Source organism: uncultured Microbulbifer sp. (assembly GCF_913055755.1).
Taxonomy (GTDB): domain Bacteria; phylum Pseudomonadota; class Gammaproteobacteria; order Pseudomonadales; family Cellvibrionaceae; genus Microbulbifer.
This window is the reverse complement of record NZ_CAJXKH010000019.1, coordinates 1-44,356: the sequence shown is the minus strand read 5'-3', so window position 1 is coordinate 44,356 and position 44,356 is coordinate 1. Positions and strand designations below refer to the sequence as shown.

At 57.5% G+C, this 44,356-nt stretch carries 24 protein-coding genes; 19 read left to right on the top strand and 5 right to left on the bottom strand.

Features of this window, described 5'->3' with window-relative positions; genetic code table 11:
• The 7 genes from QZ511_RS05500 to QZ511_RS05470 form a co-directional block, all read left to right on the top strand.
• Positions 1–1,000 (top strand): aldehyde dehydrogenase family protein (locus tag QZ511_RS05500; RefSeq protein WP_295800157.1); only part of this gene is annotated, 1,000 nt, incomplete at its 5' end.
• A complete protein-coding gene (locus tag QZ511_RS05495) occupies positions 990–2,066 on the top strand; it encodes an aldose epimerase family protein (protein WP_295800154.1) in 1,077 nt (358 codons plus the stop codon). The genes QZ511_RS05500 and QZ511_RS05495, both read left to right, overlap by 11 nt.
• A gap of 436 nt (positions 2,067–2,502) precedes the next feature.
• Positions 2,503–3,450, top strand: a complete 948-nt coding sequence (locus QZ511_RS05490) for an ABC transporter substrate-binding protein (RefSeq protein WP_295800151.1) — start codon at positions 2,503–2,505, stop codon at positions 3,448–3,450.
• A gap of 16 nt (positions 3,451–3,466) precedes the next feature.
• Positions 3,467–4,957, top strand: a complete 1,491-nt coding sequence (locus QZ511_RS05485; RefSeq protein WP_295800149.1) for a sugar ABC transporter ATP-binding protein — start codon at positions 3,467–3,469, stop codon at positions 4,955–4,957.
• 1 nt (position 4,958) lies between these two features.
• Complete coding sequence (locus QZ511_RS05480) at positions 4,959–6,032, top strand: ABC transporter permease (protein WP_295800146.1); 1,074 nt, start codon at positions 4,959–4,961, stop codon at positions 6,030–6,032.
• On the top strand, positions 6,029–7,009 hold the full coding sequence (gene yjfF / locus QZ511_RS05475; RefSeq protein WP_295800144.1) for a galactofuranose ABC transporter, permease protein YjfF: 981 nt from the start codon (positions 6,029–6,031) through the stop codon (positions 7,007–7,009). The genes QZ511_RS05480 and yjfF overlap by 4 nt, the downstream gene beginning before the upstream one ends.
• 101 nt (positions 7,010–7,110) lie before the next feature.
• Positions 7,111–8,025 carry an SMP-30/gluconolactonase/LRE family protein gene (locus QZ511_RS05470; RefSeq protein ID WP_295800141.1) on the top strand — a complete coding sequence of 305 codons (915 nt, stop codon included), beginning with the start codon at positions 7,111–7,113 and terminating at the stop codon, positions 8,023–8,025.
• 178 nt (positions 8,026–8,203) lie between these two features.
• Here QZ511_RS05470 and QZ511_RS05465 read toward each other — a convergent pair whose 3' ends face one another.
• On the bottom strand, positions 8,204–10,645 hold the full coding sequence (locus tag QZ511_RS05465) for a glycoside hydrolase family 127 protein (RefSeq protein WP_295800139.1): 2,442 nt from the start codon (positions 10,643–10,645) through the stop codon (positions 8,204–8,206).
• Between the two features lie 129 nt (positions 10,646–10,774).
• On the bottom strand, positions 10,775–11,839 hold the full coding sequence (locus tag QZ511_RS05460; protein ID WP_295800137.1) for an arabinan endo-1,5-alpha-L-arabinosidase: 1,065 nt from the start codon (positions 11,837–11,839) through the stop codon (positions 10,775–10,777).
• A gap of 228 nt (positions 11,840–12,067) precedes the next feature.
• On the opposite strand from QZ511_RS05460, the gene QZ511_RS05455 reads away from it, so the two are divergent.
• The 9 genes from QZ511_RS05455 to katG all read left to right on the top strand — a co-directional run bounded on the left by QZ511_RS05455 (position 12,068) and on the right by katG (position 26,033).
• Positions 12,068–13,099, top strand: a complete 1,032-nt coding sequence (locus tag QZ511_RS05455; protein ID WP_295800134.1) for a glycoside hydrolase family 43 protein — start codon at positions 12,068–12,070, stop codon at positions 13,097–13,099.
• Positions 13,100–13,153: 54 nt separating this feature from the next.
• Complete coding sequence (locus QZ511_RS05450) at positions 13,154–14,101, top strand: glycoside hydrolase family 43 protein (protein ID WP_295800131.1); 948 nt, start codon at positions 13,154–13,156, stop codon at positions 14,099–14,101.
• A gap of 89 nt (positions 14,102–14,190) precedes the next feature.
• Positions 14,191–16,143 (top strand): glycoside hydrolase family 97 protein, encoded by a 1,953-nt coding sequence (locus tag QZ511_RS05445; protein ID WP_295800129.1) that lies wholly within the window; start codon positions 14,191–14,193, stop codon positions 16,141–16,143.
• A gap of 14 nt (positions 16,144–16,157) precedes the next feature.
• Positions 16,158–18,032: a family 43 glycosylhydrolase gene (locus QZ511_RS05440; RefSeq protein WP_295800126.1), complete on the top strand. Its 1,875-nt coding sequence runs from the start codon at positions 16,158–16,160 to the stop codon at positions 18,030–18,032.
• 319 nt (positions 18,033–18,351) lie between these two features.
• A complete protein-coding gene (locus QZ511_RS05435; protein WP_295800122.1) occupies positions 18,352–19,917 on the top strand; it encodes an alpha-L-arabinofuranosidase C-terminal domain-containing protein in 1,566 nt (521 codons plus the stop codon).
• 161 nt (positions 19,918–20,078) lie between these two features.
• Positions 20,079–21,788, top strand: a complete 1,710-nt coding sequence (locus tag QZ511_RS05430) for a diguanylate cyclase (protein WP_295800119.1) — start codon at positions 20,079–20,081, stop codon at positions 21,786–21,788.
• Between the two features lie 50 nt (positions 21,789–21,838).
• Positions 21,839–22,369 carry a DsrE family protein gene (locus tag QZ511_RS05425; RefSeq protein ID WP_295800116.1) on the top strand — a complete coding sequence of 177 codons (531 nt, stop codon included), beginning with the start codon at positions 21,839–21,841 and terminating at the stop codon, positions 22,367–22,369.
• Between the two features lie 70 nt (positions 22,370–22,439).
• A complete protein-coding gene (locus QZ511_RS05420; RefSeq protein ID WP_295800113.1) occupies positions 22,440–23,624 on the top strand; it encodes a sialidase family protein in 1,185 nt (394 codons plus the stop codon).
• Positions 23,625–23,816: 192 nt separating this feature from the next.
• Positions 23,817–26,033 (top strand): catalase/peroxidase HPI, encoded by a 2,217-nt coding sequence (katG, locus tag QZ511_RS05415; RefSeq protein ID WP_295800110.1) that lies wholly within the window; start codon positions 23,817–23,819, stop codon positions 26,031–26,033.
• A gap of 156 nt (positions 26,034–26,189) precedes the next feature.
• Here the strand turns inward: katG and QZ511_RS05410 are convergent, their stop codons facing one another.
• The 3 genes from QZ511_RS05410 to QZ511_RS05400 all read right to left on the bottom strand — a co-directional run bounded on the left by QZ511_RS05410 (position 26,190) and on the right by QZ511_RS05400 (position 33,024).
• A complete protein-coding gene (locus QZ511_RS05410; protein ID WP_295800108.1) occupies positions 26,190–28,043 on the bottom strand; it encodes an ATP-binding protein in 1,854 nt (617 codons plus the stop codon).
• A gap of 131 nt (positions 28,044–28,174) precedes the next feature.
• Positions 28,175–29,488 carry a serine hydrolase gene (locus QZ511_RS05405; protein WP_295800105.1) on the bottom strand — a complete coding sequence of 438 codons (1,314 nt, stop codon included), beginning with the start codon at positions 29,486–29,488 and terminating at the stop codon, positions 28,175–28,177.
• Between the two features lie 98 nt (positions 29,489–29,586).
• Positions 29,587–33,024 carry a LamG-like jellyroll fold domain-containing protein gene (locus QZ511_RS05400; protein WP_295800102.1) on the bottom strand — a complete coding sequence of 1,146 codons (3,438 nt, stop codon included), beginning with the start codon at positions 33,022–33,024 and terminating at the stop codon, positions 29,587–29,589.
• A gap of 977 nt (positions 33,025–34,001) precedes the next feature.
• On the opposite strand from QZ511_RS05400, the gene QZ511_RS05395 reads away from it, so the two are divergent.
• From QZ511_RS05395 to QZ511_RS05385, 3 genes are all read left to right on the top strand, one after another.
• Positions 34,002–36,848, top strand: coding sequence for a TonB-dependent receptor (locus tag QZ511_RS05395; RefSeq protein WP_295800099.1), 2,847 nt, complete (start codon positions 34,002–34,004; stop codon positions 36,846–36,848).
• Positions 36,849–37,508: 660 nt separating this feature from the next.
• On the top strand, positions 37,509–40,427 hold the full coding sequence (locus QZ511_RS05390; RefSeq protein ID WP_295800096.1) for a TonB-dependent receptor: 2,919 nt from the start codon (positions 37,509–37,511) through the stop codon (positions 40,425–40,427).
• 599 nt (positions 40,428–41,026) lie between these two features.
• Positions 41,027–44,065, top strand: a complete 3,039-nt coding sequence (locus QZ511_RS05385) for a TonB-dependent receptor (RefSeq protein WP_295800093.1) — start codon at positions 41,027–41,029, stop codon at positions 44,063–44,065.
• Positions 44,066–44,356 lie beyond the last annotated feature (291 nt).

The window sequence follows — 44,356 nt, the reverse complement described above, 5'->3', positions numbered from 1 at the left end:
GGCCATCGACAAAGCCGTAAAAGCCACCGGCATGCCCGCCGGCGTTTTCTCCCTGATCATGGGTTCCGGCCGTCGGGTCGGCGCCGAGCTGGTAAAAGCGCCCGGCATCAAGGCCGTCGGCTTTACCGGTTCCCTGCAGGGCGGTATGGCACTGTTCAACCTGGCCAACGCACGCCCCGAGCCGATCCCGGTATTTGCGGAAATGGGCAGTATCAACCCGGTGGTGCTGTTGCCGGAAGCACTGAAAGAAAAAGCCGAAACCATCGCCGAAGGTTTTGTCGGTTCCCTGACCCTGGGCACCGGCCAGTTCTGTGTAAACCCGGGTCTGGTTCTGGCGGTAGAGGGCGAAGAACTGGACCGCTTCATCAGCGCTACCTGTGAAGCCCTGTCCAAAGTGGGCTGCGGTGTGATGCTGAACGAAAACACCCTGGCCGGTTACCAGAGCGGCGTTGCCCGCCTGCGCGACCAGGAAGGCGTCGAGCAGGTTGGTTGCGGCGAGCCCGCCGGCGACGACAAGGGTTTCACCTGTCAGGCAGGCCTGCTGACCGTCGACGGCAAGAACTTCCTCGCCAACAAAGAACTGCAGGAAGAAGTATTCGGCCCCATGTCTCTGGTAGTGAAGTGCCGCGACCGCGCCGAACTGCTGCAGGCGATTTCCTCCTTGCAGGGCCAGCTCACCGGCACCCTGCAGTGCACCGAATCCGAGCTGGCGGGTTACGCCGATCTGGTTGAGGTCCTGCGCCAGAAAGTGGGCCGTGTTGTATGCAACAACTTCCCCACCGGCGTAGAAGTGTGCCACTCCATGATGCACGGCGGTCCTTTCCCGGCAGCCACCGACGCGCGCTTCACTTCCGTGGGCACTATGTCCATCGCCCGCTTCGTGCGCCCGATCTGCTTCCAGAACTACCCGGAAGCACTGCTGCCGGACGCCCTGAAAAACAGCAACCCGCTGAACATTGCGCGTCTCGTGAACGGTGAAAAGACCAGTGATGCAATCTGAACTGACCGTGCCCAGCGGAATTGAGACTTCCGAGCTGGCCCTTCCTCAACAAGAGGGCAGCGGCAACCGCCCGCTGCAACTGGTCACGCTGGAAAACAGCCGCGGCACCCGGGTCACCCTGTGTGACCTGGGCGCCAGCCTGTATTCAATCCACACCAGGGATCGCTACGGTCACAGCGATAATATCCTGCTGACCTACGCCGATCCCCAGCACTGGCTGGACAACAACTGGTACCTGGGCGTAACCGCGGGCCGCGTTGCCAACCGTATCGGCGCGGCGCAGTTCCAGCTCGGTGACGAGACATACCTGCTGCCGGCAAATGATGGTGAAAACCATCTGCACGGCGGCCCCCAGGGTCTGCACACCAAGCGCTGGCAGGTGGTACAGAGCGAATCCTCCCCACGCTTCCAGTCGGTGACCTTTCGCTGTGTGAGTGAAGACGGCGAGGGCGGCTATCCCGGCAAACTGGAAATTGAGCTGACCTACTGCCTGGACGAAGACGACGCGCTGACGCTGGAATACCGTGCGGTTACCGATGTCGATACCCCGGTGGCCCTGACCAACCACTGCTACTGGAACCTGGCGGGGCGCAATGGAATCCTCGAGCATGAACTGGAGATCCACGCGGATCAGCTGTTGCGCTTGAATGAGCAGCTGATCCCTACTGGTGAGCTGCTCAATGTTTCCGATACGCCGGTGGATTTCCGCAAGCGCAAGAAAATCGGTCGCGATATCGACTGGTGGCCGGGCGGTTACGACAATTTTTGGGTGGTGGACGAGACTGCGAACAAGGCGCTGAAGCCCATTGCTTCTCTGGTCGACCCGGCTTCCGGTCGTTCGGTGAAAATTGTTTCCAGCGAGGCGGGTGTACAGTTCTACAGCGGCAATTTCCTGGATGGCAGCCGCAACCGCGATGACGGTTCACCCATGAACCAGTATGCGGGGTTGTGCCTGGAGACCCACGGTTTCCCGGACGCGCCCAACCACAAGAATTTCCCTTCTGTCATTTTGAAGAAGGGCGAAGAGTACCGGCAGACGACGATTTATCAGTTTTCTGCGGAGTAAATACTTTCGAGTTCAGTAAAGAAATCTGAACTTTCCGATAAGCCCGGGACCCGGTATGGGTTTCCGGGACTGTCGAAAAGAGGGACCTTTTCGACAAGCCCCCATGGATGGGTTTACGGCGTGTCCCGGAAACCCATACCGGGTGCCGGGCGCCACTGATCTGGTTCTGTGCCGCTTTTAGGCTACGGGGTACGCGCCAGCTGGCTTTAGTGGCGCCCCCGCTACCGGTAAGCGGTTCGCGAGACACGCCGTAAACCCATCCCTGGGGGCTCTTCCGCGAGGTCCCTCTCGCGGAAGGTCTCGCGAACCGCTTCCCGGTATCGGGAGCTTCGCATCGAAGTGCATATTGTTCGTTCAGGATAGTTGGGCGGACTGTATAAGGGAGCTTGCTCCCAAGAATAAATATAAACAAACCAAAGTGATGAGGAGTCCGATAATGAAGATCTCTCGAATCCTGTCCGGCGCTTTTGCACTGGCCCTGTGTGCCAGCCAGAGCGTACTCGCAACCACCATCGGTTTTTCCCAGGTTGGCTCCGAAAGCGGCTGGCGTACCAGCTTCAGTGAGTCGGTAAAGGCCGAAGCCGAAAAACGCGGTATCAATCTCAAGTTTTCCGATGCGCAACAAAAGCAGGAAAACCAGATCAAAGCCGTACGCAGCTTTATCGCCCAGGGTGTCGACGCGATCATGATCGCCCCGGTGGTGGAAACCGGCTGGAAACCGGTATTGCGTGAGGCCAAGCGCGCGCGCATCCCCGTGGTTATTCTCGACCGCAATATCGACGTAAACAACAAATCCCTGTTCCTCACCCGCATCGCCTCCGACTTCGTCGAAGAGGGCCGCCGCGCCGCGCAGTGGCTGATGGACGAGACCGAAGGTAACTGCAAAATTCTTGAACTGCAGGGTACCGTAGGCGCCACCGCCGCCATCGATCGCATGAAAGGCTTCAACGAAGTCATCGGCAAGTATCCCAATGCCGAGATTGTGCGCAGCCAGACCGGCGAATTTACCCGTACCAAGGGTAAAGAAGTGATGGAAGCCATGCTCAAGGCCGAGAATAGTGGCAAGGAGATCTGCGCGCTCTGGTCCCACAACGACGAAATGGCCATCGGTGCCATCCAGGCCATCAAGGAAGCGGGCCTGAAGCCCGGCGAAGACATGCTGGTGGTGTCGGTGGACGGTGTGCCCGACTACTTCAAGGCCATGGCCGACGGCGAAGCCAATGCCACCGTGGAACTGAACCCGCACCTTGGCGCACCGGCGTTTGATGTTATTGAGGCCTATCTGAAAGGCGATCGCAAGGTGGAAAAACTGATTACCACCACCGGCGACCTGTTTACCCAGGAAACCGCCGCGGAAGAATACGCGAAGCGCGCGAAAAAATAACAGTTGGGTGTGAGCCATGACGTTGTTGAGTCTGAGCAAAGTCGAAAAGCGTTATCCGGGGGTGAAAGCCCTGGATGGCGTCGACTTCCAGCTGCGCGAGGGCGAGATCCACGCGCTGCTGGGGGAAAATGGGGCTGGCAAGTCCACGCTGGTAAAAGTCATGACCGGTGCGCTGGAAGGCGACGGCGGCAGCATGACTTACCTGAATCAGCCCCTGAAACTGAAAAGCACCGCCCACGCGCAAACCGTGGGTATCAGCACCGTGTACCAGGAAGTAAACCTGCTGCCCAATCTCACCGTGGCACAGAACCTGTACCTGGGGCGCGAGCCGAAAAAGTTCGGGCTGATCGACTGGAAGCGCATCAATTGCCAGTCGCGGGAAGTGCTGAAGCGCTTCGACCTCGATATCGACGTGACTCGCCCGCTGTCGACTTTTTCCATTGCAGTACAGCAGCTCATCGCCATCGCCCGCGGTGTGGATATGTCCGCCAGGGTGCTGGTGCTCGACGAGCCCACCGCCAGTCTCGATGCCGACGAGTGCGAACAGCTGTTCAGCGTGATGCGCGAACTGAAAGCCAAGGGCATCGGTATCGTGTTTATCACCCACTTCCTCGACCAGGTCTACGCGGTGTGTGATCGCATTACCGTGCTGCGCAATGGTCAGCTGGTGGGTGAATTCGAGGCTGCGAAACTGTCCCGCAGTGAGCTGGTCGGGCATATGCTCGGCAAGGAACTGCAGGCCCAGGCACACCGCTCCGAGGCGCGCGAGGAAAAGGCGCTGTCGGAGCCGCTGCTGGAGCTGACTGGTGTCGAGGTAAAAGGCTCCCTGCATCCTACGTCTCTTATCGTGCGCCGCGGCGAAGCCGTGGGTCTCGCCGGCCTGCTGGGTTCCGGGCGTTCGGAAGTGTGTCGGGCGGTCTTCGGCGTGGACAAAAAGACCGCTGGTACCCTGACATTCAAAGACAGCGAACAGAATTTTCGCCAGCCGACGGAGGCCATTGCGGAAGGGCTGGCGCTGTGTCCGGAAGACCGCAAGACCAGCGGAATCGTTGGCCCGCTGTCCATCCGCGAGAACATCGCGCTGGCACTGCAGGCGCGCCGCGGCTGGTGGCGTCCCATGAGCCGCGCGGAGCAGCAGCAACTCGCAGACAAGTTTATCGCCGAGCTGCAGATCGCCACGCCGGACGCTGAAAAGCCCATTGAACAACTGAGTGGCGGTAACCAGCAGAAGGTCATTCTGGCCCGCTGGCTGGCCACCAATCCCCAGTTGCTGGTGCTGGATGAACCCACCCGCGGGGTGGATATCGGCGCGCACGCGGAAATTCTCAAACTGATCAAAAAATTCTGCAGTGAGGGCATGTCCCTGCTGGTGACCTCTTCCGAGCTCGACGAGCTGGTGGCCTTTTCAGATCGCGTCGCGGTGATGCGCGACCGCCGCAAGGTGGCGGAGATCGAAGGCGAGGATATTACCGAAGGCAACATCATGCAGGCGATTGCGGAGGCGTAACGTGAGTAATCTTCAATCCGCTGCCGTGGCGCGACCTGTGCCTGCGCAGAAAGAAAAACAACCGTTCAAATTTTCGGGGCGCTACCTGTGGCCGCTACTGGGCCTGTTCTGCCTGCTGGCAATCAACCTGGTGCTGGCTCCGGAGTTTTTCCATATCGAAATCCAGGACGGCCGTCTCTACGGCAGCCTGATCGATGTGCTGAACCGCAGTGCACCTGTGGCGCTGCTGGCCATCGGCATGACTCTGGTGATCGCAACCGGCGGTATCGACCTGTCCGTGGGGGCCACCATGGCGATCGCCGGCGCGGTGTGTGCCAACCTGATCGTCGGTGGGATGGAAAACATCTTCCTGCTGGTTGCCGCGGGACTTGCCGCCGGCCTGGTGGCCGGGGCGGTCAATGGCGGCCTGGTGAGCTATATGGGCATCCAGCCCATTGTGGCCACACTGATCCTGATGGTGGCCGGGCGCGGTATCGCGCAGCTGATCAATGCCGGCCAGATTGTCACCTTCCAGAATGACGCCTTTGCGTTTATCGGTACCGGATCCTTCCTCGGCCTGCCGTTTCCGATTGTGCTGGTGCTGATTGTATTTGCGCTGGTACAGCTACTGATGCGCAAAACCGCACTGGGCCTGTTTGTGGAAAGTGTCGGCTGTAATGCCGGTGCCAGCTACTACCTGGGCATCAACCAGCGCGCGGTCAAGATGATGGTGTACTGCATTGCCGGTGTCTGCGCGGCGCTGGCGGGCATGATTGCGGCGGCGGATATTCAGGGCGCGGACGCGAATAATGCCGGACTGTGGCTGGAACTGGACGCGATTCTGGCGGTGGTGATCGGCGGCGCCTCACTGATGGGCGGGCGCTTCTCTATTTTGCTGTCCATTGTTGGTGTACTGGTGATCCAGTGTCTCAGCACCACGATTATCATGAGTGGTCTGCCGGCGAAGTTTAACCTGCTGATCAAGGCGGTGGTGGTGATCTTTGTATTGCTGCTGCAATCTCCGCGCTTCCAGCAGCAGATGGCTGCGCTATTTTCGCTGCTCAAGAAAAAACAAAACGGAGGGGCGCAGGCATGATGCATTCTCTCGCCAATTCCAGGTTTGCCTCGCTGTATGTGACGACCGCACTGTTTGTGCTGTTGTTCCTGGTGGGAGCCTTTCAGTTTGAAGGTTTCGGCAGCACCCGAGTGGTAGCCAACCTGTTTTCCGACAATGCTTTCCTGGTGATTACTGCCATCGGCATGACCTTTGTAATCATCTCCGGCGGTATCGACCTGTCCGTGGGCGCTGTGATTGCTCTGACCGGGGTAGTTTGCGGCCTGCTGATTGGCGAACTGCAGATGCACCCGCTGATTGTGTTCCCGCTGGTGCTGATCGGTGGCAGCCTGTTCGGTGCATCCATGGGGGCACTGATCCACTACTACAAATTGCAGCCGTTTATCGTCACCCTCGCGGGCATGTTCCTCGCTCGTGGCCTGGCCACCACTCTGAGCGAGGAGTCGATCCCCATCGACCATCCGTTCTACGATGCGGTTGCGGATTTCGGTGTGCTGCTGCCCGGCGGCGCCTGGCTGGGTTCCTCCACGCTGATCCTGTTCGCGGTACTGATCGCGGCCATTGCACTGGCCCATTTCACCCGCCTCGGTGGCTTTATCTACGCGCTCGGGGGCAGTGCCCAGTCCGCGCAGCTGATGGGGGTACCCGTGGCCCGCACGACCATTAGCATCTACGCGATCAGTGGATTCCTGTCTGCGCTTGGTGGAATCGTCTACTCCTTTTACACATTCTCAGGATATTCTCTGGCGGCGGTGGGAATGGAACTGGATGCCATTGCGGCAGTGGTGATTGGTGGTACCCTGTTGACCGGCGGCTCTGGCTATGTGGTGGGGACGCTGATCGGCGTATTGATCATGGGTGTTATCCAGACCTATATCTCGTTTGATGGCACCCTCAACAGCTGGTGGACCAAAATTGTTATCGGCCTGTTGTTGTTTGCCTTTATCGGCATGCAGCGCCTGCTGACCCGGCGCCAGGCCAGCGCTGTGGCGCATTGATTGCTTGGCGGCACGCTAATTGCTTGACCCTGGTCAAGGACCTCCAGCAGTAGTTGAGACTAGAATAAATCGCGGCGCGCGGAGAAAAAGAGAGGGCACCGATGCTTGAAGTACAGCGGATAGACGCAATCGAAGTCGGCAACACGCTCGGAGAGGGGGTGCTGTGGAACTCGAAGGAGCAGAGTGTCTGGTGGACCGATATCCACGAATGCAAACTCTATCGGCTCACCTGGCCGGGTCGCGAGCTGGAGGTGTTTGATACGCCCGAGCGCCTGTGTGCCTTCGCCTTTACCGATCGCGACGACTGCATTGTCGCTGCGTTCGAGACCGGTTTCGCCCTGTATGACTATCGCCGCGGACAGATCCTGTGGCAGAAAACCCTGCTGGAAAAGGGCAGCGGTTTGCGTTTCAACGATGGCAAGATCGACCGCCAGGGCCGCTTTTGGGCGGGCACCATGGCGGAAGACGGCCGCGAGGATGCTGCGGGGGTACTTTACTGCCTGGAGCCAAACGGCGTGGTCAGCGAACAGGAGAAAAACGTCTTTATCTCCAATGGTTGCTGCTGGGACGTGGATTCCAGTCACTTCTATTTCGCCGATTCCCCGCGCCGCAGTATCTACCGCTACAAATTCGATGCCCGCCGTGGTGACCTCGGCGAGCGCGAACTCTTTGCCCGCACCATGTTCGGTATCTACCCGGACGGTGCCACCGTGGACGCCGATGGCTATCTGTGGTCCGCGCAGTGGCGCGGCGCGCGTATCCAGCGCTATACGCCGGACGGCAAACTCGCCGGCGCAGTGCCGGTGCCGGTCAGCCAGCCTACCTGTGTAACCTTTGGTGGTGCCAACATGGACCTGATGTTTGTTACCACCGCGAAGGAATCCCTCAATGAATGGACCCTGGATCGGGAGTGGCAGGCGGGTAACCTGTTTGTGTTCAAGACGCCATTCAAGGGCATTATGGGCTTCCGTTTCAGTACCGTTCAGTTGTTACAAAAGCTGGCGGAAACCGCCTGACAAGCCTGATTGAGCTGCGCTCGTCAGCTATTCAGACACAACAACGGGCTGCGAGGCCCGTTTTTTATGCGTGTAACTTTGCAGGGAAAATCTTGTGGGAATAAAAAAGCCCGGAATTTCCGGGCAAAGAGGGTAGGGCCTGCAGCACTGGCCGTGGCCGGCCTGGTGCTGCGCTGATTCAGTGATTGTCTCGTAGCAGTCGTACACCGTAGATGCCGCCGGCGACGGAGTTTTCCGCAGCCTCGAAGCGCAGTGCGATCAAGCCATTTTCCGATCTCTCCAGCACCGCAGGGGGGACCGGGTAATCCACACTGAAGAAGTCGTCACCACGACTGCCATCCAGCTTTACCTGGGCGACTTCCACATCATTGGCGAGGATGCGAAAGCTGCGGCCGCTGTCCAGGCCGTAGTAGGTAATGCGCAGCATTTGTGCTTCCTGCCCGGGGTCTTTCAGCTGGTAACCGAACCAGTCATTGGCGTGGCGCCAGTGGCGGCCGTGGTGAATGCCCGCTTCGGTGCCGGAGCCGGCAAAGAAATGATCCGCTTCCGGCTGCTGCTCTCCCGGTGCCACCTTGTCGATGGTCTGCCGTACCAGTGCCAGTCGCGCACGGTCTTCCGCTTCCTGTTGTTTTTGCTTTTCCGCAAGGCCTTGCGGAGTGCTGTAGGGCCAGTAAACACTGTAGCGAGATTCGTGCACGCGGAAGAACGGGATCAGTTCCAGGCCGCTGCCGGCATTTGGGTTCAGCGCGGGTAGGGTCGCGGCAGCAGTGCCGGTTTTCAGCGCCTGGATATCCGCGGTCTGCAGACTGTCCGGAGCGGCAAAACGCAGTTCCTCACCGGGCAGGCGTTCCAGCCCGCGGATAAAGTCGCGATCTTCACTGACGAAGGTTGGCGTCATTTCCTGAGGGCACATTGGGCCGCTGGCGATATGCCCCATGCGGCTGTCGTCGGCGAAAAAGTTCAGTTGCTCGTGGGCAAAAGGCTGAGTCCTGGCCGCCAGTACCACCGGGCCATAAGTCAGTGCGTAGTAATCGGATTTGTCCGGAAGCTGCTCCGCTTCCGGGTGCATGGGCAGGTTTACTTCAATGCGGTCGCCGCTTTTCCATTCGCGCTGAATGGTGATGTAGCTGCCGGGCTTGTCCTGGACGGCAATCTTTTTGCCATTGAGCGCAATGCTCAGTTCGCCTTCATTGACCCAGGCCGGATAGCGCAGTTTCAGGCTGAACTCACCGTCACCGGTCACCGTAAGCGCGGTGTTTTCCGTGTCGGGGATATGGTTTTCCTGGGTGATCTGAATGCCTTTTTCCTCCCAGTTCAGGGTGGAGGGGATAAACAGGTTCACGAACAGTTCGTCGCCGCGATGGGCGTAAATCATTTCTCCATATTTACTGTGATTCTCGATCCCGGAACCGACACAACACCACATGGCATCCTGTGGTTGTGAATACATGCGGTAGTGGTTGGGGCGCATGGGTGTGAAATACACCAGGCCGCCGGTGTCCGGGTTCTGGGATGAGAGGATGTGGTTGTAGAGCGCGCGTTCGTAGTAGCGGATGTAACGGGTATCCGGCTTGCTCAGGTACAACATCCCGGTAAGCTTGAGCATGTTGTAGGTATTGCAGGTCTCCGGACCTTCGACGTCCTCGATCATGGGGGCAAAATCGTCGGTGGGGTGGAAGTGTTCGCGCACGCTGTTGCCGCCAATAGCGACGGTGCGATGCTCTACCACTTCGTACCAGAAATACTCTGCCGCATCCTGCCACTGTTGGTCGTGGGCCAGGTCGCCGACCCGCTTGTAGCCGATGACTTTGGGGATCTGGGTGTTGGCGTGCAGGCCGGTGAGCTTGTCCTGGTGCTGTTGCAGCGGGTTCAGTATTTCCCGGTGAGACAGGCGCTTGGCAACTTCCAGATACTTGCTGTCCCCGGTTATTGCCGCCACGTCGGCATACACCTCGTTGAGGCCGCCGTGTTCACTTTTCAGGATCAGTTGCACCTGCTCATCAGAGAACTTGGCGATCAGCTTTGCACCCCAGTCGGACAGGGCGATGAGCATGTCCAGTGCCTGCTGGCTGTCTGCATGCAGGTAGGCATCGCGCAGGCCGGCGTACACTTTGTGGATGTTGTACAGCGGTACCCATTTGTCGTTGAGGGTAAACAGGTCTGAGCGAATACTTCCTTCGGTCAGTTCGTTCCACATGGCTTTGCCGCCGGGCACGCCGCTCAGGTAGCCGTTGCCATTGTTATCCTGCGCTCTCTTAAGTTCATCGAGCATGTAGTCCAGGCGCTGCTTGACTTCTTCATTGCCGGTGGCGGCCCAGGCGAGGCTCAGGGCGGTGATGTAATGTCCGCCGATATGTCCATCGAGACCGGTGTTTTCCCAGTTGCCGTAATTGTCCGCTTTGGGCTTTAGGCCGGCTTCCTTGAGGTAGGGTGCCAGCAGCCTGTCCGGATCCATCGCAAGGATGTACTGGATATTGGTGTCCTGGGCGTGTTTGAACGGACTTTCCAGCAGGCGCACCTGGTCGAGTGGAAAGGCTTCCATTTCGCCGGGTTCGTTTTTGCTGGTGCAGCCGGTGAGCGCAATCGAACTGATTGCCAGGCTCAGGATTATTTTTTTCATCGCTACCTCTGGGTGCTTTTATTTTTTGGAGCCAAGCTTTGATCCAATGGTGTGCTTTGTAGCAAGTACTGTGGCGGCGTTGCTACCGGACTAGCGCAAAAACAGACCACGAAACAACCCGCCAGCAAATTATCTAACCTTGAACCCCTGATAAGAATCCAGCTCAGCAGAATCAACAATCGGCCAGAGATCTTTATCCCACTTGAGGTTCATGATCTTCAGTTTCTGTAGTCCGTTGTCCGCAGACTCATAGGCGTGCAGGACGAGATAATCTTTGCCATCAAAGGTGTAGGCACTGTTGTGTCCAAGCCCCGGCCAGGCCTTGTTGCCGGCAATCAGGGGTGTGCCACCGCCATTTGCCATATCCACGCCATCTTTATCCAGGTAAGGCCCGGTTACGGATTTGGCGCGGCCCACGGCCAGACGGTAAGTGCTGTCGTCGCCCTTGCAACAAAGGCCGCGGGAAATAAACAGGTAGTAGTAACCGTTCTTGTGGAAGATAAACGGCGCTTCCAGTTCCTCGGGGCCGGCTTTATCCACAGGCTGGAATTTGGGCCGGTCGCCGCGGGCGATGGTGTGCCACTCCTGGGGTTCTGCCAGCTTGGTCAGGGAAGGATCCAGCTTCACCAGCTTCAAACCCTCCCAGAAAGAGCCGAAACTCATCCACGGTGTGCCGCCTTCGTCGAATATCACCGCCGGGTCAATCGCGTTCCAGTGGTCCCGGTGTGGAATGGATCGCACCACGATACCCTGATCCTTCCAGCCGTACTCTGCAGAGTTCGGGTCCAGGGTGGGGGACACGGTTACGCCGATGGCGGAGGTGTTCTTGCCGAAGGCGGAAACCGAGTAATACAGGTAGAAGCGGCCATCGTGCTCGACGATGTCCGGTGCCCACAGGTGGCCGTTGAAAGTGGCAGAGACATTTTTCGCCCAGGCTGGTTCGCCATCGAAACCGCGACCGGAATACTTCCAATGCTGCATGTCCTGCGAGCTGTAGATGGTGATACCGGGACCGGTGCTGAACAGGTAATAGGTATCCCCTTCCTTTGCCATCACCGGGTCGTGCACATCGATCTGGCGCTGCGGTTTGTCATCGCTGTCGGCGCAGGCGGTGAGGGGGAGGGCGATGCAAGTTGCGAGTAGTGCGGCCAGGGCACGGGAATGCGACCGCTGGGTAGCGGGAAGTCGGAACATAACGGCTTCTCTTATATCTATTGTGCTTCTCTCATCCCGGCAACCATGCCGCGGAACTCACCGACTTCCGTCGGTCGTATGGCCAATCGGTCAGAGGGCCACAGCGGGGTTGTTAGGTTATTAGTAGTATAATAATATTGTTCCCGACGCAGCAACCGGCCGGGAGTATTTGCTCCTCACCGGCAGACTGCGGATAAACATAAGACTACAACGATAACGAAAGCAGCGATGACATTCCGAAGCCTGTTTACCCGGGCGCTCGGCTGCGCCTGCGTCTGGCTCTCCGCCAGTGCGGCGGCAGTGCCGGCGACCCAGGGCGATACCCTGCAAGTGGACCTTCCCTCGCCATTGGTGGACCGCAGGGCCGATCCGTGGGTGCTGCGTCACGACGACTATTACTACTTCATCGCTACCGTCCCGGAATACGACCGCATCGAACTGCGCCGTTCCCGCACCGTTGCCGGGCTCGCGGATGCCGAGGCCGAGGTTATCTGGCGCAGGCACGCTGCCGGCCCCATGGGTGCCCATATATGGGCCCCGGAACTGCACTACATAGACAGCACCTGGTATATCTATTTTGCTGCGGGTGACGTTGAAGACCCGTGGAAGATCCGTATGTACGCCCTGCGCAACGAGTCCGCCAACCCGTTACTGGGTGACTGGCAGGAGATGGGGCGCATTGCCACACCCGTCGACAGTTTCTCCCTGGACGCCACCACCTTCGAACACGCCGGCAAACGCTACCTGGTGTGGGCGCAGTATGACACCGAGAGCGACCGCGGTTCGATGCTGCTGATGGCGGAAATGGCATCGCCGACGAAAATCCGGCAACCGGTGATTGTGCTGTCGGTGCCGACGCTGGCGTGGGAGACCCGCGGGCACAAGGTCAATGAAGGCCCGGCGGTGCTGAAAAAGAACGGCCGCATATTCATCAGTTATTCCGCCAGTGCCACCGACGCCAATTACGCGATGGGGCTGCTGTGGGCGAATACAGATGCGGAACTGATGAACCCGAAAATCTGGCATAAATCGCCGGAGCCGGTGTTTTCCACCAATGCCGATGTAAAGCGCTTCGGCCCCGGCCACAACAGCTTTACCCTGGCCGAAGATGGTGTGACGGACCTGCTGGTGTACCACGCGCGGGACTACCGCGAAATCAAAGGCAACCCGTTGTCGGACGGCAATCGTGCCACCCGGGTGCGAGTGTTGTACTGGGATGAAAACGGTATGCCGGATTTCCGCCAGCGGGCCGCAGACTGAAGTTTACCGAACCAGACGCGAATAAAAGCAGAATACGCAGAAGTGAGTGAGAGTATGAAAAACAGAATTTTGACCGCTATGGCCGCTGCAGGGGTGATGATCACCGCCTCCAGTCAAGCGGCCAACCCTGCCATCACCGAAGTGCTCACTGCCGACCCGGCAGCGATGGTTTACGACGATACCGTGTACCTGTATACCGGCCACGACGAAGCCAAAGACAACAAGGGCTTCTACGAAATGCACAAGTGGCTGGTGTTCTCCTCCACCGATATGGTGAACTGGAAAAACGAAGGTTCTCCGCTGGCGGTAAAAAATTTCAAGTGGGCCAGGGGCGATGCCTGGGCCAGCCATGTAGTGGAAAAAGACGGAAAGTTCTATTTCTACACCACTGTGCGTCACGATGAGAGCAAGCCCGGTTTTGCTATCGGCGTCGCCGTGTCCGACAGCCCCACCGGCCCGTTCAAGGATGCCCTGGGCAAGGCACTGGTCAGTAACGACATGACCACCGATACCGAAATCGACTGGGACGACCTGGACCCGGCGGTATTTATCGATGACAACGGCCAGGCCTACCTGTTCTGGGGCAACAGCAAACCGCGCTGGGCCAAGCTCAAAGACAATATGATCGAGCTGGACGGCCCGATCCACAGCCTGGACCTGCCGAACTTCACCGAAGCCCTCTACGCGCATAAGCACGGTGATTACTATTACCTGACCTACGCCATGGGCTTCCCGGAGAAAATCGGCTATGCCATGAGCAAGTCCATCGAGGGGCCGTGGGAGTACAAGGGTATTCTCAACGAACTGGCGGGCAACTCGAATACCAACCACCAGTCCATCATCGATTACAAGGGTCGTTCGTTCTTTATCTATCACAACGGCGGCACCCCGGAAGGTGGCAGCTTCCGCCGTTCGGTGTGCATCGACGATCTCCACTACAACGAAGACGGCACCATCAAGCGGGTGGTGATGACTTCCGAGGGGGTTGCACCGGTAAAGTAAACCTACCCTGTTGCCGGAGCCCGCAAGCAGGCTCCGGCCGGAAAAAGACAGTGTTACTGGAAAATAATTTATAAGCCGACACTATCGCGATGAAAAAATACCTGATTCCGGCGCTGATGCTGACCTACCTGCTGGTCATCACTGCCTGCGAGCACAACCCGCGTTACAGCCTGCAGAGCCCCGACGGCAGCCTGCAGGTGACCTTTTCCCTCACCGAAACCGGTGAGGCGCGCTATGCCGTGAGCCGCAATCAGGTAACGGTGCTGCACAATTCCGAGTTGGGCATTGTGTTGAATGACCGCGACCTGAGTTCGGATCTGCAGCTGGTCTCCGCAGGCAAGCCGACCCTGGTACACGACGAGTACACTCTGCGTCACGGCAAACGTCGCCACAATACCTACACTGCGATGGAGCAGGTTTTCCACCTGCAGAACGGTAACGGGCAAAAACTGGATATCGCCTTCCGGATCTCCAACGACGGCATTGCCTTCCGCTACAGTCTTCCCGGTCAGTCCTCCGAAATAAAAACCGTCGAGGCCGAAACCACCAGCTTTGCCTTTACCGAAAATACTCGCGCCTGGCTGCAACCGGTGGCGGTAGCCCAGACTGGCTGGATGAATACCAATCCATCCTACGAAGAGCATTACCGCAGGGATGTGCCGGTAAATGAACTTCCGGCCAGCGAGGCGGGCTGGGCTTTTCCGGCACTGTTTAAAACTGAAGGGGGCTGGGTGCTGATCAGCGAAGCCGGTATGGATGGCCGCTACCACGCCTCGCGCCTGCAGGGTGAGGCGCACGCTGGTGAATTTCGTATCGGGTATCCCACGGATGCGGAGCGCTACACCGACGGCGCGCTGATGGCCCGGTCGCAGCTGCCTTTTAGATCTCCCTGGCGAATTATTGCGGTGGGCGGCCTGGACACCATCGCCGCGTCCACCCTGGGTACCGACCTGGCGCAACCTGCAATCGCGCCGATGGAGTGGGTAAGGCCGGGTACTGCCAGCTGGAGCTGGGCGCTGCGGAAAGACGACTCGGTAAACTACGACACCCAGGTGCGCTTTATCGACTATGCGGCAGACATGGGCTGGCCCTACGTACTGGTGGACGTGAACTGGGACCAGAATATCGGTTACGAAAAAATGGCCGAGCTGGCGGATTATGGGGCGGAAAAAAATGTGCGCCTGTTGCTGTGGTACAACTCTTCCGGTGCCTGGAACAAGACCGAATACACCCCGAAAAGCAAACTGCTGACCCGCGAACAGCGGCGTTCAGAGTTTGGCCGCCTGCAGCAGATGGGCATTGCGGGTATCAAGGTGGATTTCTTTGCCGGTGACGGTGCGTCGATGGTTGATTACTACCGGCAGATTCTCGCCGATGCCGCGGATTTCCAGCTGCTGGTAAATTTTCATGGCGCCTCCTTGCCGCGCGGGCTGCAGCGCACCTTCCCCAATTTCATGACCGCGGAAGCGGTGCACGGCTTCGAGATGATCACCTTTATGCAAGCGTCTGCGGACAGGGCTGCCGCGCATATGGCGATGCTGCCGTTCACCCGTAACGCCTTCGATCCAATGGATTTTACCCCCACGGTATTTTCCGAAATCCCCAATATCGACCGCCGCACCAGCAACGGCTTCGAGCTGGCATTGCCGGTGCTGTTCCTGTCCGGTCTGCAGCATATTGCCGAGAGCGATACCGGCATGGCCGCGGAACCGCAATTCGTGCGTGATTACCTGCGGGAAATCCCCGCAGTCTGGGATGAGAGCCGTCTGCTGGACGGTTACCCGGGGCAATATGTGGTCATTGCCCGCCGCAGCGACGATACCTGGTATGTGTCCGGCATCAATGCAACACAGAACGACAAAGTGCTGTCGCTGGACCTGTCATTTATGGGCGCCCGTCTCGGCACTGTGATCGGCGACGGAAGCGATGCGCGCACCCTGACACACCGCGAAATCGAAAGCGGCACCAATGTAAAAATTTCCATGAATGCCAACGGCGGGTTTGCAATGGCTTTTCCCGCGGACTCCCTGGTTAAAAATTAAAACGAGGTAGAACAATGCACAAGAAATCTCTCTCCGGTTTTACCCCCAAGGGGATCTTCGCCGGGGTGGCGCTGGCGGCGCTCACCGCCTGTCAGCCCCCGGTGGACGGTGTGGAAAAGACCGCGGCCAAGGCGGAAAATGCGGCTGCATCCACACAGCCAGCACAAGCTGCAAATGCCCAGGCGGGCGCCCCGGAGGGCATGTTCGCCAACCCGCTGTTTGCCAACGGCGCGGATCCGTGGCTGGAATATTGGGACGGCAACTACTACCTCACCACCACCACCTGGACCTCACAGCTGGTGATGCGTAAATCCCCGACACTGGATGGCCTCGCTACCGCCGCCCCGGTCAACATCTGGTCCGATACCGACCCGGATCGCTGTTGCAATTTCTGGGCGTTTGAATTCCACCGCCTGAATGGCCCCAGTGGTCCGCGCTGGTACCTGATGTACACCTCCGGCCAGCACGGCACCCTGGACCACCAGCACCTGTCGGTGCTGGAAAGTGTCGGCGACGATCCCATGGGCCCCTACGTCTACAAGGGCTCGCCGATGCCGGATAGCTGGAATATCGACGGTACCTATCTCGAACACAACGGCCAGCTGTACCTGTTGTGGTCCGAGTGGGTCGGCGATGAACAGCTGAACTGGATTTCCAGGATGACCAATCCCTGGTCCATCGAGGGGCCGCGGGTGGTGATTACCCGCCCGGAGGCGGAGTGGGAGCAGAGTGGCCGCAAGGTGAACGAGGGCGCCGAGATCCTGAAAAAGGACGGTCGCACCTTCCTGATCTATTCCGCCAGCTTCTGTGATACCCCGGACTACAAGCTGGCGATGAAGGAACTCACCGGCGACGATCCGATGGATCCGGCCTCCTGGACCAAGTACGACAAACCGGTCTTCGAACGCGGTAACGGCGTATTCGGCCCCGGTCACAACGGCTTCTTCAAATCGCCGGACGGCAGTGAAGACTGGATTGTGTACCACGGCAACTCCAGGGAGACCGACGGCTGCAGTGCAACCCGCTCGGTGCGCGCACAGAAGTTCACCTGGAATGAAGACGGCACCCCGAACTTCGGGATCCCGGTACCGGAAGGTGAATTCCAGAAGTTGCCATCCGGCGAAAATGGCCCCATCACTACCGAAGTACAGGGCGCGAAGTGGCAACTCAGCAATGCCGCCAGCGGACAGTGCCTGACCGGTTCCGGTACTGAAGTATGCAGTGCCGGCGACAGCCAGTGGGTGCTGGACAACACCGCCGACGGCGCCTACCGCCTCGCCAGTGCCGCCACGGGCAATTTCCTCAATGCCAGCAGCGAGCTGGCACCCTGGACCAATACTGAGGCCCAGCGCTGGACGCTGAACCAGAATGAAAACGGCTGGGTGCAGCTGGTCAACCGCGACACCGGCAAGCCGCTGGCAGCGAAGGATTGCAGTGGCGACGGCTGTGAACAGTGGGCCCTGCAACCGGCGCAGGAAGTGGCCATCGCCAGCGTGCAGAGCGGCCGCGTACTGCAGGTGCCGGGCTGCGCAAGCGGTGCGGATATCAGCCAGGGTGCCTGGAAAGGGCAGTCCTGCCAGCGCTGGAGCATCCAGCCCGCGGAAGAGGGCTTTGTGAAAATCCAGACCGGCGACCAGTGCATGACCATTGCCGACAGCGCGATTGTTCCGGGCGCCCCCGCGGTACTGGGCAGCTGTGATGGCACCAGCAGTCAGTGGCGTTTGCAGCCGCTGGCAGATGGCAACCTGCAGATTCAGAATCGTGAGAGCAAGCACAATCTGGACCTGGCCCATTGCGGTCTCGCCGAAGGCACTACGTTCGCCCAGGCACCGGCGGCGGATAGCGACTGCCAGAAGTTCCAGCTGCGGGAGGTGCCTGCGCAGGGATAAAACACTGGATTCCAGAAGAGTGCTTTCGAAGCATTACGTGGCGGCACCGCTGCCGGGGACAGCCTTGTGAGACACGCCGTGAACCCATCCCTGGGGGCTCTGCAAAAACATCCTGTTTTTGAAGGTCTCACAAGGCTGTCCCCGGCATCGGCGCCTTCGCATTGAAGTATTGTTTTCTGAGCGAATTCGCACCCGTTCCGAGTTTTGTTGTTAGTGAGTGTGTATACCGAGTTTTATCGGGCTTGGGTGGCTGCAGCGATGTAGACCACCCCTTTTTTTATTCTGAAACGTCTAACTATAAAAATAGTGGAGAAAACGCATGGAGCTGAAACCTGTAAAACTGAGAAAGTACCTCGCCGCGCTTGCAAGCGCCCTTTCAATTTCGGCAGTCGCTGCCGATGATATTCCTCAGGTCACCATTGACGCCACCCGACCGGGCGCCACCATTCACCGCGATATCTACGGGCAGTTTGCCGAGCATCTCGGGCGCGGTATCTACGGCGGCATCTGGGTGGGGAAGGACTCGGAGATCGATAACATCAACAGTTTCCGCACCGACGTGGTCGAAGCCCTGCGCGATATCCACGTGCCCCTGGTGCGCTGGCCCGGTGGCTGTTTTGCCGATGAATACCGCTGGCGCGACGGCATAGGCCCGCGGGATCAGCGCCCGGTGCGGGTGAATACCCACTGGGGTGGGGTGGAAGAAGACAATGCCTTCGGTACCCACGAGTTCTTTGAGCTGGTGGAACTGCTCGGTGCAGAGGCCTATGTCAACGGCAATCTGGGCACCGGCAATCCGCGGGAGATGGCCGAGTGGCTGGAGTACATTACCGGTACCAGCAAATCTGCGGTGGTGGAAGAGCGCCGCAACAACGGTCGCGATAAACCCTGGAAAGTGGCCTATTTCGGTATCGGTAACGAAGCCTGGGGTTGCGGCGGGCATATGCAGCCAGATTACTATGCCGACCTCTACAACCACTTTGCCACCTTCCTGAAAACACCCCGCGGCAGCGAGCCCAGGTATGTTGCCAGTGGTGGTCACACCACAGACACTTCCTGGACCGATGAGCTCAGCAGGAATATCCAGCGGCAGATGGATGGAATCAGTTTCCACTTTTATACCCTGCCCACCGGTGAATGGGAGGACAAGGGAGAGTCTACGGGGTTTGGTGAAGAGCAGTGGTTCTCCACCCTGTGGCAGACCATGCGCATGGACGAGTTTATCCGGGCCAACAAAAAGGTACTGGACAAAAACGATCCGGAGAAAAAGCTCGGCTTCTATGTGGACGAGTGGGGCACCTGGTACAACCCGGAAGAGGGGCGGGAGCCTGGCTTCCTGTACCAGCAGAATACCCTGCGGGATGCCCTGGTCGCGGCGATCAACTTCAATATTTTCCACGCCCATGCGGACCGGGTACACATGACCAATATCGCGCAGATGGTAAATGTGCTGCAGGCCATGATTCTCACCGATGAGGACAAAATGGTCCTGACCCCGACCTACCACGTTTACGACCTGTACCAGGTTTTCCAGGATGCGACGTCACTTCCATTGGAGATCGAGAACCCCCGCACCTATTCCGTGGGCGATCAATCCCTGCCGGGAATCAGCGCGTCTGCGGCGCGGGGCAAAGATGGCAAGCTCTACCTGTCACTGGTCAACCTGAATCCGAACCAGGCACAGAGCATAGCGGTACGAGTTAAAGGTGCAGAAGTGGTTGCTGCGTCTGGGCGACTGGTGACCGCTGACGCCATGGACGCGCACAACAGCTTCGACTCCCCAGCGCGGGTGGAACCTGCAGCTTACCGCGCGGATGAAGACAACGGTAACCTGCAGCTGGAGGTGCCCGCAAAATCTGTACTGGTGGTGGCACTGAGCTCCTGAAAGTAACGTCGATCAGATGATACCGGCGGATGGTAGGGGAGATACTGCCATCCGCTTTTTTGTGATCACTGCGACAGGTGGGCTACCAGTCAACTGGTACCGGTTGCGACTGTGGTACCATCCCGGCAGCGCAAATAACAATAAAGTGGACCGGAATCGCGATGAATATCGCCAGAGTGCTTTTGGGAGCCTGTCTCGTGTTATTGGTGGCCTGGTGCCGGGCCGAGCCACTGACGGTGGCGCCGAATAGTGGAACCGTGTCCCTGACCCCCCATCTCCGCCTGCTTCAGGATCCGCAGGGACAGCTACAGTTCCGCGAAGTCCTGCAGCCTCAGGCACAGCAAGCCTTCCAGCCGGTATCCGGCAACGCTGCCAACTTCGGTTTTTCCTCCGCGGCCTATTGGGCCACTTTTACCCTGCGCAATGACTCTGAGCAACCTCTGCCGCTGGTGATTCGCCAGGACTACCCCCTGATTGACTACCTGGAGTTCTGGGCCGAGGATGCCTCGGGCCAGTGGCAGCACACCGCTACCGGTGACCGTGAGCCATTTGCCAGCCGCGCGCTGCCTCTGCGGGACTTTGTATTTCCGGTGCTGCTGCCACCTCACAGTGAACGCACCTACTACATGCGCTTTGCCACACAGGGCTCGCTCAATATCGGTCTCTCGGTCAGCGGCGAAACAGCCTTCCTCCCAGAACTGGGACTGGAGCAGTTTCTGCTGGGTATCTATTACGGCGGCTTTCTGGTACTGGTGATTTACAACCTGTTCCTGTTTTTGGCCGTGCGCGACCGCGCCTACGTGTACTACATGGGATATGCGATCAGTTATGGACTCTATTTTGGTGTGCACAACGGCGTCTCATTCCAGTTCCTGTGGCCGCAAAATCCCTGGCTCGGCAATGAGATCCTGATCGTTCTGCTCGGCCTGTCCCTGATCTTCGCCATCCAGTTTGCGCGCAAGATCTGCTCCGGGCGGCAACTGTCACCCCGTCTCGACTGGGTGGCGCGAAACCTGATGTGGGCCTTGGTTCCGCTCACGCTGCTGGCACCGGTGTTCGGTTACCGGTTGATGATCCTGGTGTTTTCCGCATTAACCCTGGTTATCTGCATACTGCTGCTGGCCATGGGTACTATGAGCCTGCTGCGCGGCTCTGTATCCGCCCGGTACTTTATGGTGGCCTGGGTTACACTGCTCGGAAGTGTGATTGTTTATATGCTGAAAACGTTCGGCGTTTTGCCGCACAATGGCTTCACCCAGAACGCCTTTCAGGTGGGCGCGCTAGTTGAAATGGTGCTGTTGTCGCTGGCGCTCGGCGCACGGGTCAGCGAAATCCACAAGCGCGGCTATATTGACGAGCTCTCCCGGCTTTATAACCGTCGCCACTTCGATGAACAGCTGCCGCGGGAGTTCTGCAGTGCTGCGCGTAACAGCACTCCCCTGTCACTGTTGATGCTCGACCTGGACCACTTCAAATCCATCAACGATCGCTACGGCCACAGCCAGGGTGATCGCGCCATTCATGCCATTGGTCAGCTCATTCTCAAACAGGTGCGCAAGCCGGTCTTGGCCTGCCGCTATGGCGGCGAGGAATTTGCCATTCTGTTGCCTCGCACCAGTGGCGAACAGGCGGCCGCGGTCGCCGAGCGGCTGGTCAGCCTGGTGGCCGAGCTGGAGTTGGATGAAATGTCGTTAACCGCGAGTATCGGCGTGGCAACCTTCGCGCAGGATAATTATGCTTCCGCGGTACAGCTATTCGAGGCCGCCGATGCAGCGCTGTATCGGGCAAAGCTGGCCGGGCGCAACCGGGCGGAAGTCGAGCAATTCGAGTTGGCACCTGCCGCACACGCGAACACCGCACCAAGCCAGTAAACTGTCGGCACCGATGCAGCTTTTTTTAAATGAATATTTGTGATTAGAGAATGATGAAACCATTGAGCGCAGTACTTCTTTTCCTTTTGTCTCCGGCAATATTCGCCGCAGATTTCAGCAAGGGCCCGGTAATCAAGAATTACGGTGGTGTCGCCGAGGTCACGCAGACTGCGCCGCTGAGTGGCAAAGAACACTTCAAGGTCGCATTCGACGTGGCTGAGCAGGGGGAGCATGGGAAAACAAACCGGCGGTTTGAAAGCCTGGCTCGTTTCCTGAACATGCAGGCTCGGGCAGGTGTGCCGCCACAACAGGTCGAGCTGGCGCTGGTGGTACATGGCAAGGCCGGTTTTGACCTGCTCGGGAACAAATTCTTTGTGGAAAAATTTGGCGGGGAAAATCCCAACGCTCCACTGCTCGCGGAACTGCAGAAACACGGTGTACGGGTTATCCTGTGCGGACAATCTGCCGCTTACCAGGAGATTGATAACACACAGTTGCTGCCCGGTGTGGAAATGGCACTGTCCGCGATGACCGCGCATGCATTACTGCAGCAAAACGGTTATACACTAAATCCGTTCTGAAACATGCGACTATCTGGCTGCGAGTGATATGGCGATTTTTTGGGAGGTACCTGGCGTGTGTAAAACGGCATTGGCTGACAAGGGTTTGAAACTGGCCCTGGCCGCGTTCCTGCTTTTCTCGGGGGCACTGGTAATGGCTGCGCCATTCTCTATTGCGAAAGATCTGTTTGATCCCGCTATGCCGGAAACCCTCGGGTTGCCTGAGGCCGCAGGAAGTGAAACCGCGATTGTCTACCAGGCGGTTCCCGCTGTCAGCCAGTACAACCACGGTGCGGTGCTGTTTGCCCATAAGGGCAAGCTCTATGTGCAGTGGCAGAGCTCCCGCAGGGATGAGGACGCAGCGGATACGCGGGTGCTGTATGCCAGTAGCGATGACGGAGTGCACTGGAGTGAGGCCAGGGCACTGGCTCCCGCACGAAAAGACGCAGTGGTTACCAGTGGTGGCTGGTGGTCCAACGGCGGAACCCTGTACGCGTTTGTGAATGTCTGGCCGGACTCCCTGGAACCCCGCGGTGGATTCGTCGAAGTACTGGCAAGCGATGACGGGGCGCACTGGGAAAATGTCGGTAACCCGACTTTTGCCGATGGCAAGCCGCTCAACGGAGTTATCGAACAGGACTTCCACCGCTACCCGGTAGGGGAAGACGGGCGCAGCAGAATCGTAACCGCGCTGCATCGACAGCCGGGGCTGCAAGCGATACCGATCTATACGGACGAAGCTTCGGGGCTTTCCGGTTGGCGACTGGGCACCTTTGAAAACAGTTCGCTGAAAGACGGTGTCAGCCGGGAAATTGAACCGAGCAACTTCCAGCGGAAAGACGGTGCGCTGGTGATGGTGTTCCGGGATCAGCAAAGCAGTTTCCGTGTGCTGGCTGCGGTCAGCGAGGATGGCGGTGAGGCATGGACCCGGGCGGAGGTCACCAATTTCCCCGACTCCCGGGCCAAACAGAGCGCCGGTAACCTGCCGGACGGCAGTGTGTTTCTGGTGAATAATCCCAGTGGTTCGAAAACGCGCGAGCCGCTGGTTGTGAGCCTGAGTGAGGATGGCGAGCAATTTGACCGCGCATTTCTTTTGCGTGCCGGCGGCCTGCAGCTTGCACCACCGCGGTATGAGGGCCGCTACAAGCGGAAAGGATTCAGCTACCCCAAGTCACTGGTGTGGAACGATTTTCTGTACGTGGCCTACGCGGAGAACAAGGAAGATATCACCATTACCCGGGTGCCGGTTGCGAGCCTGGCCGCAGCCGCAAAATAAACCATTTTGCGTGCGGCGTAGCGCGTCCTGTTTATTGGGTATGACTATCAGAGTTATTTTTTAAATCTATGGTTGTACTTTTTAAGATTGCCTCCCGCTATAAGGACAATAATAACGTCTAATTTCAGAGTGATTGCGTAACCCTATAGCCTGTCATTGTTTGATTGATGAGACTATAAGGAACGCAATTCAATGCTCAAGAAATCCCTCTCCCTGGCGGTAGCCATGGCAACGGCCATCTCCGTCAACGTCACTGCTGCTTCGGCAAATGAGACCATGTCCAACCAAGACTGGTGGCCAAACCGTATCGACCTGCAACCGCTGCGCATGAATGCAGAAAAGTCCAACCCGCTGGGCGAAGACTTCGATTACGCGGAAGCCTTCAGCAAGCTGGACCTGGAGGCAGTCAAGAAAGACCTCAGGGAAGTCCTCACCACCTCCCAGGACTGGTGGCCCGCGGACTACGGTAACTACGGTCCCTTCTTTATCCGTATGGCCTGGCACAGTGCCGGCACCTATCGTGTCTACGACGGTCGCGGTGGCGCCGGTGGCGGCCAGCAGCGATTCGAGCCGCTGAACAGCTGGCCGGACAACGTGAGCCTGGACAAGGCCCGCCGCCTGGTATGGCCGGTGAAGCAGAAGTACGGCAACAGCATTTCCTGGGGCGACCTGATGGTACTGGCCGGTAACGTATCCCTGGAATCCATGGGCTTCGAGACTTTCGGTTACGCCGGTGGCCGTGAAGACGACTGGGAAGCGGACGTGGTTTACTGGGGCTCCGAGCGCGAGTGGTTGGGCAACGACAAGCGTTTTGACAGCAAAAAGTTGGAAAAGCCGCTGGCCGCTGACCACATGGGCTTGATTTACGTGAACCCGGAAGGCCCCAACGGCAACCCGGACCCGGTGGCTGCCGGTCACCGCATCCGCGACACCTTCGGCCGCATGGCGATGAGTGACGAAGAAACCGTGGCACTGATCGCCGGTGGCCACACCTTCGGTAAGGCGCACGGTGCGCACAAGCCGGAAGAGTGTTTGGGCGCAGCACCGGGTGGAGCCCCGATCGAACAGCAGGGCTTCGGCTGGAAAAACAAGTGTGGCAAGGGCCACTCCGAAGACACCATCACCTCCGGCCTGGAAGGCGCCTGGTCCGCCAACCCGATCGCCTGGAGCTCCCAGTTCCTGGACAACCTGTTCGGCTTCGAGTGGGTGAAAACCAAGAGCCCGGCGGGCGCTACCCAGTGGGAGCCGAAGAACGCCGAGCAGGCGAAATTTGTTCCGGACGCCCACGTCGATGGCAAACGCCACGCGCCGATGATGTTTACCACCGACCTGTCCATGCGCTTCGATCCGAAGTACAAGGAAATCGCCGAGCGTTTCCACAAGCACCCGGAAGAGTTCCAGAAAGCCTTCGCCAAGGCCTGGTTCAAACTGACTCACCGCGACCTGGGCCCGCGCGCACGCTACCTGGGTGACGAGGTTCCGGCCGAAATGCTGAGCTGGCAGGATCCGATTCCGGCAGTGGATTACAAGCTGATCAGCGATCGCGACGTCAAGAAGCTGAAAGCCGAAGTGCTGGACAGCGGCCTGACCACCGCGGAGCTGGTGCGTACTGCCTGGGCGTCCGCCTCTTCCTTCCGTATTACCGACATGCGCGGTGGTGCCAATGGTGCGCGCATTCGTCTGGCACCGCAGAAAGACTGGGCGGTGAACAACCCGCAGGAGCTGGACAAGGTTCTGGGCGAGCTGGAGAAGATCCAGAAGGAATTCAACAGCAGCGCCTGGGGTAACAAGCAGGTGTCCATGGCTGACCTGATTGTTCTCGGCGGTGCCGCGGCGATCGAGCAGGCAGCGAAGCAAGCCGGCTACGACATCACCGTGCCGTTCAAGCCGGGGCGTAACGATACCACGCAGGAAATGACCGACGTTCAGTCCTTCGGTTACCTGGAGCGCAAGGCCGACGGCTTCCGCAACTACTACAGCGAGGAAGCGCACCTGATGCCGGTGGACATGCTGATCGACAGCGCCAACCTGCTGGACCTGAGTGTGCCGGAAATGACCGTACTGGTCGGCGGAATGCGCACCCTGGGTGCGAACTACGACGACTCCAGGCACGGCGTATTTACCGACAAACCGGGCACCCTGAGCAACGACTTCTTCGTCAACCTGCTGGATATGGACACCAAGTGGTCCAAGTCCTTCAAGGAAGATGGTCTGTACGAAGGCAAAGATCGCGAGACTGGTGAAGTGAAGTGGACTGCCACCCCGGTAGACCTGATTTTCGGCTCCAACTCCGAACTGCGCGCAGTGTCCGAGCTGTACGCGGCCAATGACAACGACGAGAAGTTTGTGAACGACTTCGTCGCTGCATGGACCAAAGTCATGACCCTGGACCGTTTCGACCTGAAGTAATCCAGTTTTTACGGGATGGATCCATGGGATGGATTCACAGAGCAACTGGATTGCAATAGCACCCAGAGGGCAGCCAAAAGGCTGCCCTTTTTTGTTTTTCTTTGTGCTGGTAGCTGCGTATTTTTCGCGAGAAAGCCCGCTGGAGTGGTCTTCTGGTTATGAGTGGGCAACAAGGTGTTTCTGGATGGTGGATATCAGTTGCGGTAACGACACGGGTTTGGTCAGGTAGTCATCCATACCCGCGCCGAGAGCGGTATCCTTTTGTTCACTGAAAGCAGCGGCCGACAGGCCGATGATCGGTGTCTGTTCGATTTCCGGAGTCTGGCGAATCTCCTTGGTGGCCTCAATACCGCTGATACCGGGTAACTGCACATCCATAAAAATAATATCGGGGCGAAGTTCAGTGGCGCGGGCGATACCATCGTAGCCATTCGCGACAAAGGACACGGTAATTCCCAGATCATCGCAGAAGGCCTGCATCAGGGTCTGGTTGACGGCGTTGTCCTCAAAAACCAGCGCCCTGATACCTTGTACTGACGTGCGCACCTCGCCGCCGGATTCGGGCAAAGGCGCCGCCTGACACCCCTCTCGCAATGGGAGCAGTACACGGAAACAGGTACCTGTATTCGCCTCACTTGTCAGGCTGATTTCCCCCCCGAGGAGCTGTACCAGGCTGTTGGTAATCGGGAGTCCCAGGCCCGTTCCCCCGGACTGACCTGCTGCCGACTTGTCCACCTGTTCAAACGGCTCGAAGATAATCGCCTGTTGCTCCGGGGGAATACCGATCCCGTAATCGATGACTTCGATGGCGAGTTGCGGGCCACCATCTCCGTCTTTGCGGTATTGGAGTGTGATATCAATGGTCGCGCCGGCGGGTGAAAACTTGATCGCATTGCCGATCAGGTTGATCAGAATCTGGGACAATTTGCCCCGGTCACTGCGGATGTATTCCGGCAGGGCTGGATCGATGTCGCACTGTAGCCGGAGCCCCTTGTGGGCAGCCTGGGGTTCGCAGGAGATGAGAATGCACTTTGCTAGTTGGCGCAGTTGGAAGTCCTCGTCTATCGCCTCGATCTTGCCGGCTTCGATACGGGATATATCGAGCACATCGTTGACCAGCTCCGCCAGGCCCTGGCCGCTGATGGCGATCTTTTCCAGGAAGTCGTGAAACTCCCCGGGCAAGCTATGACTGCCGCTGCGATTCAGGAGTACCTGGCTGAATCCGACGATCGCGTTCAGCGGTGTCCTGATCTCGTGGCTCATATTGGTCAGGAACTGCGTTTTGGAGCGACTGTAGAACTCCGCCTTTTCTTTTGCCTGGACCAGCTCGCGCTCCAGAGTCTTGCGCTCCGTAATGTCCAGGATGACCCCGATCAGTCCGGCGAGGCGGCCATCCTTGGTTTCGTACGCGCCTTTGTTAAAAATGACATCGTGCAGGGTGCCGTCGGCATAGACCACTTGGGATTCATAGACCTGGCTCCCTCGCTGGCGCATCAGTTCGATGTCTTTCTCGTGATAGATGCTTGCCTGGGGGCCGGGAGAGACGCCGTACACCGAGCGTCCAACGATTTCTTCCCGCGGCTTGCCGAGGAAGGCCTCAAACGCCCGGTTACAACCGGTGTAAATACCCTCGGCATCCTTGTAGAAAATGGGCGCCGGAATGGCATCCACCAGGATTTGCAGAAATTGCAGCTGGTCAGACAGCGCCTGTTCGGTTGCCTCCCGCTCATTCAGCTCCCGCTGATACTGGGTATTGAGCTTTTCCTGGTGGACCAGCATGGACGCCAGGCGCCTGGTCAGCCGCAGCTGCCAGCTCAGGAGCAGGTAGCAGACAATGCCCATCAGCAGGGTAGCGAGCAATACCCTTGCCGCGGATCCAGCCAATTGCGCGTCTCGGGGTAAACCGGTGAAGATCAACCACTCACCTGCGCCCACCAGGATAAATACGACCAGGCAGCTGGCAAGGAATCGTCGATAGAGCGGTGACTGCACCCATGTTGCGAGTTTCATGGCGTGGTCCGTGATGGTGTTGGTGATTTATCACCCTACCCAAACCGGCGGAACTCGGCAATATGTTACTGTCCCGGCCCGCGGCTGCCCTGAAGCATGGATGGCGTCAGGGCAGGGCGCGGGGTTGGGCGCTAATGCTGCTGGTTGGCGAGTTGATAGGCCTGGCGCAGGAACCCGGTATAGAGGTCGTCACGCTGGTACATATTCAGGTAAAACAGTGCGATCAGATCGCGTTCCGGGTCGATGATATAGGCCGTGCCCATCATGCCGCCCCAGGAATAGGCGGAGTCGGACACCGCCGGTACCGGTTTCTTGTGCGCATTGAATAGCTCGAACCCCAGGCCAAACTGGAAGTGATTGTTCGGGTCTGCGGGCTTGGGGAGTCGGTTGATGCTGGTCATCTGCTCCACGGTTTCCGGCTTCAGGATCCGATGACCATTGAATGTCCCCTTGTTGAGCAGCATCTGGCAGAAACGGGCATAGTCCTCGATGGGGCCGTTCAGGCCGATGGCGCCCTCTGCGTAGGGCTGCTGTGCGCTAACCGCTCCCCGGCTATAGCCCTCCGACCCTGGCACCAGTTTGCCATCCACCAGGCTATAGGGCTTCACGAAGCGTTCCTGCGCCTCGGGGGCGTAGTACCAGTCGGTTTCGTCCATACCCAGCGGGTCCAGCACCTTCTCGCGGACATACTCCTGTAGCGGCTGGCCGGAAATACGTTCGATCAGGTAGCCGAGCATGTTGGTACTGACGTGGTAGTTCCATTCAGAGCCGGGGTCGAAACCGAGGGGATATTTCGCCAGGTCTAGCATTTCTTGTTTCAGGAAGCGCGCCTGGTAATTGCCGCCTCCGGTATGCTGCCCACTGGGCTGGATCTTCGGCTCTTTGCCATCGAACCCCAGTGGCACACCCGGTGTCCCTGTGTCCGCCAGGCGCGCCTGACCGGCGAGCCCGGCATTCAAGCCAGAGGTATGTGACATCAGGTGGACAAACGTCATGGGGGTAGTGGCGGGACGTGTTTCGTAGCTGCCGTCGTCATTGATGGCAGTGATTACCCGATCTGAGATACCGGGAAAGTACTTGGACACCGGATCGTTGATATCCACCAGGCCCTGTTCCACCAGAGTCATGAAGGCAACGGTGGTAATGGCTTTGGTCTGGGAAAACAGGACGTAATAGTCTTCCACGGAAGCGGGGATGCGATTCTCCTTGTCTTTCCAGCCAAAGGCGTTGGAATAAATGATTTCACCACCCACGGCCACAAAGCCGGCGAGACTGCTGGCCTTTTCTTCGTCGACAAAAGATTGCAGTAGAGTATCTAGGCTCTCTATTGCCTTTCCTTGCTGCGGGTCTTTTGTTTCTTTTATGGAAAACTGTTGCGGTAGCTGGTGTTTTGGTTCTGGCTCTGCCGCATGAACGGCGGCGCTGGCGGCGATTAATAAAGACACCGCTGTGATTGTTATTTTCCCAAAAGTCATGAATCTGATCGTTCCTGTTGTTTAACGAAAAAGGGCGCTCCGAAGAGCGCCCTTGAAAGTGCGGAACATTACTGTTCGCTGAGCAACTCCGCTTCGTACAGGGCGACGACGTCGTCGGCGGACACTGCGTAGTCGTAGACCTTCACTTCATCCATCATACCGGCATAGGGTGTGTCCCAGTAGTTCACACCCAGCGCAAAATGGCGTTCCGCGGCCGGGCCGAAAACATCCGGGAAATTGCTGCCGGAGAACGCGCGCTCACCGTTAATGAATACACTGACTTCACCGTTGTCGACGGTGACGGCCAACTGGCTCCAGGCATCCTGCGGGATCTGGATGCCTGTATTGGCGTCAAACCAGGCGGTACCAGACCACAACATGGTGTCTTCACCGAAGCCATTGGGCAGCAGGCTGATCCAGCTGCTGTCAGTGGCCCAGCCGAAGAAACTCGTGGTGTAGGCGGTCAGTGCCGACGGGCTCAGCCACAGGGTAAAGCTGTAGTTGTGATCTGTGATCAAATCGTCCGGCAGCAGGATGCCGGAAGCGCCGTCAAAGTTCGCAGCCTGCCCGATCACGCCTTCGGCATAGGTAATCGTGCCCCCGGCCTCGGTAATCAGCTTGCCGACCACGGTGCCCGCTCCGAAGTTGCCGGTAGACTCATCCAGGTTCTGCTCGAAGCTGTAGTGGGCCACAGGTTCCGGCAGGCCGGTGGATTTTACGGTGGCGTTGAAGGTTTTGCTGTCCTGGGCGCCGTTCAGGGTCAGGGTGGCGGTGAGGGTAACCTCGGCATCCGCACCTTCCGGGCGGGTTACCAGGGCGGTGTCACCGGCCACTTCGATGACCGCGGGGTTGGATGAGCTCCAGCTGATCGCGGCGGCGTAGGGCCCGGTTACCGGCAGCTGCAGACTTTCAGCGACCGCGGACAGGTCGCCCAGGTCGAGAATCGCAGTGGCGGAAGCCAGCAGTTCCGCATCGGATTTGTTGTCGATATCCAGGAACCTCACTTCCTCGGCGGTGAGCGCAGCTTCATAAATTTTCAGCTCATCGATCATGCCGTTGAAGGGCAGATCCCAGTAATTGACGCCGAGGGCGAACTTGCCGCCGGAACCATTGATGTCAGGGCCGGTAAAGAAGTCGCTGAGGTTGCCGCCGGAAAACTTCTGTTCGCCGTTCAGGTAAACGCTGACCAGCCCTTTGTTGACCGAGAAAGCCATGTGGGTCCAGGTGCCCTCCGGGATGCGTTCGCCCGCGGAGCCGTCGAACCAGGCTTCACTGCCGCTCCACAACATGGTGTTTTCGTCCCAGCTCTGGGGCAGGAAACTGATCCAGTTGTTGGAGAAGGGCACTCCGTTCTCGTCGGTCTGTTCGTTTACCGCACCGAAGAAGGCGGTGGTCAAGCCGGTGATCACGGTGGGGTTGGTCCAGAAGGAAACCGTGTATTCGTAGTTGTTGATCAGGCCTTCCGGCAGCAGTACGCCGTTGCTGCCATCCAGTTGCAGCGCCTGCCCATCCTGACCGGCGGCATAGGTGATGCTTCCGCTGTTGTGGATGCGGTCACCGGTTGCCGTGCCCGGGTCGAGGCGGCCGGCGGACTCGGTCAGGTCATTCTCGAAAGGGAACCAGGCCGTGCGGTTGTAGGGCTGGCGTTCCGGGATGGTGACATCAAATGTTTTACTGCTGATCACCCCGTTGAGATCGATATCGGCGGTAACGGTGACCGTCTGATCCCCTTCTCCCACATTCGGGCGCACCACGCTGCCGTCGGGCTTGATGACCCGCTCATTGCTGCTGCTCCAGGAAATGGTGGCAGCGCGGGTTCCGCGGACGGGCAGCTGCAGGCTGTTGTCGGTGGTACTGGTGGGCAGGGCGAGGGCATCGCTGATATTGGCGATGGCTTCCGAATCGCTGAGGTTGTCCATTCTGGAACCCCAGATGGATTCCCCGCTGCCTGAAACCGCACTGAATACCGGCACCAGCTTGCTGGACATTTCATTCCACTGCCATTGGGTGACACCTTCGTACTCCACGGTGGTGCCGTCGATATCGAGGCTGAAATGGATCAGCTTCGGATTCTCAACGTCGTGCACATACCCACCGCTCACTTCGCCACTGACAGTACCGTCGCCGTTCAGGGTGACGTACAGGGTCTGCTTGGCGGTGCGGTTGATGTCCTTGCCGTGGTTGATGAACTTGTAGGTGCCGTTCAGGTCGTTGCTGTCGACGATATTGTCGCCATCGATCGGTGCATAGCGCTGTGGCGAGGCCACCAGCCAGCCGTCCGCGTTCACGTACAGCTCGTGTACCCGCACCGAGTGCTGCTCACCGCGATTGGGGAAGCGGGTGTGGGTGATCAGCAGGTGCTGGCCGGTTGCTTCGTCGTAGTAGGCGGAGTTGTGGCCGGGAGCCAGGTAACCGCGACTGGCAACGGAGTCGCCTACATCGGATTCAAATTCAAAGCCGCCCATCAGCTTTACGCCGTAGGGCGCAATGCTGTCCCAGTTGCCGCGGGCCTCGGCCATGTCGTTGCCCTCGGCATCCAGGAAAGGGCCGTCGGGGTTTCTGGAGCGGGCAATGCGGATGTTGTAGCCATCGGTGGAGACAAAGCCGCCGAAGGACATAAACAGGTAGTAGTAGTCGCTCTCGGGGCTGTACAGCATGTAAGTGCCCTCGATGGCGCTGTGGTCGCCGCCGGTGAGGTGCTTGCCGAAGCCCTGACCCGGCACGGGCTTGCCGGTGGTTTCGTCCATTTCCAGGATAAAGATACCGCCGGAATAGGAGCCATAGGTCATCCACAGCTTGCCTTCCTTGTCATAGAAGACATCCGGGTCAATGGCGTTGGGGTGAATCCTGGGGTCGTATTCGGCACCGGTGAAGCCGTCGGGGCCATAACCTGCCGCCAGTTCTTCCGGCGTCATACCGGAGCGCATGAAGATACCCAGGTCGGTGTAGGGTCCCTCGATGGTGTCGGCTACCGCGACGCCGAGGTAAGAGCGCGGGGCGTTGCAGTCACCGGCCTCGCTCGCCGGGTTGGCGCAGTGGTTGTAATAAAAGTAGTACTTGCCGTCATTCAGCTTGATGACGTCTGCCGCCCAGGAGCCCTGGTGGCCGCCGACCCACTCCAGGCCTTCAGATATTTCACTGGCGTAGGTGTTGAACAGGGGATTCTGGTCGTTCACGCCTTCGGCGACAAAGTCCCAGGTCATCAGGTTGGTGGATTTGGCCGCGGCCAGGTGAGAGCCGAACACATAGTAGGTGCCGTCGTCATCGCGGATCACCGATGGGTCGTGTACGCCCATATCGTTGTAGGCGATCACGCTGGCGTCGGCACTGGGGTCTGCCGTATCCGGCACCAGTTCGCGCTCGGGCTCAGGTTCCGGTTGTGGCTCAGGCTTGAGGATGGGGCCGCCGTTGTCGCCGCCTCCGGGGCCGGAATCGAAACAGCCTGTGGTCGATAAAAGGGTGGATATAACAACGGCCAGGCAGCTGGCCCGGTTGAAGGTCTTCATGGGTGGTGTCCCTCTTGTATTTATTATCTGGAGTTTCTCTCCGCTATTTCCCCTCCCGCCGCGCTCAAAACCTATGCACGTAAAAGGGCGCCGGTAGCAGTGATCGCCACAGATGGCTGGTCGCTCCGGCCAGGGGAGGCCCAATCTTGCCAATGGAGGTATGGTATTACAATAATATTTTGTGGCGAGCTCTTGCGTTCACGGCTGTGTTTGCGGCCGTTGTGACCTGTCTGGCGCGTGATGAACCAGAATCTGTTGATTATTTGTACGGTTTCTGAGGAAATATGTGCCACCGGACGCTTTCCCGTTGATGCCACAGGTCGCGGGGAATCCGGAGAAAACGGTAGATATTGGCCGAAAGGGGGCAGAAAAGCGGGTGTTAACCCCGTCTTGGTGCAGACTTCCCCACCATTGGCGGGGGAAGCGGGTGTCGGTAAGTCAGCTACTGCGCGTTATGCAGGATAATAGGTCATAAAGTATAACAAATTTGCGTTTTTCCCCGTTGACGCCCCCAGATTTAGTGGCTAGCATGGCCAATCATAATACAAATGGTCTGGAGGGTAACTCCGGGCCTGCACCCAAAGGGTGCAATACAAACCGAGCTCCGGCTAACCGGCGCCGAAAATAATAAAGACTCTGAGAGAAGAGGTTGAGCGATGATCGAGCCGCGTATCACCCGCGTGCCCGCTGCCAGTATCCTGGCGGTTTCCGTGCGCCCTTCCTCTATGGCCGTGCCCCGAAACGGCGCTCTCCTGCCCGAAACCGAGATGGGTTACGCGTTCAACGAGCGCTCTCTGACCCGTAGTGCCAGTACCCCCTTCCCGAATTGCCGCAAACCTGTTGCAGGTTTCGGTAGATGGGAGGCCGCTGGCGGGATACCGCGCTGAGGTTTTTGCGCGGAGATCGCAGGGGTGGCAATAACCCCCTTCCCTGCGGTCCGGCAACACAATAACAACACCCCTGATGGGAGAGAAACTATGTTCAAGCGACATCTACTCAGTTCATCTATTGCGATGGTGACTGCGTTCGGTGGTTTCAGTGCAGCAGTTCAGGCTCAGAACACCAGCTACGATGCAGAGATGGATGAATCCTCGGCGCTGGAAGAGGTAGTGGTTACCGGCGTGCGGGCGAGTCTCGAAAAAGCAATCAATATCAAGCAGCAGAAGTTCGAGATCGTCGACTCCATCGTTGCGGAAGATATCGGTAAATTCCCCGACAACAACGTGGTCGAGGCCCTGCAGCGGGTTGCCGGTGTTCAGGTCACTGACCGCGGAACCGGCGAAGTGAATACCGTGTCCATTCGCGGCCTTACCGACGTTACCACCACCGTGAATGGCCGCCAGATCTTTACCGCCTCCGGCCGCTCCGTGGCACTGGCCGATATTCCTGCCAGCCTGCTGAAAGGCGTGGACGTATACAAGACCCGTTCCGCCAGCCAGCTGGAAAGCGGCATCGCCGGCCAGATCGATATTCACACTCAGCGCCCGTTTGATTTCGACGGCAGCAAGGTTGTACTGGCCGCGCGCGGCATCAACCAGGAACAGGCGGATTCTACCGACCCGGTACTGAGCGGCCTGTTCAGCAACACCTGGGAGACCGGTATTGGCCGCGTCGGCGCACTGGTGAACGTCTCCTACGCGGAAACCAACTACCGCGACCAGAGCATCACCCCGGGTGCCGTGGTGCCGTTTGTGACTGCCGATGTTGACGGTGTACCGGGCAACTGGGCAGCCTACGAGCGAGTTTTCCTGTCCCGGGGAGATAACCCGGACACCCCTGAAAATGAAGCCATCGCGGAAAACCCCATCTGGGCTCCGGGCCTGGAAAGCGGCCTGCCCTACGGCGAAGGCTCCACTCTTACCATGAACGGCGAGGAAGTACCCTATATCCTCGGCCGTGACGCCATCTTTGCCAGCGACTTCACCGGTAAGCGCGAGCGCCCGGCAGCGAACGTCTCCGTGCAGTGGGCCCCGGACGAAACCTCCGAATACTATGTGGAAGCCTTCTATAACGGTTACCGCAACGAGTCATTCAACTCCCTCAGCTTCACCTTTGCAGACTGGTGGGGTGACAACAGCAGTCTGCCCATGGGTGGCGAAGTGGAGCTGTTCCCCGGTACCAATGTGGTCAAGCGCCGCGACGTGGATCACCCGTACGGCTTTGCCAGCGGTGACCTGACCGTTTCCCAGACCGACAGCTATGTGTTTGCACTGGGGGGCAACAAGGACATCTCCGATACTTTCCGCATCAAGTCGGAAGTGGTTTACCAGGAGAGTGAATACACCACCGACTTCCTCGCCATGCGTATCGACCGCGTTTCCTATGGCATCGGTGTCGACTTCAACGACAACGGTGGCCTGCCGGCGCTGGAGTACTACGACGATCCGACCACTGCGGATATCGACGAGAGCGATCTCACTGACACCTCCCAGTGGAATGTCGCCCAGCTGTATGACAACGGCGGTAGCCGCGAGGGTGATGCGCTCACCGTTACCTTCGATGGTGAGCTGGACGTTGAGTTCGGGCCGATCAACCAGGTCAAGTTTGGCCTGCGTCACGACAGCCGTGGTGCTTCCGAGACCACCCGCGGCCAGGATGCCTTCCTGGGTCGCCCGATGAGTGACCTGAGTGATGACCTGGCCTACGTCAACGAAGGATTCTTCGATGGTCGTGCAGACATCCCGACCAGTTGGGTAGTGCCGGACGGTTACTACATCTACAACAACCGCGATGAGTTCCGCGAGCTCTACGGCCTGGAAGCCGAGGCACTGGAAAAGACCTTCGAGATCGACGAGGCCACCACCTCGGTATACGCGCAAGCACAGTTCGAAACCCAGTTCCTGAACCGCGACTTTGACGGTCAGTTTGGCCTGCGCTACGTGACCGCAGACACCGATATGCAGTTCTACGATATCGACCTGGACACGCAGAGCACCGCCGACACCAGCGTTTCCAACCTGCTGCCGAGCCTGGTGATGCGCTATCACCTGACCGATGACCTGATGGCCCGTTTCGCCTATACCGAAACCGTGCGTCGCCCGGAGTTCTTCCAGCTGAACTCCTTCATCTACTACTACGATGACGTGACCAACATTGGCTACGGTACCGCCAGCGGTGGCAACCCGGACCTGCAGCCGGTGGAGTCCCAGAACTTCGACTTCTCCCTGGAGTGGTACTTCGCAGAATCCAGCGCGCTTTACGGCACCCTGTTCCGTCGCAATATCGACGGTCTGGTGTACGACTCCGTCAACCGGGTGATGTACCAGGCCCCGGATGCCAGCGAGCCTTATCCGTATGTGCTGTCCCAGCCTGACAACACCTCCGACGGTGTGCTCGAAGGGTTGGAACTGGGTGTAGTTTACTTCCCGCAGAACCTGCCAGATCTGCTGGACGGTTTCGGTATTCAGGCCAGCTTTACCGCGCTGGACTCCGACCAGCAGATTCCGGTATACAACGATGAGGGCGAGAAGGTTGGTACTGACTCCACCCCGATGTTCGGTGTGTCCGACACCTCCTACAGCGTGGTACTGGCGTACGACAAAAACGACCTGGATATGCGTCTTTCATACGTGTGGCGTGATGACTTCCTCAACAACTACGAGGCTCGTCAGTTTGCCAACCCGCTGGGCGTATACCGCCATGGCGAGACCAGTCTGGACTTCCAGGCCAGCTACGACGTAATGGACAACCTCACCTTCACCTTTGATGCAACCAACCTGACGGATGAGGAGTATCAGAGCTACTACGAGGATCCCACCGTGTACAACTTCGGCAACGCGATTTACAGCCGTACCTTCGCACTGGGCGCCCGTTACTCCTTCTAAATTCTCCGTGGACTAGTACCGCGACCTTCCTTGCAGGCAGCCTTCGGGCTGCCTTTTTTGTTTCGGAGAACGCATGTTGATCGATATGAAAGGTAAGGGTGGGTTTTGTGTGTGCGACTTCTTTAACGAAAATCCGCGCAAGAAATGGCGTTTAATTGCACGCAAATAAAAACAACTCTGCGATAAGCAATAAATGTAACTGATTTTGTCAGATTGTTAGGTGCTTATCCCTACTTATTTCATTTTTTAAATCGCATATCCTGTCTTGCTGATTTTTTTATTCTTCCCGGTTTGGTGTATGTAATAAAAGATCAATATCCGGGTTTTCACCGGGCCTTTGCTGCAATTATTTGTAACTTATTGAGCTTTAAGTAAGTTTTTAGATTTTCGGCAGGGCAATGGATCGTTGCTCCTTTAATGGCACAGTCGCTTGTAAAACGGGCGGTTAAATTCTGAACATTTCTCAATTGAGAGCTTTCGCTCCCTGTTCGTTGAAGTTTATGTGTTGGGAGATGTGAACGGTTACTTGGGGGTGGCTGTTTATATCGTTGCACTTCCAGGCTTTAGGGGTGATTGCGAAGCCTAACGATCCATAGAAAAACAGGAGAGTTACAATTGAAAAATAAATTCAGGAAGGGGTTACTGGCAGCAACTATCGGCATGACAGTTTATTGCGGATCTGCGTTTGCAGATACTGGTGCGCTGCGCATTACTGTTACGGATGCGGCAGGAAATCCAGTTGCAGGTGCGGTGGTGGATGTCCACACGTCGGAGAGTTTGACCGCCAAAAAAGGGGTGACTGACGAAAATGGCGAAATCCGCCTGATGGGGCTGGATCCTTCCGCCAAATATGAAGTAGAAATTAGTGGCACCGGTTACCAGCCAGTTAAGAGCGAAAACGTACTTGTGGTTTCCGGGCAGAGCTACGCGCTCAACTATGAGCTGAATTCTCTGGGTGAGAGCATAGAAGAGATTGCGGTGATTGGTCAGCAGGTGCAGATGGTGGATTCTACCTCTACCATTGTTGGCCAGGATATTACCCTGGATCTGACCGAGTCCCTGCCGACAGGGCGCGACTATCAGTCTTACCTGCAGCTGGCGCCGGGCACCAAGCCGTCAATTGGAGGGAACCCCTCTTCCAAATCCGGTGTTAACTACTCCGATGCGGTGGACTCCAAGGGCCGCACCTCAGGCTCTTCTTCCGACAACTTCTATTACATCGACAACGTCAATGTTACCGACAATGTGACCGGTACTTTTGGCGCCAACGTGAACTCCGAAATTATTCAGGAGCAGCACGTCCTGACCGGGGGTATGCCGGCGGAGTACGAAGGTGGTGCCGGCCTGGTTTCCCGAGTTGTCACCAAGTCGGGTAGCAACGAGTTCCACGGTTCCGTGAACTACTATACGCAGAATGACAGTCTGGTTGCTGACAACAAGCACGTTGAAGGTAACAGCTTTTCGACTTTTGACAGCGCGTTCACCATGGGTGGCCCGATCATCAAGGACAAGCTGTGGTTCTTTACTTCTTACCAGATAAAGGAGCGTGAAGACGACGTATTCAACCCGGATACCAGCGAATTCATGCGCTCCGTTAAGCGGACCAGCGATCTGGGCTTTGCCAAGCTGACCTGGCAGGCGACCGAAAACGATAAGCTTGTTGGCACCTTCTTCAACGACCCGACAGAGATCAGCGGTTCTCAGCAAACCGCGACTCTGAACAACCGCGACCGCGCTCAGAAACAAGGTGGCGATAACTACAAGCTTGAGTACTCGCACTCCTGGGACAATATGATCCTGACTCTGGAGGCCGCGAGTCACGAAGGCGAAATCAGTAGTATTGCTGCGGACAAGTCTACCCGCAATGATGTTGCCTACATGGGCGGTAACCCGACACTGGAGAATATCGAACGCGGCGGTTACGGTTCCGATACTATCCAGTTCCGCAACAAGGATATGTGGGCTGCCACCTTCGAGTATTTCCTGGATACGAATTGGGGTAGCCATGAGCTGAAAGCAGGTTACACCTTCACGGAAAATGAGCGCTTTGTTAATAGCCTCTATAGTGGTGATGGGGCTCAGTATTCATCTATCTCGATGGCCAACAGCGGTGTTACTGTGGCTGATCTGACGGGCGGAAGCTGGACTGGTCCGGTTGAGCTGGTAACTGACGACTACGCACGTATCATCGACGCCATGACCGAGAGCGCGGATTCCGCGTATTACCTGGGTCTGCTGGATACCGATAGCAGCGGTACCATCAGCAATGCTGAACTGGAAGCGCTGACTTTTGCTAGCTCCGCAGGTAACCCGGGTGATTCCATCAACGTGTACCGTATCGCCCAGACCGAGACGGCACCATACTCCCTGAAAACCGAAGGTTCCGCCTTTTATGTTCAGGACAGCTGGAACTACGACAAGTGGAGCGTAAACCTCGGTTTGCGCGCAGAGCAGTGGGAGCACTTCGCGACTACCGGTGACAACATTCATACGTTTGATTGGGAAATCGCTCCGCGCGTCGGCGTAACCTATGACATCAACGGTGATGGCAGCAGCAAGGTATGGGGCTTCTACGGTCGCTATTACGACCCGATTCGTACCGATATGACTTCCTTCGCGGGTACCCTTACCGGTTCCGTGCGTGAGGAGCAGATTTTCGTTGGTGATCGTTGGCTGACATACCGTACCCGTGGCGGCACCAAGGCTGGTCAGGACGCATTCTTCGCGCCCAGCACTAAAACTCCGTATACCGACGAGTTCCTGGTCGGTTACGCGATGACCTTTGGTGATGACATGAGTGCCGAGGTGACCTACACCAACCGCGTATCCGAGGACCTGTTGGAAGACTACGATCTCGGTCTTTACACTGATCCCTCGCACGCTGGAGATTTCACTCTGCCGCTGTCTTACTTCGGCTACAGTGAAATTCCGGACTCCAACTACGTAATTGCGACCCTCGAAGGTGGCAAGCGCGAGTACCAGGGTGTGGAATTTACCTTCCGCAAGCGTCGTAGTGATAACTGGCAAATGCTGGCCTCCTATACGTACAACCTGGCCGAAGGTAACTCCAACTCTGACGGTAATGCCGATTTCCAGGGCGATGTACTCTGGCTGGATCCGCGCGCGCCGGGTATGTGGGGCGATCAGCCGGGTAATATCGAGCACCTGTTCAAGGTTGCCGGTTCTTACTTCTTTAGCAATGGCATTGAGCTGGGTCTGGTATACAACTGGAACTCAGGTCTGCGCTACAGCAATACCTGGTCGGTTGCAGGTCGTCACCTGCCCGACTTGGGAGAGACGTACGAGTACGGCGGTGTTGAGTCAGTCTGGGTAGACGAGAATGCGGTTGGTTCCAATGTCGCCAGCTCTTATGGAACCCTGGACGCTCGTGTGAAGTACTCTTACCAACTGGCAGGTTACGAGGCGGAATTCTTCCTGGATATCTTCAACGTATTTGATGACCAGGCAGGTATTCGCGAGCAGGATCTGACCGCAGGCGACGGGCAGTACGGCTTTGGCCAGGCGGTTGAGTGGGTTTCTCCACGTCGGTTCTACCTGGGTACACGCGTATCTTTCTAAGAGTCACGTAACGTAAGCGTCAATACATGATGTAAGTAAAAGCGGGAGGCATAGCCTCCCGCTTTTGTTTTCGTCCTTACAAACCAGGTGAAAGCGCGGGTTTTATTTAGCTCCCGGTTCTGTTGCTGTGCGTTTTCTTGAGTAAAAAATAGCCGAAAGTACATTTTTTTAATGGCCAAATAAACTTTTTTAAAATAAGGAAGGTTTTTCAGTTTTTTCTTTATTTTAGGTTATTTATTTCTTTCTGGTCTTCTTTACATTTTGTTTGTCCCAGTTTTTCCATAATTTCAATTTTTATATCTCGCGCCTCGTGGTGGGGCTCTTGGCGCTTCATTGCGGTGCGCTTTGCAGTTGCGTGGGACGTCGCGCCAAATTTTTCCCTTTTATTTGTGACAGTTTTTCTTTATTGCCGTTGAATTTATGACGGATATATTTTTTATCTGCACAGGAATGGACGAATATGGCTAAATGACAGGATGGAATGCAAATGGAGGGGGTGGGGGTTTTGCTCGTTAGGGGTATGTGTTGGGTATATGGCCGCTGGGGGGCGGTCATACACGACAAGCTCAAAAAAAACGAAGACCAAAGGGGGTCTCTATATGAGTTCTACTCGCAATCTGCGTCACAACCTCGCTCGCAGTGCCCTGGCTCTGGCCATCGGTACTGCAGCAATTGCCAGTGCTCCGGCAGTATTTGCTCAGAGTACTACCGGCTCTATCTACGGTTCTGCGCCGGCTGGCTCTACCATCGTCGTTAAGAACAAAAGTGGCTTTAGCCGCACTGTCACCGTAGATGAATCCGGTCGCTATAACCTGGGTTCTCTGCCGGTTGGCGAATACGTGGTTACTGCTGAACAAGACGGCGAATCCGTTGGCACACGCAGCGTTCCTGTGCGCGTTGGTTCCGGCTCCGATGCTTCTTTCGGCGAAGACGCCATGATGGAAGTTGTGGAAGTTGTCGGCACAGCAGGCCTGCCGCCGATCGACGTTACTTCAACTGACGCTCGCGTCGTGATTACCTCTGACGATCTGAAGCGCATGCCGATCGCTCGTTCCGCAGAGAGTATTGCTCTGCTGGCCCCGGGTGCCAACGCCGGTGCCAGCGGCTACTTCGGTAACATGGTTTCTTTCGGTGGTTCTGGTATTTCCGAAAACGCCTATTACATCAACGGCTTCCTGGCCAATGATCCGCTTTCCAACCTGGGTGGCTTCAGCCTGCCGTTCGGTGCGATCGACCAGCAGGAAACCTACACCGGCGGTTACGGCGCCAAGTACGGCCGCTCTTCTGGTGGCGTAATCAACCAGGTTGGTGCGCGTGGCGACAACGAGTGGCATTACGGTGCACAGGTTGTATTCGAACCGAAAGGTCTGAAATCCGACAAGCCCGACACCTATTTCCAGAGTATGGATCTTCCGGAAGGCTACGAATATACCGACCCGAGCATCGTTGGTGCCCTGCGTGAGCCCGGCAAGAACAACCTCTCCTGGAGCAATACTTACAGCGCCTACTTCAGCGGTCCGCTGATTCAGGACAAGCTGTTTGCATTTGTCTCCACCGAAACCGAGATGGGCGAATCGGAAAACGCTCCGACCTATGAAGCAGCTCCGCGGGTAACCGACGCCGAAAGCGAAAACAGCAAGATCTACGCCAAGCTGGACTGGTTCATTACCAGTGATCACCTGCTGGAATACACCTACATGGGTGAAAAGGAAACCTGGGACGGTACCTACACCGAGTGGGATTTCGAGACTTCGTCCCGTGGTGAAAGACTGGAAGCTGCGCCCAACTCTGATACCAATGAAAGCGCGTTCCAGATCCTGAACTATACCGGCTTCCTGGCCGAGAACCTGACCCTGAACGCGATGTACGGCCGCGGCGACTTCAGCTACAAAAATGAGCTGGCTGGTGACGCGGTTTACCCATACATCTCCGCTTACACCAACCAGGACCCGAGCATTGTCGGTGACAATCCGGTGGCAAACCGCGCTGGTGGCTATCGTGGTCGTGACGGTGAAGACACCACCGAAGGCTACCGCCTGAACCTGGAATGGGTACTGGGTGACCACGCTCTGACTTTCGGTATCGACAATATGTCGTTTGAAGCCGCAAACGAGGGTACCTCGCAGCTGACTGATGTGTGGATCTACAGCCGTGCGGCGGATCCGAGTGCACCGATCAACGCTACCCTGAACGTCGGCGCTCCCGGTGGCGATGGCTACTACGTACAGAGCTATATCTACCAAGACGCCACCAGCATGAAGCTGGACCAGGATGCGTACTACTTCGAAGATCGCTGGCAGGTGACCGATGAGGTAATGCTGTCTCTGGGTCTGCGTAACGATAAGTTCACCAACTACAACCTGGATGGCGACCCCTACCTGGAATCTGACGACCAGTGGGCACCTCGCCTGGGCGCAGCTTGGGACGTATTCGGCGATTCCTCTCTGAAGGTTTACGCCAACGCAGGTCGCTATTACCTGGCCATGCCGAATAACGTTGCGATCCGTGGTGCTTCCGCCTCTACTTATACTCGTGAGTACTTCACGTACAGCGGTGTGGATTCCGAGACTGGTGCGCCTACCGGCTTGACCGCTCTGGGCCCGGGCCCGGTTTCTGCCAACGGTGAATACGGCCAGGCAATCGATCCGCTGGCATTCGCTCCGTCCGACCTGGAAAACATGTACCAGGACGAGTACCTGGTGGGCTTCGAGAAGACCCTGGGTGACGACTGGACTTACGGTGCGAAGTTCACCTTCCGTGACCTGAAGTCAGGTATTGACGATGTGTGCGACCCTTACCGCATGATCGACAAGCTGGGCGAAATGGGCGTGGACTACAACACTGTGGATTGGCAGTACTGCTACATGTTCAACCCGGGTGGCAGCAACACCTTCAGCATGGCCAACTTCGACGAAAACGGTAACCCTAACGGTACCCGTACCGAAGTAACCATGACCGCCGATGACTGGGGTATGCCCGACCTGAAGCGTCAGTACAAGGCTTTTGACCTGTTCCTCGAGCGTGAGTTCGATGGCAAGTGGGAAGCGCGTGTTGACTACACCTACAGCACGCTCGAGGGTAACACCGAGGGTCAGGTGAAATCCGAGTTCGGTCAGGACAATATCTCCAAGACCCAGGACTGGGACGTTGCTGAGCTGATGCAGTTCTCCGACGGCTACCTGGCAAACGACCGTCGCCACCAGCTGAAGATCCGCGGTAGCTACATGATCACCGAAGAGCTGATGGTGGGTGCCAACGCGCGCATCATGTCCGGTATGCCGGTCAGCTGCCTGGGTTATTTCAATCCGAATGGCCAAATCGACGAAGCGTCCGAAGCTGGTGACCCCGTTGGTTACGGTGCCAGCTACCACACCTGCTTCGGCAGCGTGGCAGAGCCGGGTGACGAGCGTACTCCGTGGACCCGCAACCTGGACCTGAGCGTGACTTACACTCCGGCCATTATGGATAACAAGCTGAGTCTGAGCCTGCAGGTCTTCAATGCTCTCAACGAAGACAAGGCGACCCAGCTGGATGTGACTTCAGAAGATGCTCCGTACACCGTCAGCAACACTTACCGGGTGCCCCTGGCTTACCAGACTCCCCGTTACGCAATGCTGTCTGCGACTCTGAACTTCTAATAAGCCGCAACTTGTCAGATCAGCTGCCTGAATCGCTCCTGTAACGGGAGCCTTTCAGGGCAGCTGTCGCTTACCAGCCCCGATCAATTGATCGGGGCTTTTTTATTTGTGTCAGAAAAAGTGAGAGAAATAAAAAAGCCCGCAAGTTGCGGGCTCTTTATTGATTGCCTGTGTGAATCAGGTCTTGATCTTCTTGTACTGCATCCGATGCGGCGTAGCATTCTCCCCGTTGCGCGCCACAAAATCTTCGTGGTACTCGGTGTAATTGCCCTCGAAGAACACCACATTACT

Bases quoted from the DNA above. Each gene is read 5' to 3' on its own strand.
- QZ511_RS05465 (WP_295800139.1), bottom strand. From the start codon at position 10,645: ATGAAAAAAATAATCCTGAGCCTGGCAATCAGTTCGATTGCGCTCACC.
- QZ511_RS05470 (WP_295800141.1), top strand. From the start codon at position 7,111: ATGCTTGAAGTACAGCGGATAGACGCAATCGAAGTCGGCAACACGCTC.
- QZ511_RS05425 (WP_295800116.1), top strand. From the start codon at position 21,839: ATGATGAAACCATTGAGCGCAGTACTTCTTTTCCTTTTGTCTCCGGCA.
- QZ511_RS05455 (WP_295800134.1), top strand. From the start codon at position 12,068: ATGACATTCCGAAGCCTGTTTACCCGGGCGCTCGGCTGCGCCTGCGTC.
- QZ511_RS05460 (WP_295800137.1), bottom strand. From the start codon at position 11,839: ATGTTCCGACTTCCCGCTACCCAGCGGTCGCATTCCCGTGCCCTGGCC.
- QZ511_RS05490 (WP_295800151.1), top strand. From the start codon at position 2,503: ATGAAGATCTCTCGAATCCTGTCCGGCGCTTTTGCACTGGCCCTGTGT.
- QZ511_RS05395 (WP_295800099.1), top strand. From the start codon at position 34,002: ATGTTCAAGCGACATCTACTCAGTTCATCTATTGCGATGGTGACTGCG.
- QZ511_RS05410 (WP_295800108.1), bottom strand. From the start codon at position 28,043: ATGAAACTCGCAACATGGGTGCAGTCACCGCTCTATCGACGATTCCTT.
- yjfF (WP_295800144.1), top strand. From the start codon at position 6,029: ATGATGCATTCTCTCGCCAATTCCAGGTTTGCCTCGCTGTATGTGACG.
- QZ511_RS05450 (WP_295800131.1), top strand. From the start codon at position 13,154: ATGAAAAACAGAATTTTGACCGCTATGGCCGCTGCAGGGGTGATGATC.
- QZ511_RS05435 (WP_295800122.1), top strand. From the start codon at position 18,352: ATGGAGCTGAAACCTGTAAAACTGAGAAAGTACCTCGCCGCGCTTGCA.
- katG (WP_295800110.1), top strand. From the start codon at position 23,817: ATGCTCAAGAAATCCCTCTCCCTGGCGGTAGCCATGGCAACGGCCATC.
- QZ511_RS05495 (WP_295800154.1), top strand. From the start codon at position 990: ATGCAATCTGAACTGACCGTGCCCAGCGGAATTGAGACTTCCGAGCTG.
- QZ511_RS05440 (WP_295800126.1), top strand. From the start codon at position 16,158: ATGCACAAGAAATCTCTCTCCGGTTTTACCCCCAAGGGGATCTTCGCC.
- QZ511_RS05485 (WP_295800149.1), top strand. From the start codon at position 3,467: ATGACGTTGTTGAGTCTGAGCAAAGTCGAAAAGCGTTATCCGGGGGTG.
- QZ511_RS05400 (WP_295800102.1), bottom strand. From the start codon at position 33,024: ATGAAGACCTTCAACCGGGCCAGCTGCCTGGCCGTTGTTATATCCACC.
- QZ511_RS05390 (WP_295800096.1), top strand. From the start codon at position 37,509: ATGACAGTTTATTGCGGATCTGCGTTTGCAGATACTGGTGCGCTGCGC.
- QZ511_RS05430 (WP_295800119.1), top strand. From the start codon at position 20,079: ATGAATATCGCCAGAGTGCTTTTGGGAGCCTGTCTCGTGTTATTGGTG.
- QZ511_RS05445 (WP_295800129.1), top strand. From the start codon at position 14,191: ATGAAAAAATACCTGATTCCGGCGCTGATGCTGACCTACCTGCTGGTC.
- QZ511_RS05385 (WP_295800093.1), top strand. From the start codon at position 41,027: ATGAGTTCTACTCGCAATCTGCGTCACAACCTCGCTCGCAGTGCCCTG.